General features: G+C 37.8%; 59 protein-coding genes and 2 tRNA genes (1 of these 61 running past the window's edge). 40 read left to right on the forward strand and 21 right to left on the reverse strand.

Annotation, left to right across the window (positions count from 1 at the left end; genetic code table 11):
* Window positions 1-201 precede the first annotated feature (201 nt).
* From DRW42_RS23710 to DRW42_RS23735, 6 genes are all read left to right on the forward strand, one after another.
* Window positions 202-283: transfer RNA gene (locus DRW42_RS23710), tRNA-Leu, on the forward strand.
* Window positions 284-450: 167 nt separating this feature from the next.
* On the forward strand, window positions 451-1800 hold the full coding sequence (gene tig, locus DRW42_RS23715) for a trigger factor (protein ID WP_113951358.1): 1350 nt from the start codon (window positions 451-453) through the stop codon (window positions 1798-1800).
* 6 nt (window positions 1801-1806) lie between these two features.
* The gene (locus DRW42_RS23720) at window positions 1807-2235 is read left to right on the forward strand and encodes a four helix bundle protein (protein WP_208643627.1); all 429 of its coding nucleotides are present in this window, start codon (window positions 1807-1809) and stop codon (window positions 2233-2235) included.
* 57 nt (window positions 2236-2292) lie between these two features.
* Window positions 2293-3000, forward strand: a complete 708-nt coding sequence (clpP, locus tag DRW42_RS23725) for an ATP-dependent Clp endopeptidase proteolytic subunit ClpP (protein WP_025142954.1) — start codon at window positions 2293-2295, stop codon at window positions 2998-3000.
* Window positions 2984-4222, forward strand: coding sequence for an ATP-dependent Clp protease ATP-binding subunit ClpX (gene clpX, locus DRW42_RS23730; RefSeq protein ID WP_113951359.1), 1239 nt, complete (start codon window positions 2984-2986; stop codon window positions 4220-4222). The genes clpP and clpX overlap by 17 nt, the downstream gene beginning before the upstream one ends.
* 92 nt (window positions 4223-4314) lie before the next feature.
* On the forward strand, window positions 4315-5178 hold the full coding sequence (locus DRW42_RS23735) for an AMP nucleosidase (protein ID WP_208643628.1): 864 nt from the start codon (window positions 4315-4317) through the stop codon (window positions 5176-5178).
* Between the two features lie 189 nt (window positions 5179-5367).
* Here DRW42_RS23735 and DRW42_RS23740 read toward each other — a convergent pair whose 3' ends face one another.
* A complete protein-coding gene (locus tag DRW42_RS23740) occupies window positions 5368-6027 on the reverse strand; it encodes an ATP-binding cassette domain-containing protein (RefSeq protein ID WP_113951360.1) in 660 nt (219 codons plus the stop codon).
* A 406-nt stretch (window positions 6028-6433) separates the two neighbouring features.
* A complete protein-coding gene (locus DRW42_RS23750) occupies window positions 6434-7294 on the reverse strand; it encodes a sigma-70 family RNA polymerase sigma factor (protein WP_010601359.1) in 861 nt (286 codons plus the stop codon).
* A 440-nt stretch (window positions 7295-7734) separates the two neighbouring features.
* On the opposite strand from DRW42_RS23750, the gene DRW42_RS23755 reads away from it, so the two are divergent.
* From DRW42_RS23755 to DRW42_RS23770, 4 genes are read left to right on the forward strand one after another with little or no spacing between them, the layout of a single operon-like run.
* Window positions 7735-8241, forward strand: coding sequence for a hypothetical protein (locus tag DRW42_RS23755; RefSeq protein ID WP_147243798.1), 507 nt, complete (start codon window positions 7735-7737; stop codon window positions 8239-8241).
* 1 nt (window position 8242) lies between these two features.
* Complete coding sequence (locus DRW42_RS23760) at window positions 8243-8734, forward strand: DUF2975 domain-containing protein (protein ID WP_113951363.1); 492 nt, start codon at window positions 8243-8245, stop codon at window positions 8732-8734.
* 4 nt (window positions 8735-8738) lie between these two features.
* Window positions 8739-9665 carry a DUF2975 domain-containing protein gene (locus DRW42_RS23765; RefSeq protein ID WP_113951364.1) on the forward strand — a complete coding sequence of 309 codons (927 nt, stop codon included), beginning with the start codon at window positions 8739-8741 and terminating at the stop codon, window positions 9663-9665.
* A gap of 36 nt (window positions 9666-9701) precedes the next feature.
* Complete coding sequence (locus tag DRW42_RS23770; protein WP_113951365.1) at window positions 9702-9908, forward strand: helix-turn-helix domain-containing protein; 207 nt, start codon at window positions 9702-9704, stop codon at window positions 9906-9908.
* Window positions 9909-10239: 331 nt separating this feature from the next.
* Here DRW42_RS23770 and sucC read toward each other — a convergent pair whose 3' ends face one another.
* Entirely contained in the window at window positions 10240-11439 is a 1200-nt protein-coding gene (gene sucC / locus DRW42_RS23775; protein ID WP_113951366.1) for an ADP-forming succinate--CoA ligase subunit beta, read from the reverse strand.
* Window positions 11440-11571: 132 nt separating this feature from the next.
* Between sucC and DRW42_RS23780 the strand changes: the two genes are divergently transcribed.
* On the forward strand, window positions 11572-11820 hold the full coding sequence (locus tag DRW42_RS23780) for a hypothetical protein (protein ID WP_113951367.1): 249 nt from the start codon (window positions 11572-11574) through the stop codon (window positions 11818-11820).
* On the opposite strand, the gene DRW42_RS23785 is transcribed toward DRW42_RS23780, so the two are convergent.
* From DRW42_RS23785 to DRW42_RS23810, 5 genes are all read right to left on the reverse strand, one after another.
* Window positions 11817-12125, reverse strand: a complete 309-nt coding sequence (locus DRW42_RS23785; RefSeq protein WP_113951368.1) for a hypothetical protein — start codon at window positions 12123-12125, stop codon at window positions 11817-11819. The two genes, DRW42_RS23780 and DRW42_RS23785, sit on opposite strands and share 4 nt — an antisense overlap.
* Window positions 12126-12225: 100 nt before the next feature.
* The gene (locus DRW42_RS23790; RefSeq protein WP_113951369.1) at window positions 12226-12999 is read right to left on the reverse strand and encodes a ferritin-like domain-containing protein; all 774 of its coding nucleotides are present in this window, start codon (window positions 12997-12999) and stop codon (window positions 12226-12228) included.
* 113 nt (window positions 13000-13112) lie between these two features.
* Window positions 13113-14687, reverse strand: a complete 1575-nt coding sequence (locus DRW42_RS23795; protein WP_113951370.1) for a DUF4153 domain-containing protein — start codon at window positions 14685-14687, stop codon at window positions 13113-13115.
* A 350-nt stretch (window positions 14688-15037) separates the two neighbouring features.
* Window positions 15038-15334 (reverse strand): winged helix-turn-helix domain-containing protein, encoded by a 297-nt coding sequence (locus DRW42_RS23805; protein ID WP_113951372.1) that lies wholly within the window; start codon window positions 15332-15334, stop codon window positions 15038-15040.
* 2 nt (window positions 15335-15336) lie between these two features.
* Entirely contained in the window at window positions 15337-15972 is a 636-nt protein-coding gene (locus DRW42_RS23810) for a hypothetical protein (RefSeq protein WP_113951373.1), read from the reverse strand.
* A 233-nt stretch (window positions 15973-16205) separates the two neighbouring features.
* On the opposite strand from DRW42_RS23810, the gene DRW42_RS23815 reads away from it, so the two are divergent.
* The 7 genes from DRW42_RS23815 (at window position 16206) to DRW42_RS23845 (ending at window position 22765) form a co-directional block, all read left to right on the forward strand.
* On the forward strand, window positions 16206-16856 hold the full coding sequence (locus DRW42_RS23815; protein WP_113951374.1) for an ABC transporter ATP-binding protein: 651 nt from the start codon (window positions 16206-16208) through the stop codon (window positions 16854-16856).
* Window positions 16857-17022: 166 nt separating this feature from the next.
* Window positions 17023-17502: an ATP-grasp domain-containing protein gene (locus DRW42_RS23820; RefSeq protein ID WP_113951375.1), complete on the forward strand. Its 480-nt coding sequence runs from the start codon at window positions 17023-17025 to the stop codon at window positions 17500-17502.
* A 1-nt stretch (window position 17503) separates the two neighbouring features.
* Window positions 17504-18112 carry an HAD family hydrolase gene (locus tag DRW42_RS23825; RefSeq protein WP_113951376.1) on the forward strand — a complete coding sequence of 203 codons (609 nt, stop codon included), beginning with the start codon at window positions 17504-17506 and terminating at the stop codon, window positions 18110-18112.
* Window positions 18113-18114: 2 nt separating this feature from the next.
* Window positions 18115-19617, forward strand: a complete 1503-nt coding sequence (locus DRW42_RS23830; RefSeq protein WP_113951377.1) for a S41 family peptidase — start codon at window positions 18115-18117, stop codon at window positions 19615-19617.
* A gap of 147 nt (window positions 19618-19764) precedes the next feature.
* The gene (locus DRW42_RS23835; protein WP_113951378.1) at window positions 19765-20031 is read left to right on the forward strand and encodes a hypothetical protein; all 267 of its coding nucleotides are present in this window, start codon (window positions 19765-19767) and stop codon (window positions 20029-20031) included.
* 49 nt (window positions 20032-20080) lie between these two features.
* Entirely contained in the window at window positions 20081-21175 is a 1095-nt protein-coding gene (dprA, locus tag DRW42_RS23840) for a DNA-processing protein DprA (RefSeq protein WP_113951379.1), read from the forward strand.
* Window positions 21176-21403: 228 nt separating this feature from the next.
* Entirely contained in the window at window positions 21404-22765 is a 1362-nt protein-coding gene (locus DRW42_RS23845) for a pyridoxal-phosphate dependent enzyme (RefSeq protein ID WP_113951380.1), read from the forward strand.
* A gap of 506 nt (window positions 22766-23271) precedes the next feature.
* On the opposite strand, the gene murA is transcribed toward DRW42_RS23845, so the two are convergent.
* The 6 genes from murA to DRW42_RS23875 all read right to left on the reverse strand — a co-directional run bounded on the left by murA (window position 23272) and on the right by DRW42_RS23875 (window position 29616).
* Window positions 23272-24597, reverse strand: a complete 1326-nt coding sequence (gene murA, locus DRW42_RS23850) for a UDP-N-acetylglucosamine 1-carboxyvinyltransferase (RefSeq protein WP_113951381.1) — start codon at window positions 24595-24597, stop codon at window positions 23272-23274.
* A 63-nt stretch (window positions 24598-24660) separates the two neighbouring features.
* Complete coding sequence (locus DRW42_RS23855; protein WP_113951382.1) at window positions 24661-25350, reverse strand: DUF4290 domain-containing protein; 690 nt, start codon at window positions 25348-25350, stop codon at window positions 24661-24663.
* A 305-nt stretch (window positions 25351-25655) separates the two neighbouring features.
* Complete coding sequence (locus tag DRW42_RS23860; RefSeq protein WP_113951383.1) at window positions 25656-26153, reverse strand: SixA phosphatase family protein; 498 nt, start codon at window positions 26151-26153, stop codon at window positions 25656-25658.
* Window positions 26146-27177 carry a glycosyltransferase family 9 protein gene (locus tag DRW42_RS23865; RefSeq protein ID WP_113951384.1) on the reverse strand — a complete coding sequence of 344 codons (1032 nt, stop codon included), beginning with the start codon at window positions 27175-27177 and terminating at the stop codon, window positions 26146-26148. The genes DRW42_RS23860 and DRW42_RS23865 overlap by 8 nt, the downstream gene beginning before the upstream one ends.
* Window positions 27178-27247: 70 nt before the next feature.
* Entirely contained in the window at window positions 27248-27850 is a 603-nt protein-coding gene (locus DRW42_RS23870; protein ID WP_113951385.1) for a DUF4254 domain-containing protein, read from the reverse strand.
* 86 nt (window positions 27851-27936) lie between these two features.
* Window positions 27937-29616, reverse strand: a complete 1680-nt coding sequence (locus DRW42_RS23875; RefSeq protein WP_113951386.1) for a DNA polymerase/3'-5' exonuclease PolX — start codon at window positions 29614-29616, stop codon at window positions 27937-27939.
* 89 nt (window positions 29617-29705) lie between these two features.
* Between DRW42_RS23875 and DRW42_RS23880 the strand changes: the two genes are divergently transcribed.
* Complete coding sequence (locus DRW42_RS23880; protein WP_113951387.1) at window positions 29706-30332, forward strand: hypothetical protein; 627 nt, start codon at window positions 29706-29708, stop codon at window positions 30330-30332.
* A 179-nt stretch (window positions 30333-30511) separates the two neighbouring features.
* On the opposite strand, the gene sppA is transcribed toward DRW42_RS23880, so the two are convergent.
* Window positions 30512-32278: a signal peptide peptidase SppA gene (sppA, locus tag DRW42_RS23885; protein WP_113951388.1), complete on the reverse strand. Its 1767-nt coding sequence runs from the start codon at window positions 32276-32278 to the stop codon at window positions 30512-30514.
* Between the two features lie 40 nt (window positions 32279-32318).
* Between sppA and folK the strand changes: the two genes are divergently transcribed.
* Window positions 32319-32834: a 2-amino-4-hydroxy-6-hydroxymethyldihydropteridine diphosphokinase gene (gene folK, locus DRW42_RS23890; RefSeq protein ID WP_113951389.1), complete on the forward strand. Its 516-nt coding sequence runs from the start codon at window positions 32319-32321 to the stop codon at window positions 32832-32834.
* Between the two features lie 4 nt (window positions 32835-32838).
* Window positions 32839-33213: an Hpt domain-containing protein gene (locus DRW42_RS23895; RefSeq protein ID WP_113951390.1), complete on the forward strand. Its 375-nt coding sequence runs from the start codon at window positions 32839-32841 to the stop codon at window positions 33211-33213.
* 46 nt (window positions 33214-33259) lie between these two features.
* Here DRW42_RS23895 and pssA read toward each other — a convergent pair whose 3' ends face one another.
* Both pssA and rho read right to left on the reverse strand, forming a co-directional pair.
* Window positions 33260-33952: a CDP-diacylglycerol--serine O-phosphatidyltransferase gene (gene pssA, locus DRW42_RS23900; RefSeq protein WP_113951391.1), complete on the reverse strand. Its 693-nt coding sequence runs from the start codon at window positions 33950-33952 to the stop codon at window positions 33260-33262.
* Between the two features lie 78 nt (window positions 33953-34030).
* Window positions 34031-35761 carry a transcription termination factor Rho gene (rho, locus tag DRW42_RS23905; RefSeq protein ID WP_113951392.1) on the reverse strand — a complete coding sequence of 577 codons (1731 nt, stop codon included), beginning with the start codon at window positions 35759-35761 and terminating at the stop codon, window positions 34031-34033.
* 424 nt (window positions 35762-36185) lie between these two features.
* On the opposite strand from rho, the gene pyrF reads away from it, so the two are divergent.
* From pyrF to DRW42_RS23935, 5 genes are all read left to right on the forward strand, one after another.
* Entirely contained in the window at window positions 36186-37016 is an 831-nt protein-coding gene (pyrF, locus tag DRW42_RS23910; protein WP_113951393.1) for an orotidine-5'-phosphate decarboxylase, read from the forward strand.
* Between the two features lie 92 nt (window positions 37017-37108).
* Window positions 37109-37363: a hypothetical protein gene (locus tag DRW42_RS23915; RefSeq protein ID WP_113951394.1), complete on the forward strand. Its 255-nt coding sequence runs from the start codon at window positions 37109-37111 to the stop codon at window positions 37361-37363.
* Window positions 37364-37754: 391 nt separating this feature from the next.
* Window positions 37755-39038, forward strand: coding sequence for a DUF2851 family protein (locus DRW42_RS23925; RefSeq protein WP_113951396.1), 1284 nt, complete (start codon window positions 37755-37757; stop codon window positions 39036-39038).
* Between the two features lie 48 nt (window positions 39039-39086).
* Window positions 39087-39302 (forward strand): hypothetical protein, encoded by a 216-nt coding sequence (locus tag DRW42_RS23930; RefSeq protein WP_113951397.1) that lies wholly within the window; start codon window positions 39087-39089, stop codon window positions 39300-39302.
* A 136-nt stretch (window positions 39303-39438) separates the two neighbouring features.
* A complete protein-coding gene (locus tag DRW42_RS23935; protein ID WP_086545426.1) occupies window positions 39439-39657 on the forward strand; it encodes a PspC family transcriptional regulator in 219 nt (72 codons plus the stop codon).
* A 91-nt stretch (window positions 39658-39748) separates the two neighbouring features.
* Here the strand turns inward: DRW42_RS23935 and DRW42_RS23940 are convergent, their stop codons facing one another.
* Window positions 39749-40405: an ankyrin repeat domain-containing protein gene (locus DRW42_RS23940; protein WP_113951398.1), complete on the reverse strand. Its 657-nt coding sequence runs from the start codon at window positions 40403-40405 to the stop codon at window positions 39749-39751.
* A gap of 662 nt (window positions 40406-41067) precedes the next feature.
* Here DRW42_RS23940 and DRW42_RS23945 point away from each other — a divergent pair.
* The 7 genes from DRW42_RS23945 (at window position 41068) to DRW42_RS23975 (ending at window position 49280) form a co-directional block, all read left to right on the forward strand.
* Window positions 41068-43665, forward strand: a complete 2598-nt coding sequence (locus DRW42_RS23945; protein ID WP_113951399.1) for an FtsK/SpoIIIE family DNA translocase — start codon at window positions 41068-41070, stop codon at window positions 43663-43665.
* Between the two features lie 60 nt (window positions 43666-43725).
* Window positions 43726-44376: an outer membrane lipoprotein periplasmic chaperone LolA1 gene (gene lolA1 / locus DRW42_RS23950; protein WP_113951400.1), complete on the forward strand. Its 651-nt coding sequence runs from the start codon at window positions 43726-43728 to the stop codon at window positions 44374-44376.
* 450 nt (window positions 44377-44826) lie between these two features.
* A complete protein-coding gene (locus DRW42_RS23955; protein WP_113951401.1) occupies window positions 44827-45099 on the forward strand; it encodes a hypothetical protein in 273 nt (90 codons plus the stop codon).
* Window positions 45100-45148: 49 nt separating this feature from the next.
* The gene (locus DRW42_RS23960; protein WP_113951402.1) at window positions 45149-45913 is read left to right on the forward strand and encodes an MBL fold metallo-hydrolase; all 765 of its coding nucleotides are present in this window, start codon (window positions 45149-45151) and stop codon (window positions 45911-45913) included.
* Between the two features lie 91 nt (window positions 45914-46004).
* Window positions 46005-46088, forward strand: a tRNA-Leu gene (locus DRW42_RS23965).
* 480 nt (window positions 46089-46568) lie between these two features.
* Entirely contained in the window at window positions 46569-47390 is an 822-nt protein-coding gene (locus DRW42_RS23970; RefSeq protein ID WP_113951403.1) for an alpha/beta fold hydrolase, read from the forward strand.
* Window positions 47391-48044: 654 nt separating this feature from the next.
* Window positions 48045-49280, forward strand: a complete 1236-nt coding sequence (locus DRW42_RS23975; protein ID WP_113951404.1) for a hypothetical protein — start codon at window positions 48045-48047, stop codon at window positions 49278-49280.
* Window positions 49281-49540: 260 nt separating this feature from the next.
* On the opposite strand, the gene DRW42_RS23980 is transcribed toward DRW42_RS23975, so the two are convergent.
* Window positions 49541-49864: a hypothetical protein gene (locus DRW42_RS23980; protein ID WP_113951405.1), complete on the reverse strand. Its 324-nt coding sequence runs from the start codon at window positions 49862-49864 to the stop codon at window positions 49541-49543.
* A gap of 308 nt (window positions 49865-50172) precedes the next feature.
* Between DRW42_RS23980 and DRW42_RS23985 the strand changes: the two genes are divergently transcribed.
* Window positions 50173-50754 (forward strand): hypothetical protein, encoded by a 582-nt coding sequence (locus tag DRW42_RS23985; RefSeq protein WP_113951406.1) that lies wholly within the window; start codon window positions 50173-50175, stop codon window positions 50752-50754.
* Window positions 50755-50960: 206 nt separating this feature from the next.
* Window positions 50961-52556: a GxGYxYP domain-containing protein gene (locus DRW42_RS23990; RefSeq protein ID WP_113951407.1), complete on the forward strand. Its 1596-nt coding sequence runs from the start codon at window positions 50961-50963 to the stop codon at window positions 52554-52556.
* 33 nt (window positions 52557-52589) lie between these two features.
* On the opposite strand, the gene DRW42_RS23995 is transcribed toward DRW42_RS23990, so the two are convergent.
* Window positions 52590-53492 (reverse strand): DMT family transporter, encoded by a 903-nt coding sequence (locus DRW42_RS23995; protein WP_113951408.1) that lies wholly within the window; start codon window positions 53490-53492, stop codon window positions 52590-52592.
* A 10-nt stretch (window positions 53493-53502) separates the two neighbouring features.
* On the reverse strand, window positions 53503-54033 hold the full coding sequence (locus tag DRW42_RS24000) for a GNAT family N-acetyltransferase (RefSeq protein ID WP_113951409.1): 531 nt from the start codon (window positions 54031-54033) through the stop codon (window positions 53503-53505).
* Between the two features lie 72 nt (window positions 54034-54105).
* Between DRW42_RS24000 and DRW42_RS24005 the strand changes: the two genes are divergently transcribed.
* From DRW42_RS24005 to eboC, 5 genes are all read left to right on the forward strand, one after another.
* Complete coding sequence (locus tag DRW42_RS24005) at window positions 54106-54972, forward strand: LysR family transcriptional regulator (RefSeq protein ID WP_113951410.1); 867 nt, start codon at window positions 54106-54108, stop codon at window positions 54970-54972.
* A gap of 207 nt (window positions 54973-55179) precedes the next feature.
* On the forward strand, window positions 55180-55560 hold the full coding sequence (locus DRW42_RS24010; protein ID WP_113951411.1) for a transmembrane 220 family protein: 381 nt from the start codon (window positions 55180-55182) through the stop codon (window positions 55558-55560).
* A 22-nt stretch (window positions 55561-55582) separates the two neighbouring features.
* Entirely contained in the window at window positions 55583-56440 is an 858-nt protein-coding gene (locus tag DRW42_RS24015; RefSeq protein ID WP_208643629.1) for an EboA domain-containing protein, read from the forward strand.
* A 25-nt stretch (window positions 56441-56465) separates the two neighbouring features.
* On the forward strand, window positions 56466-57446 hold the full coding sequence (locus DRW42_RS24020) for a TatD family hydrolase (RefSeq protein ID WP_113951412.1): 981 nt from the start codon (window positions 56466-56468) through the stop codon (window positions 57444-57446).
* Between the two features lie 6 nt (window positions 57447-57452).
* Window positions 57453-57671: the beginning of a UbiA-like protein EboC gene (eboC, locus tag DRW42_RS24025; RefSeq protein ID WP_244215363.1), read on the forward strand. 666 nt of this gene lie beyond the right edge of the window; 219 of the gene's 885 nt are visible here — the first part of the coding sequence; it begins with the start codon at window positions 57453-57455; its stop codon lies beyond the right edge, outside the window.

The raw sequence follows: 57671 nt of genomic DNA on the forward strand, positions 1-57671 counted from the left end.
ACTTATAAATAGCTTAAGTTAATAGCATTGGTGTCTCCACAAACCATCTCAAAAGCTCCCGAAAACCTTTTCTTATAATTTTTTCTCCTTAAAAACTAAATAGTTATCGTTTTTTGATCAAAATAATCAATAAAATATTGCCGATGGCTTTTGATTATTCAATCTTGTTTCTATCTTTGCAGTCCTTACAACATCCTAACTGCGGAAGTGGCGTAATTGGTAGCCGCACCAGACTTAGGATCTGGCGCTTCACGGCGTGGGGGTTCGAGTCCCTTCTTCCGCACAACAAGATAAAGGCCGTTCCGACTTAAACATCGGAACGGTTTTGTTTTTAAAAACATTGATTAATAAAAATGAGGTGCTGTTTTAATTGAAGTGATATGTGGCTTTTGTCTCCTATCTTGATACTCAAATCTAATAGCATATCTCTGATACTTATATCTCACAAAAATGAATATTACACAGGAAAAAACCGGCAACTTAAATGCTGTTGTAAAAATCAAGATCGCACCTGCTGATTATACCGGAAAAGTAGAAAAAGCAATTAAAGATCAGGCTAAAAAAGCACAATTACCTGGTTTCCGTAAAGGAATGGTTCCTGCTGCCCACATTAAAAAAATGTATGGCAAAAGTATCCTGGTAGAAGAGGTTAACAATTTATTGAACGATACCTTATCTAACTATATCGCAGAACAAAAATTGGAAATTTTAGGTCAACCGCTTCCTAAAATGGACGATGAACGCGAATTTAAATGGGATAATACAGATGATTTCGAATTTGATTACGAATTAGGTTTAGCGCCTGCTTTCGAGGTAAATGTTTCATCAAAAGATAAATTTACTGAGTACGTTGTTAAAGCTGATCAGGAAACTTTAGAAAGCCGTATCAAAAATATCCGTCGCAGTTATGGCAAAATGACAAACCCTGAAGTTTCCGCTGATGGTGATGTACTTTATGCTGAGCTAACCCAGGTAGCAGATGGTGCTGCTGTTGAAGGTGGTATCACAAGCACCGGAACTATCCGTTTAGACCAGATAAAAGATAAAAAGATCCTTAAATCTTTAATCGGTTTAAAGAAAGATGATGAAGTTACCATCGATATTCAAAAAGCCCTTGAAGATGCTGCGGTAATTGCAAAAGCTTTAAACATTTCTGAAGAGCAGGCTGCCGAATTAAAAGCAGATTTCAAATTGCAGATCAAAAATGTAAACCGTTTGGAAGAATCAGACTTAAACCAGGAGTTTTTTGATAAATTATTTGGCGAAGGTACTGTAACTGACGAGGCAACTTTCAGAGAAAAAATTACGGAAGAAGTAGAAAGCATGTTTAAACAGGATGCTGAACGTAAACTATCAAACGATATTTATGAAGCATTATTGGTTAAGCATAACTTCGAATTACCGGATGAGTTTTTACGTCGTTGGTTAAAAGCAACAAACGAAAAATTAACCGATGAGGAATTGGCAGAAGGTTATGATGATTTCGCTAAAAACCTGAAATGGACTTTAATCGAAAATAAAATCATTAAAGATAACAGCATCGAAATTAAATATGAGGATGTAGTTCAGGCGGCTAAAGCAAAATTAGATGCGCAGTTCAGAATGTACAGCCCAAGCCCGCTTCCTGAAGATCAACTAGCACAATATGCTGTTCAGTTTTTACAGGATAAAGAAAATGCTAACCGTGTTTTCGAAGAGGTAAAAGCACTAAAAACTTTCGAGCAAATTAAATCTATCGTTACTTTAGAACAAAAAGATATAGGCTATGATAAGTTTGTAGCGCTTGTTGAGAAAAAGTAATAGCGATTGGCGTATGGCGCTGAGCGTAAAGCTTATGCCGTTTTGAAAATGATTGTGCTATCGCTATATTTAGTTATGGCACAATTTAAATTTCAATCGCTCGAAGTTTGGCAGTTATCAATTACATTAACTGATAAATTACTTGATATAGCTGACCGATTGTCAGTTGATAAAAAATACAGATTTGCAGAGCAGCTCAATGGGGCTGCTCTTAGCATATCCAATAATATTGCTGAAGGATCTGGTTCTGTTTCTAATAAGGAATTCGCTCATTATCTGAATATTGCGCATCGATCCACCTTTGAGAATGCAAATATTTTAGTAGTTTTAGAACGGAGAAAATATATTTCTGACATAGAACTGAATGATTATCTGGAAGAATTGGATAAATTGGCACGGAAATTAACCAACTTCAGAAAATTTTTATTAAAATAACCGCGTATTTCGCTTAAGCGCCAAACGCTTACCGCAAAGCGCCAAACTCTATAACTCATGAACATAGATTCACAAGAATTCAGAAAATTTGCCGTTAAACATCAGGGAATTGGCGGTTTACACGTAGATAAATTTATTGCTCAGGCTAATTTAGATCCTAAGAGCATGACACCATATATCATTGAAGAACGCCAGTTGAACGTAGCACAAATGGATGTTTTTTCAAGATTAATGATGGACCGTATTATCTTTTTAGGTGATGCTATTTACGATCAGAATGCCAACATCATCCAAGCACAACTGTTGTTTTTACAGTCTGCAGATGCTGATAGAGACATTCAGATCTACATTAACTCACCAGGTGGTTCGGTTTATGCTGGTTTAGGTATTTATGATACCATGCAGTATATCCAGCCTGATGTAGCTACTATATGTACCGGTATGGCCGCATCAATGGGTGCCGTTTTATTGGTTGCAGGTGCAAAAGGTAAACGTGCTGCTTTACCTCACTCAAGAGTAATGATCCACCAGCCATCAGGAGGTGCACAAGGTGTGGCATCTGATATGGAGATCAATTTGAGAGAGATGTTGAAATTGAAAAAAGAATTATATGATATTATTTCAGAGCACTCTGGCCAAACTTACGACTGGGTAGAGAAAGCTTCAGACCGCGATTACTGGATGACTGCCGATGAGGCAAAAGGATTTGGTATGGTTGACGAAGTATTATCGAGAAACGCAAAGAAAGATGGCGAAACAAAATAAAGAATCCCGTTGCTCGTTCTGCCATTCTGGCAAGCATGAAACTTTAATGTTAATTGAAGGTATGGATGCATTTATCTGTGATAAGTGTGTTACCCAGGCCAACCAGTTGCTTGCACAGGAATTAGGAACCAAAGGGACAAAAAATATTCAGGAGGCGATAAATTTATTAAAGCCTCTTGAAATTAAGCAACATCTTGATCAGTATGTTATTGGTCAGGATGATGCCAAAAAGGTACTTTCCGTTGCCGTTTACAACCACTACAAACGTTTAAACCAAAAGGTTGATAAAGACGAGATCGAGATTGAAAAATCAAATATCATGTTGGTGGGCGAAACCGGTACAGGTAAAACACTTTTGGCTAAAACCATTGCTAAAATCCTGCATGTGCCTTTCTGTATCTGCGATGCCACTGTGTTAACAGAGGCCGGTTACGTGGGGGAAGATGTGGAGAGTATTTTAACCCGTTTACTACAGGCTGCAGATTACGATGTAACTGCTGCTGAGCGTGGTATTGTATATATTGATGAGGTGGATAAAGTGGCGCGTAAAAGTGATAATCCATCTATTACCCGCGATGTATCAGGAGAAGGTGTGCAACAGGCTTTACTGAAGATTTTAGAAGGTACGATAGTAAATGTTCCACCTCAGGGCGGACGTAAGCACCCAGACCAGAAAATGATCCCGGTAAATACCAATAATATCCTGTTTATCTGTGGTGGTGCATTTGATGGCATAGAACGTAAAATTGCCAACCGTTTACGTACACAGGCTGTAGGATATAAAGTGAAGAAAGATGAGACTGTTTTAGATCTTAAAAACCTTTATAAGTATATTACCCCTCAGGATCTGAAATCGTTTGGTTTAATTCCCGAGTTAATTGGTCGTATTCCGGTTCTTTCGCACTTAAACCCATTGGATAAAGAATCGTTAAGGAATATTTTAACGGCTCCTAAAAACTCATTGATCAAGCAATACGTTAAGCTTTTTGCTTATGAAGATGTAAAGCTTGTTTTCGATGAAGACGTTTTAGATTTTATTGTAGATAAAGCAATGGAATATAAATTGGGTGCCCGTGGTTTAAGATCGATATGTGAAGCGATTATGCTGGATGCAATGTTTGATACACCAACACAAACGGATGTCAAGGAGTTGCATATCAATCTCGATTACGCGATAGAGAAATTTGAAAAGGCCGACTTTAAAAAGTTGCAGGCCGCTTAAAAAAATCAAATCCTTCCCGTAATCGGGAGGGATTTTTTGTAATATAGTATTGTTAACGCTATGCGCTATGCGCCAGCTCTAAACTAAATGATATGAACGAAGAAAAAGACATAAAAAAAGATGAGGCCATTGTAGAGCAATCAAAAAAAGTTAAAGAAGTAGAAAGTCCTGTTAAGGCAGGATTAAAATCTAAAGACGAAATTGTGAAAAACTGGTTGCCACGTTATACCGGCCGTCCGTTGGATCAGTTCGGAGATTATATCCTGCTGACCAATTTCAGCAAATATGTAAGTATGTTTTCGGAGTGGAATGATAACGCACCGATTATGGGTTTAGATAAGCCCATGCAGAGCGTTACTGCAAATGGAATCACCATTATCAACTTTGGTATGGGAAGTCCGTTGGCAGCTACCATGATGGATTTATTGACTGCGATTAAACCTAAAGCAGTATTGTTTTTGGGTAAATGTGGCGGTTTAAAAAAGAAAAACCAATTAGGCGATTTAATCCTTCCGATTGCAGCCATCAGGGGAGAAGGTACATCAAACGATTACCTGCCTGCAGAAGTGCCTGCATTGCCTGCTTTCGCCTTGCAGAAAGCAATTTCTACCACCATACGCGATCATGGAAGGGATTACTGGACCGGAACCTGTTACACTACCAACCGCAGGGTTTGGGAACACGATAAAGAATTTAAAAAGTATTTAAAAACGCTGCGTGCCATGGCGGTGGATATGGAAACCGCAACGATTTTTACCACGGCATTCGCCAATAAAATACCCGCAGGCGCATTACTTCTGGTGTCAGATCAGCCGATGATCCCCGAAGGTGTTAAAACCGCAGAAAGCGATAGCAGTGTAACCGAAAAATATGTGGAAACACATTTGCGCATCGGTATCGATTCGTTAAAGCAGTTGATTAATAACGGTTTAACGGTGAAACACTTGTTGTTTTAAGGCTTTGTAGCTGGGCGAACACATCCGAACCATGACGTCATTTCGAGCGAAGTGCAGCGCAGTCGAGAAATTTATCTCGAGATAGATCTCTCCGCTCCACTGCGTTCCGGTCAAGATGACGACTATTTTTGGAGTTTCGATAGAAATTGAACGAAAAACCGGCTATATCCGGTTTTTTATGCCCTATTCTTAACCATTCAGGTTTGGCAAATAGCCATGAAGCACTAAATCGTTGTTATTATTTATCTCGTAATTACAGCCATTGTGCAGGAGTACGATCCTATCCGAAACATCAAGTATGGTTTTGTAGTAATGATCAGTTATAATAAACCCTTTAAATAATTTTAAATCATTAACGTGCCGTTTTAACTCTTCTATAAGTAATGGCGCCAATTGCGAAAAAGGTTCGTCTAGGAGGATAAAATCTGCATCAGAATAAATGATGATTAAAGCTTCCAAAAACCTGCATTCTCCACCCGAAAAATCCCTGAATCTCTTTCCTAAATTGTCCGAAACAAAAGGGATTTGAAGTAATTTCTCTTTGTGTATTTTACAGAATGCTTCAATTGCAACGGCAACGGTTACTCTGTTTGGAATAAAGTTATCCTGAGGCAGGTAGCATAGGTTTTTTGATAAGTAACCTTTATCATATATTTTATTATCGATATTGAGATACTTGAAATCTGCTTTTACACTTCCAAAAATGATTTTTAACAAAGTAGATTTGCCAGATCCGTTTCTGCCCAATAAACCTACTACTTCACCAATTTCACAATTGAGGAAAACGCTGCTTAGTACTTTTCTATTTGCAAAAGATTTGCTAACGCTATCGATAAAAAGTCTCTGCATATTAATGAAAGGATTAAAATTGCGGTAAAAACGATTAAATCATATAAAATTAAATTTATCATGATTTTTCTAAAACCTATGCCTTGGTTTTTAAAATAGTAGATTGTCTTCTGGTAAAACATGTAATATATCGCTATAGAAAACAGCCAGCCTGTAAGTTTGAGGAATAAAGCAAATGAATAAATAGCAGGTGCTTTAAATCCGTTTAAAATAAAAAACGCAGATGCCAATAAACTCACCAGTATATTCCATACAAAAATAGGTTTATAAACAGATATAGATTTTTTGAGTAAGCTAACCGACATCTTTTAAAGATATAAAATCAAAACGGAAAACTTAGTTGTGTATAAACAAAAAAAGACCGGCCAATAGCCGATCTTTCTTTGTTTCAATGAAACCTAATCTCTTATCCTAAATAAGATTTTAAGATTTTACTCCTTGAAGTATGACGTAAGCGTTGTAACGCTTTATCTTTAATCTGACGTACACGCTCGCGTGTTAAGTTAAATTTCTCACCAATCTCTTCTAAAGAAAGCGGATGGTTAGAACCTAAACCGAAGAATAAAACGATAATTTCTCTTTCTCTTTCTGTTAAAGTAGATAAAGAACGTTTAATCTCTTCTGATAAAGATTCGTTGATCAATGAGCTGTCGGTGTTTGGCTCATGGTTTTCCAGTACATCCAGTAATGTATTTTCTTCACCCTGAACAAAAGGAGCATCCATTGATACGTGACGGCCTGAGTTACTTAAAGTGTCCGAAATTTTATCCACTGTAGTTTCTAAAATATCGGCCAGTTCTTCCGGAGAAGGCTCACGCTCATATTCCTGCTCTAACTTAGAGAAGGCCTTGCTGATTTTACTTAACGAACCTACCTGGTTTAATGGTAAACGTACAATACGGCTCTGTTCGGCAATTGCCTGCAGAATTGATTGACGGATCCACCAAACGGCATAAGAAATGAATTTGAAACCTTTGGTTTCATCAAAACGTTTTGCCGCTTTAATTAAACCCAGGTTACCTTCATTAATTAAATCTCCTAAAGTTAAACCTTGATTTTGATATTGTTTTGCAACAGATACAACGAAACGCAAGTTCGTTTTAGTTAAGCGCTCTAATGCAGCCTGATCACCTTCACGAATCTTCCTAGCTAAAATTACCTCTTCTTCTGCTGTTATTAAATCTACTTTACCAATTTCATGCAGGTACTTATCTAAGGATTGACTTTCACGGTTGGTAATGGATTGCGTTATCTTGAGTTGTCTCATTTATACGAATTGTGTGCTCTTTAATTATTGAGTGTGCAAAGTTACGAAATTGTATGGCAATCCGAAAGGATAAAATGCTGAAAATGTTGCCGTTTGCACAATTTTTTTACAGTTTTACTTACTACAAAAATCATTCCAAATAAATTTCTGACATCGTTTGTGTTATATAGGTAGATATAGCTGTTATTCGTATATTATTTATTGTAAAACAATAAATATATTTTGAATTGTAATAATTTATTATTTATGTTTGTGCTATAAAAATTAAATAAAAATGACGTTTCTTAAAATTCAGCTTTACTTCGATAAAAAATACTTTCGCAAATTATCAGAGAATTTTTCTAGTGAGAATTTCTGTCAGATGGATGACCAATTTCTTATCATATTTTTCTAACCTAATTGCGCAATCCCTAAAACGATAATGATTTAACATGGAAATTATGAAAAACAGGCTTCAACAAATTCAAAAAATATCGGTCGGCATGTGGCTGGTTGTTTGGCTGATATTTTTTATCTCTGGAATCTCCGAAATAATAAAGGATTTTAGATCTCCAACCAATTCTATTCTTTTTATCGATGGCGTAAAGCAAGCTGTGTCACTCGTTTTTTATTTCTGTATTGGATGGCTGCTGTTTAAACTGGTTTACAATAATCGACAGCATATTGCTACTACAATTGTTTCGGATAAGGGTATAAAAAAAATTAAAGCAATCTGGTATACGATATTTTCCTATCTGATTTTTAAATTCTTTTTTATTACTATCATAAGCTGGTTTATTTTGCCGCGGTTGGCTGATGTGCAACAGGCAGAGGTTTTGGGTTATGGAGTAAAGGTGGGTATAAAACCTTTTACAGATCTATTTATCGCCAATGTAATTGTTTGGGCCCTACTGCTTGTAATCAATTATTCACTCAGGTTAAAAAAAGAAAACGATTTAACGATATAATATGAAAGCGAATAATCAAATCAGGTTGGTCAAAATGGGTTATATTATGACGCTTGTAGCCGTATTTCTCTTTGCATTTAAGGATGCGGTTAGGGGTTTTGAAGATGGTTATAGTGAAGGCGGAAAAGGAGGTTTATTCGGTCTGTTTGCGGGGATATTCATATTGTTGATCACTTTCTTCGGTATAAGGATATTGGTTTACCTGTACCGCTTTATCGATTCGGTAGAGGCTGGCGATGTTTTTAGCAACGAAAATGCCGAACGTCTTAAACGCATGGGATGGTATTGTACTTTCATACCGTTTGCGTTATTCTTTTTTAATGCTTTAGAATATGCCGATCAATCGGGAAACCATAAGAACCTGACTTTAAGTATCATCGAAAATGTTGATTTCCAGATCTGGCTGTTGATTTTTGGCTTAACGCTTCTAACTATTGCTTTCGTATTTAAAAAGGGAATTGAACTCAAAAAGGAAAGCGATTTAACTATATAAAACCATGGAGAATTTAAAACGGTCAAAATCATTATTTGGTGATATTATTGGTGCTCTTGTCCTGGTGGCAATTTGCTCTCTTTTTATATGGATGATGCTAAGTACAGTTGTTACAGGTCGCTCTACAGGGAGTAACAACGATTACGAAAGTTATGAACTGGCAGATCCGCCAAGTAAATATGATCTGCTGGATGATAGTATAATAAAGCTTGAAAATAACCTTAATCGCCTTAAATCAAAGACTGCGAACATTAAAAGCAATCTTTTGCCGGCTGTAGGGTTCAAGTATAGCGGATTTTTAGGCGTTTCGTCCTATACTGATACGGCACGGAAAAATAAGCAAACATTTATTGAACTATCAGATTTTGGGTTAAACCAGAATAGTTTCGATTACAGAAATTCATCAAAATATTATTTTAAGGACGGAATATCTCACCTGCAGGTTCCACAGCTTACAGAAATTGGCAAGCATACGTACAAAATAAGTTATACCGATAAAAAGGTTGATTACAGGTATGATCCGGGAAGCAATGTCGTTTTAATCCCGATGCTCAGCGATGTGGGGATATTAACGGCGAAAATCTTTTCTGTAGCAGTGGCGTTGGTTACCTGTTTTATTTTTATGTTCGGTTTGCTTTTAATCCTGAAGTTTTTGATAGGGATATCGAGAAATAAGATTTTTGAAGCCATCAATATTCGCAGGTTATTCTGGATTTCGATGTGTTGTTTTACCTCGGTACTTCTTCCTTATATTGTTTCTGGTGTATTATATCTGATCTATGCTAAAACATTGTCGGATGAGGTAATATATACAAAAAAACTCTCAGGCAGCGATATTTCACTTGTTATGTTGGGTGTGCTGTTTATTGCGCTTTATGTGGCCTTTAAAAGAGGGTTTAAGCTTAAAGAGGAAAATGATTTAACTATTTAGGTTTTTAAGAACATTCCTAACTTTACCAATCCTACAATGGCCATAATAGTTAATTTAGATGTAATGCTGGCGCGACGGAAAATGTCGCTTACCGAACTGAGCGATCGGGTAGGGATAACCATGTCTAATTTATCGATTTTAAAAACAGGTAAGGCAAAAGCAATCCGTTTCGAAACACTGGAAGCCATTTGCGAGGTTTTGGATTGCCAGCCTGGTGATATTCTGGAATTCCGCCCTGAATAAACCTCGCAGGTTTGCGAAACCTGCGAGGTTTGATCGGACTTAAATACCACAAGCCCTCTTTAAATAAACCTGATAGAACGGAAAGCCCGGAGCGAGGTACGAGTGAGGCTTGAAGGGATAGCAGGGCAAAAGGCTGCCATAAAAACAGAACCGTTCATTTTCAAAAAAAGAAATTTATCTACAGTGCTGGCAAACCTATAAGGTCTTAAAGACCTTATAGGTTTTTTTGAAAAAGAGGGGAATAAAAAAGCCTTTCAGTTTTACTGAAAGGCTTTGAATATAATATTGCTTAAAACTTTGGTCTTTAACCTTTAGTCTTTTAGCTTAAAAACTATGCTTGTTCTGCCAAAACTTTGGTTACCAGATCAGCTGCTTCTTTTAAAGCAATTGCTGAATAAACCTGTAAGCCAGACTCGTCAATTAATTTTTTAGCTTCTTCGGCATTTGTACCTTGTAAACGGCAGATAATTGGCACAGGAATGTTACCGATTTCTTTATAAGCATCGATTACACCTTGCGCAACACGGTCGCAACGTACAATACCACCAAAAATATTGATCAAAATTGCTTTAACGTTAGGATCTTTCAGGATAATGTTGAAAGCCGCTTTAACGGTTTGAGCATTTGCGGTTCCACCAACGTCCAAAAAGTTTGCAGGCTCACCACCGGCTAATTTGATGATATCCATAGTAGCCATTGCTAAACCAGCACCGTTAACCATACAACCTACGTTACCATCAAGGTTAACGAAGTTAAGGTTAGAAGCACTTGCTTCAACTTCCATTGGATCTTCTTCAGTTACATCACGCATTGCTGCATAATCAGGGTGACGGAACAAACCGTTTTCATCTAAATTAACTTTAGCATCAACTGCGATTACTTTATCATCAGATGTTTTTAAAACCGGGTTGATTTCGAACATTGAAGAATCGGTTGCTTCGTAAGCTTTGTACAATGCTGAAACGAATTTCACCATTTCTTTAAAAGCGTTACCGCTTACACCAAGGTTGAAAGCAATTTTACGTGCCTGGAAACCTTGTAAACCAACTTTAGGATCGATTTCTTCTTTGAAGATCAAATGTGGTGTGTGCTCAGCAACTTCTTCGATATCCATACCACCTTCGGTACTGTACATGATGATGTTACGGCCTTTTGCACGATCTAACAATACTGAAATATAAAATTCTTTGGTTTCAGAAGCACCTGGATAATAAACATCCTGGGCCACTAAAATTTTGTTCACTTTTTTACCTTCAGGACCGGTTTGAGGGGTAACCAATTGCATGCCGATAATGTCGGTTGCACGTTGTTTAACTTCATCAAGGTTTTTGGCCAATTTAACACCACCACCTTTACCGCGACCACCAGCGTGGATTTGCGCTTTAATTACAACCCAGTCAGAATTGTAATCTACTTTCAGTTGCTTAGCAGCCTCAACAGCTTGCTCAGGAGTATCGGCAACAATTCCTTCTTGAACGTTAACACCGAAACTTTTTAATATCTGTTTACCCTGGTATTCGTGAATATTCATCTGTTTATATTTTTGTCTTTATCTGTCAGATGGAGCCTTTTACTCTCAAAATAATTATTTTAATAGTATCGGGTTCATTTGCTACAAAATTTGCCCAAAGCTACAATTTCAAACCCTTTAAACAAATAGCAAATGCCGATTTTTTCAGAAAATGAACGTTTTATGTTAATCGGGAAATCAGTGCCTGTAATGTATGCTGGTTTATGGTGTTATACTGATTCGAAGATCTGTGGAAAGATTTTTTATTTGAATGGAGGGCGCGGTTCTTTGTGGCGGCTGGCGGTCGTTTCAACCAGACTTAAAAACCAATTTAGTTCCTGCCAAGTGCAAAAAAAATCCTCTGCGTTAATTATCTTAAATCTGCGGGAACAAAATGATTAACTACCTGCAAAGGGCGTTCCGAAGATTCCTACTGCCAGCTCTGCCCAGATCAGGAACAAAGCCAATAAAATAGTGATCAGGATTACGGTGCGTAAAGTACCTGTTTTTAGGTTCCTGATCACGAGTTCGATGGCTAAGCCGGTGCTAAGCAATAGCGCTCCTGCTGTGGTAAAATCGATTAAAGTCCATTTTACTTCGCTGGTAAACTGCATAGCAATTAAAGGAATGGACAAAATGGTTACTGTAATTGCTAAAATAGCAATGATCCTGAATTTGCCTGAACCAAGTGTTTCTTGAGTTTTCATGATTTTAATGGTTTAATTTACGTATAAATAATTAATTTTTAATTCCCCCGATACAATTTGCATCAGGGGAAATCCAAGCGGAGTTGGAGGTGTTGAGAGGTTAATTATAAGTGGGTTTGTTTATTTTTATTGTTATTTTAAAAATTTCTTTGTGATCGTACAAAACAGTTTTGCCGGCAACTTTTGCGAGTTTAAGCTTCATTTTGTTGAAGTAACCGTGAAGATTAAGTTTACCAGCTTTAAATAATTTTTTATGGGCAGACCAAACCACCAAACTGGTGCAAATGAAAAAGCAGGAATAAGCATGGTAGGCAATCCACTTTGAAATGGCATTTTTTTGGCTGAAAATAATGTAGAGGCGTTCTCTTTGAAAATTGATATGCGCCGCTTCATCAATTAAAATGTCAGTGCATATCTGTTTTAACAATGCGCAATTTGTTGCATCTTTTAATGCCTGGTAAAATAGCTGCGCTGCACTTTCCACTGTAATTACGGCAATTGTCCAAAGCTCCATGTTTGTGTTGAAATACCTTATTTTTCTGAATAAAGTATCGCCCCAATCCTTTTTAATCCTTGGTTCGCCAATTAAATCGAGGTATTTACCAAGATTATTGCCATGTTTTTGCTCCTCTTTTATAAAAAGCTTAACAGCATCCAGATATTCCGGATCATTAATCGTGTTTGCATATTTTTTTGATGCATTAATTAAATGATCTCCTTCTGATGTTTCTCCAAGCTGCCAGGCTTGCAGCGATTTTAAAATGTTAAACTTTTCTTCTGCTGTTATTTTTGCTTGTAAATCCCAATCAATCCGATTGATTTTGAGGTTTTTTGCGAAATAATTTGTCCAATATCCTGAAAGATGCGTTTCCATATTTAGTTAAATTTTGGGGTTAGAATAGGTTGAAAATTTTATCTACGGCGCGGTCCATAATGAACCATGCCAATGCGAAAAGTGCCAAAACCATCGCCATTACCTTAAATTTTTTATTCATGTTGCTTTAGCTTATTCAATCCAAAATATTCAGCCGTATTCCAATCCGGTAAATTCCATGATAACCAGCTTGATTTTTCATAACGTTCTTTGAAATAGCCAATCCTCCGATCGAGTTTCTGCATTAAAACTTCCTGTGGATGGTCTACCTTGGCTGTTTCAGTATCGTTTTGCGTTGGAGGATGGATTTTTGATCTGTTTTTATCCAGAAAAGGAAGTGTTTTTTCGGATAAGGATGTTAAATAATACGGATCTATAGAAACAGCATCAACATGGTTTAGGTTGTATTTAACGATTAAAATATCCCAGTTAACAACATTAAATGTAAGTAATAATGCAAACCAGATATTTCCGTTCATTTTAAATAAATAGAATATTGTTTTCTGTTTGGCCACCTTTAAATAGACTGTTGCCAGGCCAATGATACAAAGAAGGGCAAATACCAGCACACCGATTCTTTTATGGGTTAGGCCATGGAATTCGATGTAATAACCATCGCGGATAAGAACCGAAATGATGAGAATAAAATTCTGGACCATCCAGGTATAGGCCAATAACCTGAGCGTTTTACTTTTATGATAAAAGTTTAAATTTCCCCTGAAATAATAAAGGATTACCGCCATCGCCATTATAATGCTAAAGATTAAGGCATTTGTACCCTGGTGCAGTTCTCCCGAAAAATTACCCGAAGGTTCGTAACCAAACCAGAGCGTGGTAATATCGATCGTGTTTAACAAAAGCAATAAAAGGTTAAGCGCAACGAATGAAATAACCCCTACAATATATTCGGTTTTTAAAGCCATTTTTCGGGTTAGCAGATTACCGCTAAAGGTTTCGATAATGTTATACCATATCGTTTTACGGCCCAAGCCCCGTCTGATGCGCAATAGCTGATCTTTGCATTTTAACTCTGCTTTTTCCAGACTTTTATCAAAAAAGGCCAGTAATAAGCCACTTGTTAAAACCAATCCAAAACAAAAGTGAACGATGCGTTCGATACTCAGATCGCTAAAAAAGAAATGAAGGATGTTATCGAAGAAATTGCCAATATTGGTGAGCATTACTTCGGCATAATGGGCAAAAACATTACTCGCCGCCGCATATAAACAGGCAAATATGGTTACAATAATTACCGGGATAAAAATGTATTTGATCAGGGTAAAAAGGGGCTTCAGTTTAAAATTGCCAACACTTACCTTGCTTAGGTGTTGTATGGCATTAAAGGGAACCGTAACAATTTGTAAAAGTGCTGCAACAAAGGCTGTAAAAACCGTTCTGATCTGCTGGTTATGAGCAAAGCCAATAAATAGTAAAAGGCTGATATAATAAGTAACAATCGATAAATCGGAACTGTTGATTACTACGAGAATTGCCGCTATTAAATGTGCCAGACCGTAAATTTTCAGTTTGGTGGTTTTAATTACATCGGGGTTTACGAAAGTGATTACCAATAGATAAATGCTATAAATAAGCAGATTAAGAGCCAGTTCTTGTTGCCAAAAAAGGAAACTGAACAACAGACCACCCAATAGGGCAGAGAGCAGATAAAGGTTTGATTTATTCTTCATTTTATAATAGGATTGTGGTTACAATTAAAAAATACATAATGGCAATGGGAATGTTAACAAGCTGTAGAAGCATGGTTGATACTGATAAAGACCTATTTTCAGCATAAATGAAACTTGAAATTATCAGGGCAAGCATTACCAATAGGTTAAAAATAATAGCGGTTGAAAGGTATATTATACCGGACGGGATCAGAAAGTCGGCCCTGAAAAGGCAAAAGCTGAGAAATAAAATTGTTCCCCCTAGAAAAGAAACCAGTGTGGTTTTCTTTCCTATGTTAATGATTAAAAGTTCAATATTTTTCATTTTAAAAGTGCTTTGTATTTCAAAGTAATTAACCAAAAAAAATAGATTACAGTTTCCTGATCATTTTTTCAAGTGCATCTAAATGTGCTTTAAAGGCCTGTTTGCCCAAAGCCGTAATAGAGTAGGTGGTACTGGTTTTTCGGCCGATAAAACCTTTGTGTACCTTGATAAATTCGGCCTGTTCTAAAGTATTCAGGTGCGAGGCCAGGTTGCCATCAGTTAATTCTAACATCTGTTTTAAGTCGTTAAAGCTAATTTCGTCGTTCACCACCAGCATCGACATTACGCCGAGCCTGATCCGGCTATCGAATATTTTATTTAAATCTGCTATCGGGTTTTTCATCCTTACTGACCTCTCTCATATTTAAAATACATTAAAAGACCATAAACAATGTGAAGAACGCCGAAACCAAAGGCCCAGAATATTAAGCCGTAACCAGCATAAAACATACAGATTAGACCAAGTAATACTTCGCAAAAGCCTAAGTAACGTATATCGCTGTAAGTAAATTTACTGGCATTGATTAGTGCTAAACCGTAAAAAATAAGGCAGCTCGGTGCAATAATGCTATAGGTATTTGGGTGGTTGATTAATAAAGCGATAATGAATAAACCTCCTGCTGCCAAAGGAACAAATAGGTTGAACAAAAGTGATTTCGAAGTTTTATCCCAGATGGGAAGGTTATTCTTCTGGCTTTTCCGATAAGTAAACAAAATTCCACCAGCCAAAGCGATAATCAATACAAAAACGCCCAGTTTGATCAGGTTAAATTCCAGGTCCATTTCTCCATCAACACCATAGCCATAACCATGTTTATTAACGAATTTATTAATCTCATCATGCGCAAAATAAGCACCGATTAAAGCAATAACACCTGCAAACACGCCAGATAAGCCGCTTAAGGAAATAAACCTCGACGACCTGTCCATCATCTGTCTGATATCTTTTAAGGCATTTAGTTGTTCTTCTTGTTCGCTCATTTTAAAAGTGCTTTGTTTTTCAAAGTTAAATAGAAATTTGATATCTGCAAATCTTTTTTTGTTTTTCCTTCGGAATGATTACACCGATTTAAAGATTACACAGATTTTAATGAGCTAGTTTTTTGCTGTTAGTTTTGATCTTTACACTTTGCAACTTGTGTTTTGGTCCTTTTATGCTTTAGTCTTTAAGTCTTTGGTCTTTGCCCTTTAAGCTTTTTTACTAAATTTGAAGCATGCTAAAAGCCACTGGAATAAGAAAATCGTACGGAAATCTGCAAATATTGAAAGGTGTAAATTTTGAGGTGCAAAAGGGGGAGATTGTAAGTATAATCGGGCCTTCAGGCGCCGGAAAGAGCACTTTGTTACACATTTTGGGTACACTTGATAAACCCGACAGCGGAAGCGTAGAGCTAAAAGGTACTGTAATAAATAAATTAGTTGGCGATATGGTTGGCGTTTTCCGAAACCAGAACATTGGTTTTGTATTCCAGTTTCACCATTTATTGCCTGAATTTAGTGCCATCGAGAACATTTGTATTCCGGCATTTATAGCTAAAGTGAATAAAAAACAGGCAGAAACCAGGGCATTGGAGCTTTTAGATTTGTTGGGATTGAAAGACAGGGGGCAGCATAAACCGAATCAGTTATCGGGAGGCGAGCAACAGCGTGTGGCCATTGCCCGGGCACTTATCAACAATCCTTCAATTATATTTGCCGACGAACCCTCTGGTAACTTAGATTCTGAAAATGCTGCTGGTTTGCACCAGTTATTTGTAACCCTGCGCGATAATTTTAATCAAACTTTTGTAATTGTAACACATAACGAACATCTGGCCAGAACGAGTGATCGCGTGGTAAGCATGAAAGATGGACTAATCGTATAGCCAGGATTAAAGGATTACATGATTTTAGGAATAACGTAAAAAGCATTCAAAACTAAATCATTCCCTTATTCATTCAAGAATTTATTCATTCATTCTCTCATTCAATCAATCATTCATTAATTCTCTCCTTCAATATTCAATCATTTACTAACCCTATTATTCAAAATTGAAAATTCTCATTACAGGCGGAAATAATGCAAAGGCTTTAAAACTCATGAAAGCATTTCCGAGTCATTTTGTTTTACTTGCCGATTATGGCGATGTACCTGGTATTATTACCGAAAAATATGCTTTCTCAACTTTGGGTGTATTAAATAAGGATAGCATTGCCCATATTTTACTTAATTTTTGCATTACCGAAGCAATAGATTGTATCATTCCGCTTCAGCGCTACGAAGTTGAACCTTTGGCCAAATCGGCTGTGCTTTTTGGCGAATATGGCATTCAGGTGCTGCTTCCTGATGCGGATGTGGTAACCGGTTATTTAAGCGATGAAAAACAGCAATTCCAATATTTTGCGGTATACATCCATGGCGATTGCATTTTCTCCAGTGAAGAAAATTTCGCTCCAAAAAAGCTTTCTGCATCATTTAACGGGGTATTTGGTTATGACAATGCAAACGATTTAAAACTTTTTACAATATAATATGGATGCTTATCAATATGTAAAGGACAAGCAGGTCGTTATTTTTGAATTAGACGACGTATTGTTCCCGGAGAAAGACTATTTATTACAGGTTTATTATCTGTTTGCCCAGTTTATCGAATATACCGAGCAAAAAAATGCTCAGCCTATTATTGCTTTTATGCAGGGCGAATATGAACATAACGGAACCTCAGAAATATTCGAAAAAACGGCCAAACAATTCGGGATTGATGAAAAGTATAAATACAATTTCGATCTTTTACACCTAAACGCCCGTTTGCCGCTTAAACTTTTGCTTTATAAAAATATGCTGGAGTTTATGCAGGAACTTGTGATCAACCGCAAACAGATCTTTATTGTAACAGCCGGAAATCCCGAGCAACAACTGAATAAAATCAGGCAAACCGAATGGAATGGGTTAGAGCAATACCTTACCGTTTATTTTACTGAAGAACTTAATCAATCTAAATCAGAAATTTTTCAGAACATACTAAACAGCAACAATTTATCACCTAATCATGCGTTAGTTGTTGGTGCAAATAAATTTGATGAGCAACAATCCAGATTAATTAATTTGCCGTATATTGTGTCACTAGAAATTTACAAATAAATATGCTTAAAAGATTGATTTCGCAAAATGCATTTTTGTATGCTTTGCTTATTGTGGTTGGATTTACGGTATCGTGTAAGAAAAACAATTCGGAAACCGATGCCAATGCCGTTGTTGAATCAAATTTACTACAAACAAAAACCACCGACCGGACACTTCTGACTAAAGATTCCATTTTTCTTTATGCCAAACAAACCTATTTCTGGAATGTTGGAATGCCAAGTTACGATACTTTTAATCCGCGTAAATATGCAAGTAACCAACAGGTGGTTTCGGCCATAAGGGCGTTATCGAGTAATGGTGGCAAAGATAAATATTCATTTATAGATGATGGTACAGTTGCCGGCGAATTAGGAGGTGTGGGCGGCGATTATGGTTTTTCAGCCAATTTCGAAGCAAATACTGATACACTCAGGGTTAAATATGTATACCCTACATCACCGGCAGCGCAGGCTGGCCTGGCGAGGGGAAATAAAATAACCAGAGTTAACGGCAGGGCTGTTTCCAGGGCTTCATCAGCAGAAATTGATTTTTTAAACAATGCCATTTTTGGTGATAATGCTTCTGTAACATTAACGATCGAAAAAAATAAAACGGCTACCGATGTTACTGTTACACGCGGTAGTTATAATATTAATCCAATTTTATATACCAATACTTATAGCGTTAATGGCAAAAAAGTAGGTTATATCGTGTTTAACAGTTTTACTACAAATATTCTGGGCGGACTTGATAATGCTTTTGTCAAGTTTAAAAGTGACGGGGTAACTGAACTTATTGTTGATTTAAGGTATAACGGGGGTGGCTCTGTTGCTACTGCCGATGGATTTACAAACCTTATTGCTCCGGTATCTCAAAATGGAAAAGTAATGTACACCACGTATTATAATAAATTGATGCAGGATGCAGGTGCAAAAATCCTGGAGAATCAAAAGTTCTATTATACATTTCCAAATGGAAAAACCGAACTGGTAAGCATGTTCGATTATAGTTTTAAGCCTACAATTGCTGCCGGAAACCAGGAGCTTTTTACAAAACGCGGTTCGTTAAATTTAAACAGGGTTTATTTTATCGTTACAGGCTCTACCGCATCGGCCAGCGAGTTGCTGATCAATAATTTGAAACCGGTAATGGATGTAAAGTTAATCGGATCTAAAACCTATGGTAAACCAGTTGGATTTTTCTCTCTGCGTATCGATAAGTCTGATTTGTATATACCGCAGTTCCAAACTAAAAACTCGGTTGATTTTGGGGATTATTTTGACGGGATGAATGTAGATAAAAGCGTTGCCGACGACCTGACAAAAGACTTTGGCGATGTTGATGAGAAATTATTGTCACAAGCCTTATATTATAGTCTTAACGGAAACTTTACTTCCTACACTAAAGAAAATGCATTAAGCAGCACCAGTGCAGCAGGTAAAGCACTATCCGATAATGCAAATGAAAAATTGAACCACGAATTTAAAGGCATGGTTGAAACCAGAAAGCTGAAATTTATGTAGTTGGCGATATTGATACAGAAAAGGCCGGCTTTGTAGTTCAAAACCGGCCTTTTTTTATATAATTATTACAGTAAATGTGTAGAAAGGTGTTGCATTTTTTCTAAAAAATCGATAAGCTTGTTTAACATTAATCGTTAAAGAGACATCATGCCAATAGAAATTGTAGAAAAGGAACACATCAGTTATTTAAATATCATCAATGCAAAAGAAGATCACTCCGAAGAATTAAAAACAAAACTTAACGAAGCCCAGCGCCTGGGTAATGAATTTAAATCGAAAGCCGTTATCACTTTTAATACCACCATTGGAGCAAAACGTGTTGATACTACGGTTTGGGCCGTTACAGAAAAATATATACAGCTAAAAAATAATATACATATTCCGTTAAAAAGTTTGATCGACATCGATTTTTAAGCTTGCTATAAGGAAATAAATCATCCCGCATTTATTTAACCTTAAAAATATGAGCACGCTACATAAAATTGCCTTAACTTTTATTAAATCTATCGGACCGGTAACGGCCAAAAACCTTCTTGCCTATTGCGGGAGTGCCGAAAATATATTTTCGGCATCAAAAAAACAGCTGCTGCAGATCCCGGGAGTTGGAGAGAAAACTGTTGAGGCCATCCGCGGCACCGATGCGCTGGTAAGGGCACAGCAGGAACTCGATTTTGTTGAAAAACATGACATAGAAGTACTGTTTTTTTCTGATGAGAAATATCCTAAACGCTTAAAAAACTGTTTTGATTCGCCCATTTTGCTTTATGCCAAAGGTACTGCCGATCTCAATCATAAGCGCATTATCAGTATTGTTGGTACAAGAAATGCAACTATTTACGGGAAAAACCTTTGTAAGGAATTGTGTGAGGTGTTGGCACCTTATGATGTGCTGGTAGTAAGCGGACTCGCTTATGGCATTGATGTAACTGCACATAAAGAATGTTTAACCAATAATATCTCCACTGTTGGGGTGCTGGGGCATGGGCTAGATCGTTTATACCCAAAAATCCATAAAAGTACTTCGCAAAAAATGGTTCTGAATGGCGGTTTGTTAACTGAGTTTCCAATCCTAACCAATCCCGACCGACAGAATTTTCCACAGCGGAACCGCATTATTGCCGGTGTTGCCGATGCTGTTATCGTAGTGGAGGCTTCAATAAAAGGAGGGGCACTGATCACAGCCGAAATTGCTAATTCTTATAATAAAGATGTATATGCTTTTCCGGGTAGAACACATGATCCTTTATCTGAAGGTTGCAATTTCCTGATTAAAACCAATAGGGCAGGCCTGATCAACAGTGCGCACGACCTGATTTATTATTTAGGCTGGGATGATGAGGTAAAGGAGAAAAAGAAAGAAACTCAAACCACTTTACATTTAAATCTGACACCAAATGAGCAATTGGTGGTAGATGCCCTGCAAAAAGGGCAGCTTTCTATTGATGAACTTTGCATCCAGCTTAATATTCAGCAGAGCAAACTATCCATCGTAATTCTTACCTTAGAGATGCAGGGGATTATTGTTTCGCTACCGGGGAAGATTTATAAGTTGGTGTAATAAATTATTGCTTTTTTGACATCGAGGTAGATTTCTCGACTGCGTTACACTCCGTTCGAAATGACGAGTGCCCTTTATAGAATTGCATTTTGCCCAATAATCAATCTATAATGCCCATCATAATTATAGATTATGCAATTAAATTCTAATTATTTTTAATTTTCGAAATTATGTTTCAAATAAAATATAGTTTATAAAATACTAAATGCCTTTACTTAATTTTGCATAATGTGGTACAACAATATTTTAGAAACCATTGGCAATACGCCGCTGGTAAAATTAAATACAATTACTAAAGGTGTTCCGGGTACAATCCTGGCAAAAATTGAGACAACCAATCCGGGTAACTCAATTAAAGACCGTATGGCGGTTAAAATGATCGAAGATGCCGAGAAAAGCGGGAAGTTAAAACCGGGCGGAACCATTATTGAAGGAACATCAGGAAATACAGGTATGGGCTTGGCCATGGCTGCCATTATTAAAGGCTACAAATGTATTTTCACCACTACTGATAAACAATCCAAAGAAAAAGTTGATGCTTTGCGTGCTTTTGGCGCTGAAGTAATTGTTTGTCCTACAAACGTAGAGCCGGAAGATCCGCGTTCTTATTACTCGGTTTCATCACGTTTGGAGCGTGAGGTACCAAATTCATGGAAACCTAACCAATATGATAATTTAGCCAACTCACAAGCACACTACGAACAAACCGGTCCTGAAATCTGGGAGCAGACTGAAGGTAAAATTACCCATTTGGTGGTTGGTGTAGGCACTGGTGGTACAATTTCGGGAACCGGCAAATACTTAAAAGAGAAAAATCCAAATATTAAAATTTGGGGAATTGATACCTATGGTTCGGTTTTCAAGAAATATAAAGAAACCGGCATTTTTGATAAGGACGAAATTTATCCTTACATCACCGAAGGAATCGGAGAGGATTTTCTGCCTGCAAACGTAAACTTTGATGTAATTGATCTTTTCGAAAAAGTTACCGATAAGGATGCAGCTTTGATGACGCGTGATATTGCCCGTAAAGAAGGGATTTTTGTAGGTAACTCGGCAGGTGCTGCCATTGGTGGATTAATCCAGTTAAAAGATCAATTAAAACCAGAAGATGTAGTGGTGGTGATCTTTCACGATCATGGTAGCCGTTATATGGGTAAAATGTATAATGAAGACTGGTTACGCGAACGTGGGTTTTTACAGGATGAGAAACTAACAGCAAAATCAATCCTGGCTAAAAAAGAAAATACTGAAATTGTAACCTTGGATGCCCAAAAATCAGTGCTTGAAGCTATAAATACCATTAAATCGATGAATATCTCTCAAATTCCAGTTACTCAACAGGGAATGATTGTAGGTAAGATTGCAGAAAGTGATATTTTAAGTGCCTTATTGGAAAACCCAGGTTTGAAATCTGCACCGATTTCAGAAATCATGACGGCTACTTTCCCGTTTGTTGATTTGAATACCTCAATTGATAAAATTTCTTCACTAATTAATAAAGAAAATTCTGCTGTATTAGTGGAAGATGAAACAGGTAAGATCGAAATTATTACACAGTATGATATTATTAACGCGATATCAGGATAGGTAGGATGTAAGATGGGAAATGTAAGATGTGAGATGGGAAATGAACTATAGAAAGTTTCGATACTTAACATCTAATTTACCGTTATTTCGAGCGGAGTGCAACGAAGTCGAGAACCACACAGTGCTCAGCGAAGCTAAATCTATCTCGAGGTAGATCTCTCCACTCCACTGCGTTTCGGTCGAGATGACGCCTCGCATTAGTCGGGATTTGTAATTTCGACCGCTGAGTAATGAATTTTCAATTCATTTTAAGGATTAAAAATCCTTGTTCAAAAGATGGGATTGCAAATCCCGACTAACAAAGTTAATTCCCGCGGGCGTCACCCTGAATTTATTTCAGGGTCTAATTAATACAAAAGATGCTGAAATAAATTCAGCATGACGATTCTTATAAAATATTAACAAACAAAAACGCCCCGGTAAATTTTTTACCGGGGCGTTTTTTTATTACGCTATTTCGCTTTGGGTTTTACCTTCTCCCCTCAACCTTTAAACCTTCAACCTTATTAGTGACTCGGCGCATCAGCGTTTACACGCTTAATCTGCGCGCCTAAGGCACGTAAACGGGTGTCGATATCCTGATAGCCACGTTCAATCTGTTCGATGTTGTAGATGGTAGATTTGCCTTCTGCAGATAAAGCTGCAATTAACAATGAAACCCCGGCCCTGATATCAGGAGAAGTCATGCTGATACCGCGTAATTTGTATTTTTTGTCTATACCGTTAACCGTTGCACGGTGCGGATCGCAAAGAATAATCTGAGCACCCATATCAATCAGTTTATCCACGAAGAATAAACGGCTTTCGAACATTTTCTGGTGGATTAAAACATTTCCTTTTGCTTGTGTAGCCACAACCAAAACAATACTCAATAAATCAGGTGTAAAACCCGGCCAAGGCGAATCGGCAATGGTTAAAATCGATCCATCGATAAAAGTATCAATTTCGTAATGTTTTTGAGAAGGAACATAAATATCGTCGCCACGGCGTTCTAATTTAATACCCAGTTTTCTAAAAACCTCAGGTATTACCCCAAGTTCATCATAACAAACATTTTTAATGGTAATTTCCGACTCCGTCATTGCAGCCATACCGATGAAAGAACCAATTTCGATCATATCAGGCAACATCCGGTGTTCTGTACCACCTAAAACGGTAACACCTTCGATGGTTAATAAGTTAGAACCAATGCCCGAAATTTTTGCTCCCATGCGGTTAAGCATTTTACAAAGCTGCTGTAAATAAGGTTCGCAGGCTGCATTGTAAATGGTAGTGGTACCTTTAGCTAAAACAGCAGCCATTACAATGTTTGCCGTTCCAGTTACCGAAGCTTCATCTAGCAAGATATAAGCGCCCTGTAAATTGGTTGCATCAACGTTAAAGAAAGCTTTTTTGCTGTCGTAAACAAATTTTGCACCTAATTTTTCGAAACCGATAAAGTGGGTATCCAGCCTTCTTCTGCCAATTTTATCACCTCCCGGTTTAGGAATGGCTGCTTTACCAAAACGTGCGAGCAATGGCCCAACAATCATAATCGAACCACGTAAACCACCACCTTTAGCTTTAAAAGTATCAGATTCAAAGAAGTTTAAATCAATATTTTTAGCTTCGAAAGTGTAAGTATCTTTATTAATGCGTTCAACTTTTACGCCTAAATCGCCTAATAATTCGATCAGTTTGTTTACATCTTTAATATCAGGGATATTGCTGATGGTTACTTTTTCTTCTGTAAGCAATACTGCAGATAAAATCTGTAAAGCTTCGTTTTTGGCACCTTGTGGAGTGATTTCGCCTTTTAATTTAATTCCGCCTGTTATTTCAAATGCGTTCATATATTTTTCTTTTTATAACTCATTTTCGGGATCCTGAAACAAGTTCAGGATGACGCATGGTTATTAATATTTAGGTTTGTTGTTATTCCGCTGACGATTATTGTTGTTGTTATTATTCTGACGGTTTTTACCGTTGTTGTTATTATTGTTGTTCCGGCCGCGGTTATTATTGTTGTTATTATTTTGACGCGGATTTTGAGCCCTGAACTCAACTTTGGCCAGGTTAACACCTTCATCAAGCGATAATAATCCGCCCGAAAGGTATTTTAAATCTTTAATAATGGTATCATCACTTACATTGTCCTTATTCCAGGTAACGTAGGCCATTTTCATAAAGTTTGCGATACTCTGCACCATTGCCTTTTTAATTTCGGCATCTTCTTCACGCATGGCTTTTTCAATCAGATTTTCAACTGTTTTACCATAGTGTTTGTAGGTAATCCGCTGCTGAGGATAGGCCAGGGGCTCTGGTTTGATATAGGCATTCTCGATCAATGGCTTTGGATAAGGACTATCCACATCGATCTGGTAACCAGAAATAATGTGCAGGTGATCCCAAAGTTTGTGTTTAAAATCGGCAACATCACGTAAATGTGGTTGCAAAAATCCCATCAGGTCGATCACCGCCTGGGCATATTTATTACGTTCTTCTATGGTTGGTAATTCGCAGATATACTTCACCATATTTTGTACGTTGCGGCCATATTCGGATAAAATCAGATGGCTACGTGTAGTATTATAGTCAAAACTCATGTTCAGATAAATTAATGGAAAAAATTATCCGGCGATACGAATTATGAAATAACCAGAGGAGTTGAGGTTATGAATTCACCGAAATGTCTATTGCCAGATTTTCGTTTTATATATTCAAAGTTAATAAAATTATTTGATTTGTGATGTTTTTAAAAGTTAACAATCAGTTGACTGAAGTCAACTGTAAAGAATTAACAAGTAAATTTTAGTATTTTCCGTGTTAATCTGTGAATCCGTGGCTGATGGGTTAACTGGCAATTGAAAATTGGTGATTAAAAAAGAATCTTAATTATTTAGTGGTAAGTCTAAATTTCATCACTATTTTTCGGGTAATCAAAAAAAACCAATTCTCCGGTACCCTTACTTACCATCTGCCACGAATCGAAAGGGAAAGAAATTAATACCATACCCGCAGTTGGGATATTGTAAATATCAGCGCCGCTTAACTCATTCGCGAAATCGGTAAAACCAGGATTATGGCCAAACATAACCACATTATCGACGTCATCATTTAAACCATTCACAACTTTAAGTAAAGTTGAAGAATTGGCTTCATAAATAGATTCTTCAAATATGATTTTATCAATATTATAGGCTTCGGCGAAATACTTTGCGGTAGATTTGGCCCTTTTCGCAGGGCTACTCACCATCTGATCGATTTTAAAGCCGCGGTTAATCAATCTTTCGGCCATTTCCGGTGCATTTTCCTTACCGCGTTTGTTTAACGGGCGGTCGAAATCTTTTAACTCTAAATTTCCCCAATCCGATTTTCCGTGACGTACTAAAAGTAGTTGTTTAGCCATTTAGTTTCTCTTTAATTTTATTTACAATCGTTTCAGGCTCAATTAAGTCTATACAACTGTCAACACCGCAGAGGCAGGGTTTGTTTCCGTAAATAGAATTTGGACGCGACGGATGATCGATCTGAATACAATCGCTTTCCGATTGACCGTAACCTAAAAAGCCTGCATAGGAATGTGTTGGCCCCCAAACAGATACAACCGGTACACCAACCAGTGATGCCATGTGCATACCCGACGAATCCATGCTTAACATCAAATCGAGGTTTGATATTATAGCCAGTTCTTCCGTCAGGTTAAAATTGCCGATTAAATTGTAGGTGTTTGCATGTTTTTTTACCCAATCTTCTGCAATGTTCTGCTCGGTTTTACCACCTCCAAAAATGAAAAGCTCGTAACCTGAACTACTTAATTCAGCAATTACTTCTTGCATTTTTTCTAAGTTATAAACCTTATATACATGTTGCGCAAAAGGAGAAATCCCTATTTTTTTGGTGGTTTTATCTGTGAATAAACCTTTCGCCTTTGCAGGAATAGCTTGCGGAGATTTATTTATTTTATGACTTAATTTAAGATTAAGACCCAGCTCGCGGAAAACATCAGCATAACGTTCAACGGTTTTTCTAAGCGGTTTAAAAACTTTATTGCTGGTTCTGGTTAAAGCTTTTTTCTCTGCCCTGCCTTTATCAATCCGCCTGATTTTGATACCTGTTAACCTAAAGAAAGTAGAAATGGCCCGGCTGCGCAAATTATCATGCAAATCGGCAATTGCATCTGGTTTGTAACTGCGAAGCTCCTGATAAAGTTTATACAATCCATCAATCCCTTTATGTGTGGTTTTAGGTTGGATGGGGTGAAAGGTGAGGTTAGTAATATGATCAAAAAATGGCTTAAAAGCTGGCCGGCTTACCATGATGAGTTCTGCAGATGGGTTTTGTTCAGAAAACTCTTGTAAAACGGAAGCAACCATGGCTACGTCGCCCATGGCCGAAAAACGTAAAACAATTATTTTTTGGGTTGCAGCCATAGGTTATTTTACCACAAAGGCACTAATACATTAAGGTTTTTGTGACTTCGTGACTTTGTGGTCAATTTATTTATGATTTATTATACAACACCGGGTTTAAACTCGGATCGTTGTACATTTTCATTTGTTTGTATACTTTCATGTATTTTTTGCCCGCTTCTATATCAGCCAATAATTCGTCGATGCTGGTTGATAGATCATCGCGTTGTGATAACAGCACATTTAATTTAGTCTGGCATTGTTCGCGGTGTTCGGCAGAGGCTGTTTCGCGTTCAGCCTCTTCGCGCATGTGGTAAATTTTCAGTGCAAGGATAGAAAGCCTGTCGATCGCCCATGCCGGACTTTCGGTATTGATTTTCGCATCTGGTAAAGCTGTAATTCCCTGATAAAGATTTAAGAAATAGCCATCAATAAACTCTACCATATCGGTACGTACCTGATTTTGTGCATCAATGCGTCTTTTCCAGCTCAAACCTTCAACAGGGTCAATCTGTGGATTGCGCACCACATCTTCCATGTGCCATTGGGCAGTATCGATCCAGTTTTTGATGTAAAAAAGATGCTCTAAACTTTCAGCATCGTAGGGGTTTTCAACCGGGTGGTCAATATCATCAAACTTGTGATAGTCTGTAATAACCTGATTAAATATGCGGTTGGCAATTTCACTTATCATGGGGCAAAGTTATGTTTTTTTACCACAGATTTTCACAGATAAACACGGATTTAAACTTATCTGTGTTCATCGTTTTTTTTCTGTGGTTAATTTGACTTTTTGCTATTAAAATACGCCGTTATTTCTTCCAAAGAGAAAGCGTTTAAACATTTATCAGCGCTTAATCCTCCTTTACGGGCAACTAAAATACCATAATGCATATCGTGGAAACCTTCGGTACGGTGTGCATCGGGGTTTACAGAAAGTAAAACGCCTTTTTCCAAAGCATAACGGTGCCAGCGCCAGTCGAGATCTAAACGTAAAGGATTGGCATTAATCTCAATGACCACTTTATTTGCTGCGCAGGCATCTATAATTTTTTTATAATCAATCGGATATCCGGCCCTGCTTAACAATAAACGCCCGGTTGGGTGGCCTAAAATAGTAGTATAAGGATTTTCGATGGCTTTTAACAAACGTGCCGTAGCTTTGGCTTCTTCCATGCGGAGGTTGCTGTGCACAGAGGCGACTACAAAATCAAATGTTTTAAGGATATCGTCCGAATAATCAAGCGAACCATCGCTTAAAATATCACTTTCAATGCCTTTGAAAATTTTAAATGGAGCCAGTTTTTTGTTCAGTTCGTCAATTTCCTGGTGCTGACCAAAAACGCGCTGTTCGTTTAGTCCTTTGGCATAAACCGCAGTCTTAGAGTGATCGCAAATCCCTAAATACTCGAGGTTTAAGTTTTCTTTGCAATAAACTGCCATCTGCTCTAAAGTATGTACGCCATCGCTCCAGGTAGAGTGGTTGTGCAAGCTGCCTTTTAAATCTTCGTATTGGATCAGGGTTGGAAGTTTATTTGCTTTAGCCAGTTCAATTTCATCAAAATCTTCGCGGAGTTCGGGTTCGATAAATATTAATCCTGCCTTGCTATAAATTTCTTCTTCATTTGCAAAAGGCCCATCGCCGGCTAAGGCCAATACTTTTTCTACATGTTCGGTATTTCCGGTTAGCTTAAACCACTGCAAATAGAAAGCTGATTTTTCAACTACATAGATTTTTATCCTAAAACCTGCCTCAGTAGTGCAGATGAAAGAATTTTCGGCTTCTATCAACGAAAGTTGTTCGAAAGCTGGTAAATTTTGTTTGATGGTTTCGATACTTTCTGCACCGATTACAATTTCGAGCTCATCAATAATTTCGCATGCACGGCGGTATTGCCCGGCAAATCCTAAAATTGCATTATTATCAAGTTTTGCAGTCCAGGTTGAAAGCTGTGTAAACAAAGTTTTGGCAAAACCTTCTACCTGTGTGTATAAAAACCGACCATTAGCGGCCAGTTTAAATTCGATGGCATTTTTAATTTCTTCCTGCGTTTTTAAACCGAAACCTTTTGCTTCGATTAAGCGGTTTTCGTTACAGGCATAATAAAGTTCGCCTATACTTTCTATACCGAGGGTACGCCAGATGATAAAAATCTTTTTCGGTCCGATGCCTTTTATGGCCAGCATTTCTACTACACCTTCGGGGGTTCTTTCGAGGATTTCTTTAAGTTCTTGTAACTCTCCGGTTTGAAGAAGTTCTATGATTTTGGAAGCCAGGCCTTTACCAATTCCTTCAATTTTATCAAGCTCTTCTAAAGGTTTGTCTTTTAATGCAAAAGGCAGTTTATCAACCTTAAAATAGGCGTTTGCTACAGATTTGATCTTGAAAGGATTTTCCTCATGCAGTTCCATGAGCTGCGATAAAAGGCGCAGGGTGCGGGCGATGGTCTTATTTTCCATAAGGGGTAAAATTAGGAAATAATGCCCCAAATTTTTCTCCAGCTCACCGATTTATAAACACAATTTTATTAAAGTGTTGTTTTACACTCATGAAATCTATAAAATACGTCCTTTTAGGATTAAGTGTAAGTTTGGCCGCTTGTCAATCTGCCAATAAAACTGATGATCAGACAGTCGATTCAGTCGCTCATGTTTCAGCAGTTACACAAATTCCTAATGAAAAATTTTTAGTTGTTGCTGGTCGCTCCGTTGGTGAAATTTCTATTGGCGAAGATATGGAACAGGTTGGTAAAAAACTCGGCAGACCAAATGCAGGCGATGCTGCAATGGGGAAAGCCTGGGGCATTTGGTACAGTAACGATTCTACGGCAAAACACCCTAACGAAATTGCTGTTTATTCTTCCTATCGGGATACGAGCATGCGGATTAAAGATGTAAAACAGATCAGGATTACTTCACATCAGTTTAAAACAAAAGATGGCTTATCTACCGGAACTACTTTAGAAGAAACTAAACTCAAATTTCCGGGTATTGAAAAACTTTCGGCTTATTTAAATGAAGATAAAGATACCGTAACAGTTTATGATGCTAAAAAAGAGGGGATTGGTTTTGAGTTTTTAAAAGGAAAGAGCATTTCTTTAACCGTGCATCAGGCAAATATTCCGGTTAACGGAACTTATTTAACACTGCATCCGGAATGGAAGTTGGTGGAATAGGTAGGATGGATGATTTAAGAGGTAAGATGGATGATGGGATGGAAGACGTGAGATGGAAAATGAATGATGGTGAACCGGACCAGACCTCGCAGGTTTTTAAAACCTGCGAGGTCTGAATGACTCACGAACCTATTTTATAAATCCAGCCACATCATCCATCACCCATTTTCCATCTTACATTATTTAATTATTGCTTCAAACGGCATTCTTGCCTGGATACCAGAGCTTGCAATCACTTTTTTCATCTGCTGGTATAAAAAGTAATTGTCGCCGAGTTCCTGTTTGGTGTAATAGGTTTTAATTTTGTCGGTACCTTCGTCCATTAACGATTTCCAAGGGTCAATCACATCCGGGTATTCTACCACCTTATATTTTTTCAACTTTGCTTTTTTTGCTGCAGCTTTAATGGCATCGTTAAAACTTCCGATCCTATCGGCTAAGCCAATCTGAACGGCATCGGTACCGATCCAAACGTGACCGCCGCCAATACTATCAATATAAGCTTTGCTTTTCTTTCTGCCATCGGCTACACGACTCACAAAACCGCTGTAAATCCTGTTTAATTCATTCTGGATGATAAATCTTTCACCTTCCGTCATAGGGCGGTTAGTAGCCATAATATCGGCATATTTTCCGGTTTTAACACCGTCGAACGTGATGCCCAGTTTGTTGGTCATTAAATTCTGGAAGTTCGGGATAAGGCCAAAAACCCCGATAGAGCCCGTAATGGTGTTTGGTTGAACAAAAATACTGTCGGCAGCACAACCGATGTAATAACCGCCTGATGCAGCCACATCACCAAAGGATGCAATAACCGGTTTTTCTTTTTTAGTTAATACAATCTCCCTCCAGATTACATCCGAAGCAAGAGCGCTACCACCTGGTGAGTTTACACGTAGTACAACCGCTTTAATGTCGTCGTCTAAACGTGCTTTTCTGATGGCCCTCGAAATACGTTCCGAACCGATCTGGTTATCAGAACCTTCGCCACCGTTAATTTCGCCATTGGCATAAATTACGGCTACTTTATCTTTTCCTTCGCCGGTATCAGTATTGTTTTTGGCATAATCGTTAATCGAAACCGAACGGATATTTTCACCCCTGGTTCTGCCGGATAAGCCTTTCAGCTCTTCTAAAATCTGATCTTTATATTTTAAGGCATCGATCATTTTAAAGTTTACCGCATCCTGTGGTTCGCGTACTTTATAGTTATCGGCAATGGTGTAAAGAGAATCTTTTGAGATATTACGACTCTGTGCAATATCGCTCAGGAAAGTATTGTATAAACCACCCACATAAGCCGTAACCTGTTTGCGGTTATAATCGCTCATTTTATCTAAAATAAAGGGCTCAACAGCACTTTTATAATTTCCTACGCGGATTACCTGCATTTCTACCCCAACTTTTTCTAAAGTTCCTTTGAAAAAGGTTAATTCAGAGCTGAAACCTTTAAATTCTAAGGCTCCTTCAGGGTTTAAGTAAACTTTATCGGCAACTGAAGCCAGGTAATAAGCCCCCTGTGTATAAACTTCGCTGTAAGCGATGATTTTTTTATGCGATTTTTTAAAATCAATCAAAGCATTTCTAACCTCACGCAAGGTAGCATAACCAGCATTTGGACTGCTCACATTTAAATAGATACATTTGATATTATCGTCTGTTTTTGCTTTTTGTAGTGCTTTGATAAAGTCGTTTAAACCAATTCCATCTTTTTCTTCACTTCCTACAATCGGCAGGCTACCGAATGGATTTTTAGGGGTACGTTCGGTAATGGCCTGATCTAAATTTAGAAAGAGCACCGAATTGTTGGAAACCACCACTGTTTTATCACTATCTATAGATGATATGGCTCCTACAACTACTATGATGCAGATGATAAAGATAATTACCATCGATAAGAAAAAGCCCAACATGGAGGCAAATAAATACTTAAAGAATTCTCTCATTTAAATGTTTTAATTTTGTGCTGTAAAGATATAAAAATACATGATGCTTAATAAAGCTTTAGAGTACAGTACGGCTTATTTGTTACTGGGTGGAAATTTGGGCGATAGGGAGGGAAATCTGGAAAAGGCCATTGAGTTATTGGATCAAAAAACAGGCAGGGTAATATCGGTTTCATCGCTGTACGAAACTGCTGCCTGGGGCAAAACAGATCAGCCTGCTTTTTTAAATCAGGCGGTGGCCCTGCAGACCAATTTAAGCGCGCTGGAAGTTTTGGAACATGCATTAAATATCGAACAGGAACTCGGCAGGATCAGGAAAGATAAATGGGGCGAAAGGTTGATCGATATTGATCTTATCCTTTTTGGAAATGAGGTGATCAATATTCCGGATAAACTCCAGGTGCCGCATCCGCACATGCAGAACAGGAAATTTGTGATGGAACCCCTGGCCGAAATTGCACCGGATGTGGTCCATCCCGTATTGGGCGAAACGATATTAACCATCAGTAAAAATATGGTCGACCCGCTTGAGGTGAAAAAATTAGCTAAACTTTAAACTGATGGCAGACAGCTTTGAAAAACGGCCTTTAGATTTTTCCTATTTAATAGATATGGTGGGAAATGAACCTTTGTTTTTGATTGAGCTAATTGATACTTTTCTTGTACAGATCCCGGCATTTATAACTGAAATAGACAAAGCATTAATAGCCGGAAACAGAGTGAAAATATCCAATTATGCGCATAAGATTAAGCCTACATTTACCTATATCGGACGGAATGATATTAAAGACTTTGTTCATCAGATCGAAAATCAGGTCAAAAATGATTTTTCAATAAAACAGATTTCTCTTGATGTAGAAAAGCTAAAACTAATACTCGCTGAGGTACTTTTACAGCTTGAGCAGGAGAAATTAAGGCTGAGTGCCTCGCTTTAAACGCACAAAGCCTACCGCCCAGCGCTCACCGCCTATCGCACAACGCTTATCGCTCAGTGCTTGCCGTTGCGCCTCTGAAATGCAATATCGATAACGCAATATAGAGCACCAACACAAAAGGTATAGCGGCGAAATTTAAAAATAGTATCAATACAGCCGATAAAATAAGGAAAATGAATTTGATTTTATTTTTTGCCCAGCTTAAGTCGCTGAATTTCAAAGAAAATATTTTGATTTCGCTCACCAATAAAAAAGCTGTAATGGCCGTAATGGCAAGGAGTAGGATAGTGGATGAAATTACCTCAGGATAATCTTTTGAAATAAAGGGCAACGAACAGATAAACAGCGTATTCATCGGGGTGTTTAAACCGATAAAATCCTGCGTTTGCCTTTCGTCGTTGTTAAACTTAGCCAAACGCAATGCGGAAAAAATGGTGATGATAAAACCTAAATAAGGCAGGTAATCGGAAGAATAATCGCTGGCTTTTAAAAGGTGGAACATGATTACGCCCGGTAAAAAACCAAAACTTACCATATCAGCCAATGAATCGAGGTCTTTCCCAATCGCTGATTTAACATTTAACAAACGGGCAACCATGCCATCAAAAAAATCGAAAATTCCTGAGAAGATTACGAAATAAGCTGCGGTTTCTAAGTGGCCTTTAAATGCAAAAACGATTCCGATACAACCCGAAAAAAGATTTGCACAGGTAATCGCATTAGGGAGATGCCTTTTCATATCATGTAAGATGGAAGATGTGAAATGGTAAATGGAATACATACCTCATCCATTTACCATTTTACATTTTACCTTTTTCTAGCTGTTCATCGAAATTAAGAACTCTTCGTTACTTTTTGTTCCTTTAATCTGTGATTGAACAAATTCCATCGCTTCCTGACTGTTCATATCAGCAAGGTGGTTGCGCAGGATCCATACACGTTGTAAAGTATCTCTGTCGTGCAATAAATCGTCGCGACGGGTACTCGATGCTGTAATATCTATAGCCGGGAAAATACGTTTGTTAGATAATTTACGGTCTAACTGAAGTTCCATGTTACCCGTTCCTTTAAATTCTTCAAAGATTACCTCATCCATTTTAGAACCTGTATCTGTAAGAGCAGTAGCTAAGATGGTTAATGAACCTCCGTTTTCGATATTACGTGCCGCACCGAAGAAACGTTTTGGTTTGTGCAGTGCATTGGCATCAACACCACCAGATAATATTTTACCCGAAGCTGGTGCTGTAGTATTATATGCCCTGGCCAAACGCGTAATCGAATCTAAAAGGATTACTACATCATGTCCGCTTTCTACCAGTCGTTTAGATTTTTCCAAAACTATATTGGCGATTTTAACATGGCGCTCAGCCGGCTCATCAAAAGTAGAGGCAATTACCTCAGCCCTTACACTACGTGCCATATCGGTAACCTCTTCAGGACGTTCATCAATCAGTAAAATAATCAGATAAACTTCCGGGTGGTTTTTGGCAATGGCGTTTGCCACTTCTTTAAGCAAATTGGTTTTACCCGTTTTTGGTTGTGCCACAATTAAACCACGCTGACCCTTACCAATTGGTGTAAATAAATCCATAATCCGCGTAGAATAGTTATTCGTATCGGTAAACAGATTTAATCTTTCGGTAGGGAAAAGCGGTGTTAAATAATCAAAAGGAACACGGTCGCGAACCTCGGCAGGAATACGGCCATTAATGGTTTCTACACGTACCAGCGGGAAATATTTTTCGCCTTCTTTCGGTGGGCGGATGCTACCTTTAACGGTATCGCCTGTTTTTAATCCGAAAAGTTTTATTTGCGACTGTGATACATAAATATCATCAGGGGAAGTTAAGTAGTTGTAATCTGCAGAGCGTAAAAACCCATAACCATCAGGCATAATTTCTAAAACACCCTCGTTGGTAATTACATTATCGAAATCGAGGTTAGAATAGCTGTTTTCGTTTTTGTGGTGATTGCCTCCGCCTGGTTGTTTTTGCTGGCGGTTTTCATCACGTTGTGGTTTTTCCTGTTTTTCTTTAGGCTCCTGTTTTTGTTTCGGCGCTACCGGAAGCACTTCTGCACTTTCTTCAATTAAAGCCGAAATTGGTTTTACGCTTTCTTCGGTTTCAACAATCCTGTCTGGCTGTCTTTCAGGTTGCTGGTGCTGTGGTTCATCAAATAAGGTAACAGATTCTCTTCTTTTTTGTACCGGAGCTGCAACTTCGTCTTTATTTAACCTCGCTCTTTTTTTAACTGGTTTGTCTTCTGTTGCCGCAGGTTTTTCTGCTACCATTTCTGAAGCGGCCGCTGCTGCTGCAGCAACTTTTGGTGCTCTTTTGGTTTTTGGCGCAGGTGCTGCTGCAATAGGTTCGATTTCGCTATAAGGATCTGAGGAAGCCGCTTTAGCAGCATTTATAATTTCCTGTTGGTGTAAAAGTACTTCAACAAGGTCGATTTTTCTTAGGGAGTCGGCACCTTCAATGCCATAGCTTTTTGCTAGCTCACGTAATTCTGTTGTGAGCTTATCATTTAATTCTGTTTTGCTAAACATTCTAAATATATATGTTTCAAGAAATTTTTCATTTGTTTATAACGGATGTTTTCTGTTATAAATCTGCAGGCCTAAAAATATTTGTGTTAGCGTAAGCCAGGCAGTTTCAATTGTGTATAAATTCTTAAGGCTATAAAACATTTAATGAGTTCATCGGGACAATGCTCAAACTGTTTCATAATTGTTTATAAGCTGAATAAAAAGCAAACGCTGCTTTTAAAAAATTGGAACAAAAAACAAATCTTGATAAAATTTTTCTGGGATATTCAGATAAACGGTTGAGAAATTATGGTGCAATTGTATGTATTTGAAACGTAATCTGCAAGCAAAAGTTTAAAATGTTTATAAAAATAATTTATTTGGGCACTTTTTTATGGCTCATAAATTTTAAAAATCTTCATATTTGCAGCAAATAAGCCCATATATGACAAAGCAGCAACTTTTTGAGCAGATACAAAAAAAACGTTCATTTTTATGTGTCGGATTAGATTCTTCGTTAGATAAGATCCCGAAACACCTGTTAAAATACGAAAATCCGATTCTCGAATTCAATAAACAGATTATCGATGCCACAAAAGATCTTTGCGTAGCTTATAAACCCAATACGGCTTTTTACGAGTGTTATGGCAAAAAAGGATGGGAAACTTTAATCGATACCTGGAAATACATTCCAAAAGATATTTTTTCGATCGCTGATGCGAAACGTGGCGATATTGGCAATACTTCTGCTATGTATGCTGAAACTTTTTTTAACGAGGCTTCATCAGAAATGAGTTTCGATTCAGTTACGGTTGCACCTTATATGGGAAGCGATTCGGTTACGCCTTTTTTAACTTTTAAAGATAAATGGGTAATCCTGCTGGCTTTAACCTCGAACAGTGGCCATGCCGATTTTCAATTACAGAAAATTGGTGAAGATAAACTTTTCGAAAAAGTGCTTAAAACCTCGCAAACCTGGGCTACAAAGGAGCAGATGATGTACGTTGTAGGGGCAACACGCGGTGCAGCCTTTGGCGATGTGCGTAAACTGGCACCAGATCATTTCCTTTTGGTACCTGGTGTTGGCGCGCAGGGTGGAGATTTGAATGAAGTTTGTAAATATGGCTTAAATGCCCAATGTGGATTGCTGATCAATTCATCAAGAGGAATTATTTACGCCGGCCAGGGCGAAGATTTTGCTGAAAAAGCCAGGGCAGAAGCTTTGAAACTCCAAAAAGAAATGGAGCAGATATTGGAAAAAGCAGGGTTAGTGTAGGAAATTTTGACCACAAGGACGCTAAAACATGATGAATAGGTTGGATAGATTGTGGCAAAAAATGATTATCTTTAGGTATTAAGATTATAGTTATGGATGATTCGGCAGTTAAAATAACGTTTGAAAAGTTAACAGAGCTTGTTAAGGCATTAAGCAATAAAGAAAAACAAAGCCTGATGAATATTTTAATGCAAGAAAAACAATTTATTGTGCAGGAGACTGCTGTTGCTTATTTAAAAAGTGATGAGATTTCTTTTGAGGAAAAATGGCAACAAAGTCTCTCAGCAAAAGAATTTGAGAAATTAGCTCATAATAACATACAACAATTGCCTTGGAAGCAGTTGTAAATTTTCAGCCTTTAGTTCTGCTGTATTTTAATCATTTAATTAACGACTTATTTTATGAGGGCTATTTTTCATATAAAGAAAGTGCTTTGAAATACGTGTCAAAAATAATTTACAACGTAGAAAATACAATTCACCTTAAAAAGCATTATCCCTGCTCAAACTCACTTCTGAAGCATGGTAGCTATTACATTCATTTTAATATGAACCCAAATACTACATGGTATTTTGTATTTGAAAAAAATGATAACAGATATTTAATTACCTACGTATTCAATAATTATTCTCCTGAAGCCAAAGATCTGATTTACGATTTCTAAGGACAAAGTGATATATTCTTTTACATATCAATAGATTTTAGTGTACAAGCTTCAAGAATTCCTTATCTTGAAGCATGAATTTTCCGGAAGATTTTCTTCATTATATATGGCAGTTCAGATCGTTCGATTATAACGACCTGCAAACCACCAGTGGTGAGGCATTGAAAATCATTAATCCGGGGTTGCTTAATAAAAATGCCGGACCGGATTTTTTTCATGCCAAAATCGAAATCGGAGATACGATATGGGCCGGCAATGTAGAAATACACATCAAATCATCCGATTGGTTAAAACATTACCACCAGAAAGATTCATCTTACGAAAATGTAATCCTGCACGTAGTTTATGAGCACGATGCCGAAATAAAAAGAATGGATAACACGGTTTTGCCTGTTCTAGAATTGAAAAAACGTATTTCTGCCGATCTGATTAAAAAATACGAAAACCTGTTCCTCACCCTGACCGATTTCCCATGTGTTGCCCAGATTGGAAGGGTTGATCAGTTAGTTATCGATTCATTTTTATCGAGGACCTTGATTGAACGTTTCGAACAAAAAACGCATGCGGTAACCGAGTGTTTAAACGAACTGAAGGGTAACTGGGATGAAACTTTTTATCGTTTCCTGGCCAGGAATTTTGGCTTCAAGATTAATGCCCTGCCTTTCGAGTTATTGGCCAAAGCAGTTCCACAGCACATTTATGCAAAACATAAAAACAATCCACATCAAATTGAAGCCCTGGTTTTTGGTGTTGCAGGTTTTTTAACTGATCAGTTTGTGGAAGAATATCCTAAAAAACTAAAGGCCGAATTCCAGTTCCTCAAGAAAAAATATAACATTAAACCTGTTGAGATTTCCGTTTGGAAATTTATGAGGATGCGCCCACAGAATTTTCCAACCATCCGTTTGGCTCAGTTTGCAGCATTAATTATCAAGGCCAACCATCTTTTTTCGAAGATTATGGAAATAAATGAGGTGGATAGATTACGTTCTTTATTCGAAAACCTTCCGGTAAATGATTATTGGAAAACACATTATCATTTTAAAAAAGAAGCTTCTTCGGTAAATACCCAAATCGGCAAAACATCGGTTGATAATATCCTGTTAAATACAGTTACCTTATTCTTATTTAGTTACGGAAAACACACTGATACAAGGTTTTACATTAACAGGGCTGTAAAATTACTGGAAACTTTACCGGCAGAAAAAAATGCAATTATTGATAAATATGTTGCAGCCGGAGTAGATGTTCGGCATGCATTTACCTCGCAGGGGATTTTACAATTGAAAAAGCAGTATTGTGATACAAAAAAATGTTTATCTTGTGGTATCGGAATTAAAATTTTAAAACAAGCTTAATTCTTCAATATTTCCAAACTTTCTAACCTGTAATCCGTTTAAACCAATATGGAATTTCCACACGAGCTAAAAGAACTTTATCCCGATCAGATTATCGAAGTTAGGGGCAACGCAGATGCCTTAACGGTTATATTGCGCAAAGAAGCTGATATTCATAAATTTAAAGCCGAAATCGTTAAAAGGTTTTCGGGTTTGGAAGAACATCAGACACTTTTTATCAAACATGAAGATAAACAGGATTTTGAAAAACTGGTTCTGCAATAATTAAAGCCTGAAATTTAAATTGTTGTCAGTTTAACTAATTAATTTTATTAAATTAGGGTAACAAAACAAAATCACAATCCTGAAAGCAATAATTTATTGTGCATTGCCGTTATTAGGGTTTTTAAACAAGCTGAAAATGTTTCAGAGAATTATAACTTATTTTGAGCAGCAGAGTTTTGGTGTATCTACCTATTTAGCCAGTAAACTCAATATGAGTACGGCAAAAGTGCGTTTATTTTTTATTTATTCCTCTTTTTTAGCCGTGGGTTTCCCAATCCTCTTCTATTTTTTGGCCGCAGTGGTGCTTGATATCCGCACGTATATGAAAAGAATGCGGTTGAGGATATGGGAGTAAGTGTGTAAGATGGTTAATGTAAGATGGATGATGGAGAACGGTTTCTAAGGTCAGTCGGACTAAAGACTCACGACTTCAGACTCAGGACTGATTAATCATCGTCTCTTAAAATTTCGGCAATTTCGTTAAAGCCTTTTTCTGCGGCTAAATCAGCAGGTAGTTTTCCGCCTTCCATGCGTAAGGTAACTTCGGCGCCATGTTCCAATAGTAAAATAATCATTTCAATATTTCCCAATTGAGCTGCGGTATGTAAAGGGGCCAGACCTGCTTTTTGGCAAACATTCGGGTATGCACCGGCATCGAGGAGCATTTTGGTGATATTAAAATTATTGGCTGCAACTGCCGAATGGATCGGGAACACATTAAAACCATTTTTCGAAGCTAGATTAACATCTGCTCCTTTTGATATTAAAAAACGGGCTAAATCTTCGTGGCCGAAATAACAGGCCAGACCAAGTGGCGTAAAACCATCTTCAGAAAATTGGTTAATACTTTCGGGGTTTTGAAAAATTAACAGACTGGCGGCATCAAATTTGCCCACTGCGCAAGCTTCGAATAATGTTAAATTATCTACAAATTCGGCGATTAAATTAGCTATTTCCTGCTTTTTATAATAACAGGCCAGTAATAATGGCGAAATATGATGAGAAGTATCAACATTGGCCAATTTTGGATTTTCTACCAAAATTTCTTTTACTGATTGTAGATTTCCTGCCTCAATTTGTTCTTCGAGCTGCGCTATACCCATAATGTTATTTAAAAATCGACTTAAATTACCAAAAATTAAGGAATTGTAAACTTTATTGCCTAAATATATATAGTGTGAAGCAAATTAGCAAAGATTAGACCTCGCAGGTTTTTAAAACCTGCGAGGTCTTGATAGCATTTAGTTTTAAACCTAAGACCGACGGACCCAGATAAAATAAACCTGATAAAGCGGAAAACCCGGAGCGAGGAACGAGTGAGGATTTGCAGCGATAGCAGGACTGTTATAACCGAAACGAACCGAACCCTGCTTTTCAAAATAATATTAGCGAACCGCATCCAGACCTTATAGGTTTTGTAGCAAAAAAAATCCCGCTAAACCTCTCCAGGCAAAACGGGATAAAACCTAAAACAAAATCCGTTTCATTTGACAAAACGTAACAACTTGTGCGTTGTTAAAATAATAGACTATAATTTCTGTTTAAGGTTTAATGCCCAATGGATATTTTTATTTAATTTAAGGCAGTTTATATCAACTGTATTTAAAACCCGTTATGCTTTTACCGGTTAGTAGGTGGTTAATGGCAGTAGAAAAACGATAAAACAGCCTATAGCAGCATCAGTTACGATTTGTGATTATTTTTTTTATTAATGCTGCGCAGTTTTATCTAAGTTTGTTCAATATTAAATTATTTAGGATAGAAAATGTCGGTACGGGGTAACCAGTTTAAAACCAATACATTCAGGGATAAAGGTGCGGAAGGCACAACAGGCAGGGCATCGTCTGCCCGCCAGCCAAAAGAGAAAAGAGAATTTTTACCAAGGTTCGATCTGGCAGATGGACGTGCAATTAAAATTGTAGGGTTGTTTTTTGTGATCTTATCCCTATATTTTTTAATTGCCTTTACCTCGTATCTTTTTACCTGGCAGGATGATCAGAGTTACGTAATTGATGCTAACGGTGGCTGGGGCAATCTTTTTAAAACATCCGAAGAGCTGAAAACTGCAGGTGTTACTACTCCGGTTGTTCAGAACTGGCTGGGTAAATTTGGCGCTTTGTTATCGCATCAGTTTATTTACGAATGGTTTGGCGTGGCATCTTTCTTATTTGTTTTGGCCTTTTTTATCATTGGTTACCGTTTATTGTTTAAAGTTAAAATCCTTTCTATCTCCAAAACACTGGGTTATAGCTTTTTCTTTTTACTCTTTATTTCACTAACCTTAGGTTTTACGCATAGTTTCTGGTCAGAATCGCCGCATTATCTTGAAGGTGAATTTGGCTACTGGAGCAATAAATTATTGGGTGCTCAAATTGGAGCAGCTGGTGTAGCCGGCTTAATTGCTTTTGCCGGATTAACCATTCTGATTATTGCTTATAATATCGATTTCAAATTCCCTGAACGCAAAGCGAAAGAAGTTTACCTGGATAATGAAACGCCCGATTATGTAAACGACATTAGGGAACATACTACAAAAAATAAAATAGTTGATGAAACTCCTGAGCCGATAGAATTCCCGGTACGCGAAAAATCGCCAATAAACAACGAGCGCAAACAACAAAATGTGGTTTTACAACCAAGCCGTTTTGAAGAAAAAGAAGAGGCGGAAGAAACAACAGCGCCTGTAGTGCTATCACCTTTGGCAACAAACTTGCCTTTAGCCACCGCTGCGGCTGCTGCAATGCCCTTAACTGTAGAACCACCTGTTGAAGCGGAAAAGGAACCTGCATTTACGATCGAGAAAACCGAAGAAGAGAAAAAGTCAGAAGACCTGGTTGAACAGTTTGGCAATTATGATGAAAAACTGGACTTATCGGGCTATAAATATCCGACAATCGATTTATTAGAGAATTACGGCACCAATAAAATTTCGGTAAATGCGGAAGAACTTGAAGCCAATAAAAATAAAATTGTTGAAACACTTAACCACTATAATATCGAAATTGATAAGATTAAGGCAACAATTGGCCCAACGGTTACACTTTACGAGATTATTCCTGCCCCGGGGGTTAGGATTTCGAAAATCAAAAACCTGGAGGATGATATTGCGCTTTCGTTAGCGGCTTTGGGTATCCGTATTATTGCACCAATGCCGGGTAAGGGCACAATTGGTATTGAAGTTCCTAACCAGCATCCGGAGATGGTGCCGATGCGCAGTATTTTAAATACCGAAAAATGGACGCAAAATACAATGGATTTGCCCATTGCATTGGGTAAAACCATTAGTAACGAGGTGTTTATTGCCGATTTAGCTAAAATGCCGCACTTATTGGTGGCAGGTGCAACCGGTCAGGGTAAATCGGTGGGTATTAACTCAATCTTGGTTTCGTTATTGTTTAAAAAACATCCTGCACAGCTAAAATTTGTATTGGTTGACCCTAAAAAGGTAGAGTTAACCTTGTTTAACAGGATAGAACGCCACTTTTTGGCAAAATTACCTGGTGAGGCTGATGCCATTATTACCGATACCAAAAAAGTAGTGAATACTTTAAATTCACTTTGTATCGAAATGGATCAGCGTTACGATCTGTTAAAAGATGCACAGGTAAGGAATTTAAAAGAATACAACGATAAATTTATCAAGCGTAAACTTAATCCGAATAACGGTCATAGATTTTTACCTTTCATTGTACTGGTGGTGGATGAGTTTGCCGATTTAATGATGACTGCGGGTAAAGAAGTTGAAGCGCCTATTGCACGTTTAGCGCAGCTGGCGAGGGCAATCGGGATTCATTTGGTGCTGGCCACCCAGCGTCCGTCGGTAAATATCATTACCGGTACCATTAAAGCCAACTTCCCTGCTAGGCTGGCCTTTAGGGTATTATCTAAAATCGATTCGCGGACTATTTTAGACAGTGGCGGTGCGGATCAGTTAATTGGTCGCGGTGATATGCTTTTATCTACAGGTAGCGACTTAATCAGGCTACAGTGTGCTTTCGTTGATACACCTGAGGTAGACCGGATTTCTGAATATATCGGTAACCAGCGTGGTTATGCAGATGCATATCAACTGCCCGAATATATTGATGAAGCAGGGGAGGGAAGCAAGGCCGATTTCGATCCTAATGAGCGCGATAAGTTCTTTGAAGATGCTGCAAGGCTGATTGTAATGCACCAGCAGGGTTCTACCTCACTGATACAGCGTAAACTTAAACTGGGTTATAACAGGGCGGGGCGGATTATCGATCAACTGGAAGCGGCTGGTATTGTTGGTCCGTTTGAAGGAAGTAAGGCACGCGAAGTTTTATATCCCGATGAATATTCTTTGGAACAGTTCTTGAATAGTATGGATGACAAGGATTAGATTAAACTATTTTACAAAAATCTACTCTAACGTTTCAAAGAAAAACTTAAAAAAGAAAAGATGAAGAAATTAATTTCAGCATTAATGGTTGTAGTTGCTTTTACAACATCAACTTATGCTCAAACTGATGCGAAGGCTAAAGCTATTTTAGCTGATGTGAGTAAAAAATACAAATCGTACAATATTGTAAAAACAGATTTTACTTTCACTTTGGATAACCCAAAAGCTAAAGTAAAAGAAACACAGCAAGGTACATTATATGTTAAAGCCAACTCTAATAAATATAAAGTGGCGATGACGAACCAGGAATTGTTTAGTGACGGCAAAAGCCAGTGGACTTATCTTAAAAAAGATAAAGAAGTACAGGTAAGCAATGTAGATAACAGTGGCGATGCCATTAATCCTGCTAAGATTTTTACAGTTTACGAAAAAGGATTTAAATACATTTACACCGGCGATGAAAAAGTAGGTGGCAAAACTTACGAAATGATCGATTTAACCCCGGTTGATGCTAAAAAATCGATCTTTAAAGTTCGTTTAAGTATTGATAAAGCGGCTAAGCAGATTGCTAATGTGGTATTGTTTGATAAAAACGGCAACAAATACACTTACAATGTTAAAACTTTTTCGCCTAACGTAAATGTACCTGAAACTACTTTTGCTTTTGATGCCAAAAAATACCCTGGTGTTGAAGTAGTAGATTTAAGATAATTGTTATTACCGCCAAGGCGGGATGAAACCTGAAAGGTTCGGTTGGAAACAGCCGAACTTTTTTTGTTTTTACTAATTTGGGTTGTAATAAGAATCTAAGCTCGATGAGTTATTTAATAAAAATATTGTTCTACAGATGCTATTGATTAGATCGACTCGTCATGCTGAATTTATTTCAGCATATTTTTAGCATAAAAGACCCTGAAATAAATTCAGGGTGACGACTGCACTATGGAGATATTGCTAAAACTAATGGATATTAATCGAACTCAGGTTAATAATTTAGATATATCTCGCTTATTTTCAATTGAACACCTCATACACCTGAGTTCAACTAAGAAATTTGTAAATCAATATATTCTATTTACTAAAGTATAGTGAAACATAAAAAACTATATTTTTTACAAACGGATTTATGAATGCTGCGCAGATTTATCTAAGTTTGTTCCAATGTCATTGCCGCTAACAAACCATACATTAGAGAAATTAGAAGCCCTGCTTTTTGCAATGGGTTATAAGGTACGCTACGAAAAGGGAAACTTTAAAACAGGCTCCTGTTTGTTGGAACACAATAAAGTTATTGTAGTAAATAAATTTTCGAACCTGGAAGGAAAAATTGCTGCATTGGTTACCCTGGTAAAACAGACCAATACCGATGAAAACCTGCTGGAAGAAAAACAGCGGCAGTTTTATTTATCCTTACAACAAACCGAATTATTTTAATGGAGATGCAGCAAGAGAATTATTTGGTTAGAAAGGAAAGTTTAAGCCGATGAAAGTTACTTTTTTAGGTACTGGTACATCGCAGGGCGTTCCTGTAATTGCATGTAATTGTGAAGTTTGTTTATCTCCGGATAAAAAAGATAAACGTTTAAGAACTTCTATCTTAATAGAAACGGCTGATAAAACCATTGTTGTAGATAGCGGACCGGATTTTCGCTATCAGCTACTGCGCGAAAATGTAAAAGATCTGGATGCGGTTTTGTTTACGCACGAACATAAAGACCATATTGCGGGGTTAGACGATATCAGACCTTTTAATTACCTGTTGCATAAGGTAATAGATGTTTATGCTACAGAAAGGGTTCAAACGGCATTAAAAAGAGAATTTTATTACATTTTTGCCGAAACCAAATATCATGGTTTACCGCAGATTAACCTGCATACCGTAACCAACGGCCAGGATTTTAAAATTGGGGAAAGTACAATTACTCCTTTTGAAGTCATGCACCACCTATTGCCGATTACGGGATACAGGATTGGTGATTTTACCTACATTACCGATGCAAAAACCATATCGGAAGAAAGTTTCAGCAAGATAAAAGGTTCAAAAATATTGGTGATTAATGCTTTACAAAAGGAACCGCATATTTCGCACTTTACACTTGGCGAGGCGATTGCCTTTGCAGATAAAGTAGGCGCAGCAACCACCTATCTTACGCACATCAGCCATAATTTGGGCAAGCATGAGGATATAGAAAAAGAGCTTCCAAATCATATCCGGCTGGCTTATGATGGTTTACAAATAGAATTGTAAATCATTGTTCCGAAAATCTAAAATTAAATTATATTTGCAGCACAAATTTAGGTAGCAATTACCGTAGCTATCGAAATATTGTGTAACATAAACCCAGGTGGCGAAATTGGTAGACGCACCATCTTGAGGGGGTGGCGCTGGCAACGGCGTGGCAGTTCGAATCTGCTTCTGGGTACGGAGAGTTTGGTTTTACCAAACTCTTTTTTTTATGAACCTTCATTCCCCCCGCTTCTTTAGAGGAAGGCATTTTAAATTTTATAAAGATACTATGTTGATCTCTAAAAGACCCCTGAATTTGGTTATTACTATCAAAAGCAATAAAAATCAGCGTAAAGAAGAATCTTTATGATATCGTTTCTTAGCCAATGGTAAGTCAGATAAGAAATAGGCAAAAAAGAAAAAGCGATTAAGACCTAAATTTATGTTAATAATGATGTCTCCTTTGTCAAACATAAACAAAAAACAATTACACTTGCACCGGAAGAATAATTCTGTTTAGGCGAAATAAAGACAGCAGCGCTGGTTAAATAAAATAACAATAAGCGAATAATTTTATCATAGGTCAAGATTGATTTAACTTCGCCATACTACCTTTGATAAAGAATAAGGCATTATACTTAAAATAATCGATCATAAACAACATAAACTTAAAACCATGAGCACACTAAAATTAAAAGACGGAACAGAGATTTTTTACAAAGATCAGGGCGAAGGACCGGTATTAATGTTTCACCACGGCTGGCCGTTATCATCGGATGATTGGGATGCGCAGGTTATCTTCTTTTTACAGAGGGGTTACCGCGTAATTACGCACGATAGAAGAGGCCATGGCCGCTCCAGCCAGAATATTTATGGACACAATATCGAAACCTATGCTGCTGATGCCGCTGAGCTGGTAGAATTTCTTGATCTGAAAGATGTTGTTCACATCGGCCACTCTACAGGTGGCGGCGAAGTAATTCGTTATATAAATAAATATGCTAAAGGCAGGGCGAAAAAAGCAGTTTTAATCAGTGCGGTTCCTCCAGTTATGGTGCAAAGCGAGCGCAACCCGGATGGGGTTCCAATTTCGGTTTTTGATGGAATCAGAGAACAAACGCTTAACAACAGGCAGCAGTTTTATATCGATTTAACCATTCCGTTTTACGGATACAACAGGGAAGGTGCCGATGTAAAAGAAGGCGTACAGAGAAATTGGTGGAGACAGGGCATGATGGGCGGAATTGTGGCCCACTACAATGGCATTAAAGCATTTTCTGAAACTGATTTCACAGAAGACCTACAGGCAGTTGATATTCCTGTTCTGGTGCTTCATGGTGAAGACGACCAGATTGTTCCTTATCAAAATGCAGCATTAAAATCCATTAAATTGTTGAAAAATGGTAAACTGATTACCTATCCAGGATTTTCGCATGGAATGCCAACTACCGAAGCCGAAACCATTAATAAAGATCTTTTAGAATTTATTCAGTCTTAGTGATCAGTTTTTTGGGTAAGTCAAGGTGATTTAAGAATAAATTATCTTGACTTTTATAGCTCCTGATTAGTAAAAATGATTACTACGAATAATTAATTTATTAAGTTTTGCAAAGCAAAAGCCAGCGACAACAATTGCCCAAATGTTAAGATTAGAGCTAGGAGATGGCATGTGTAGACATTCTTTTTCAGTAAATCTAGGTTGATGTTTTTTAAAAAAGTCTTTAGTGTGGGGGCGCTACTGCTCCTTCATTCGGGTTGGCTAAACGCTCCAAATTTTTCAAGAACTCAAGTGATAACAGGTTTCCAAAGTGTATGGAGAGTTTGGTAAAAATCAAACTCTTTTTTGTTATATGGTATCAGTTTATTTTTTTTTTTTTTTTTTTTTTTTTTTTTTTTTTTTTTTTTTTTTTTTTTTTTTTTTTTTTTTTTTGCTGAAAAATCAAATCATTTTTATAATAGAAGTTGCCTCGATTTGCTACAGTGATTGCAATCGCATAAGGATGTTTTACGGGTAGTTTTACATTTAAAACGGAAGATTGGGAGCTATTTTTACTATAAATAAACCTATGTTGAAAGAATAATAAATATTAGATGTATTAAATTTGGAAATGCCATCGCTAACTTATAGTTTAGATAAAAATTAACTCTCCAAGTGAAAAATAATCTAGATAAATTTAAAAAGAATAATCCTAACATAAATCTTGTTTCTGAGACAGAACATATAAATATTGAAAATCTTTGGAGTGATTCAACTTTTATGTGTCGATTCAAAATTGACCAAGATTTTACATCTTTAACAAATATTAGTTTACCACGTGAATTAGCTGCTTTATATAATAGATCTGAGAAATATTTAGAATTTATCTATCAGCCGCTACTATTGGAGAACCCAATAATAAATAGAAAATTTACCTTTTATTATAGGGGGGTGGAGTTTATTTGCGAGTATTCTGAACCCTCTGCTGCATTAACCTTGCTTTCCGAAGGGTTTCGCGAAGTTAGCTCCAGCAGTTCAACCAACTATAGAAATTTGGTAAGAATGCGAGACTTTTATAAGGTTGACACAATGCCGGCTTTTATAAAAACATATTATACAGGTAGAACTCCAATAGTTTTTAAGGTATCAGGTGACTTTGAATCTATAGAATATGATTTCGTTCCATTTGCCAAAAATCTCAATTTTTACATGGGTTACTTTGACAGAAAATCACCTCATATCTTAATTTTTGAAGAGGATGATGAAGAAGAAAAGTTTAATACCCCATGTTACAGTAATGAAGGTGATTTTCCTGCTGTGTTGAATGCAAGGCAAATAGATCCTGTTCTAGTTGATCTATTTGGTGTAGCTCATTTAACGGCAAACACCCGCTTAAAATTTCTATTTTATTTTCAGGTACTTGAATATTGTTCTTATTATCACCTTACTGAAGAATTTAGAAAAAAATTAACTAATATAATCAAGAGACCGGATTTGTTGATGAATTCATCATATTATGGCAAATTGATTACCGAAGAGTTTAAAGATAATTTTAGATTAAACGATGATTCTTCTAAATTAGAAAAGTTAATACTAGAATATATAAATATCGAGGATATAAAGACTGAAATTATCGAAAATGCAGATTATTTTAAAAAGGATATAATCTTTGACGGAGGATTCGTGTTATCAGCAATAATTAATGACGTGAAGGATTTAGATACCCCTCCAAAAAACTTATTACGATTAATTAAAACAAATATTGAAAAAATACGTAATGTATTAGTACACATTAGAGAAAGTAGGGAAAATAAAATAATTTTACCAACTAAGAAAAATACCAATTTATTATTACCATATTTGCATTTGCTTAAGCGAGTTGCTGAGAAAGTGGCAATACAATACGAATAAGAAACCTAACAATCACATTATCATGGGAGACAGATAAACAAACATCTGATTAGTATAGTACTAATCTTATTAGTTAAAAGCTTAAGCCACCAAATCAGGTGGCTTTTTTGATTTATAGCTCTTTTTTATATTGCATTGTAGGTAATTAGTAGTCCCCCCCTAAAAATTTAGAGGCTTATCAAAATTTCGCCTATCACTGATGGCATCATTATATTAAAACCCTCACAATCCGTAAGGGCTTTAATTGATTTACCTCCCCTTCACCCAAAACTCCCTTTCCCATCAGCCACATAACTATAAATAACCATATATTCTATTCCGTTTTTTTTAAAATATCCGATAGGAATATCACCGGTTTCAAAGTAGGCTGATCTACTTTCGAAAGGAATGCCACAAAACACTTTATCTGGCTCTATCTGGTGATAAACAACATCATTTCTACGGTTTGCAATAGCAATTAATGCTGATAAATTTTTGCTCGATCCTTTTTGGTTATGTTTTGGGTGCTGCGGATGTTGATCGGCCCATACCCATTCTCCGCATACCATTGGTTTATAAAGTTTGCCCAGTGGTATATTGAACATGCGTGGCAAAAAACGAGAGGCTATTGTTCCGTTGGTGGTGATGGTTCCGGTTTCTATAAAGAAATGGCTGATTTGAATCCAACGCCTGGTGAGCTGATATACATATTCACGAATGGAATTTTGTCCATCCTCTAAAAAACAAATGCAGGCTACAGAAGTGTACCCATACTAAAAGCCGAGATATTATACCCCTTTTAGGAGTGCAATTATGCCGTTCTTTTTCAGAGACTTAAATCTATTTCTGCATTTAATTAAAACTATGTGATTGTAGTGATGTTGAGACGGAATAAATATATAATTCGTCTATTATGAAAAAAAATCTATTAAAATTTCTATTTGCAGGGCTATTGTTTGCCGGAAGTGCACAAGCACAGATTCAAAAAGGTAATGTTATGGTTGGTGGAAATCTAACCAACATTAATCTTGGTTTAGATGCACCAAATGTTTTCAGTATTGATATTACGCCGAAAGCTGCCTGGTTTATCGAAGACAATTTAGCAGTGGGTGGTTATGTAAACTTCGGTTTAGAAACGGCTAAAAATTCGGCTACAACAACAAGTTATGGTGTTGGTGCATTAGGACGTTACTATGCCGGTAAAGATGTGGAAGTATTAAAACACGGACGTTTCTTTGCTGAAGCAACTGTTGGTGTGGGTGGTGTGAATGTGAGTAATGGCGGTGGTAATACCAACGGACTGGATTTAAGTGTTGGTCCTGGTTTTGCGTACTTTATTACCCCTAACATTGGTTTAGAAACTTTGGTTAAATACAAAGGCCTTGTAGGTTTTGGAAGCTCAACCATGCAGAACAATTTAAATCTTTCTTTCGGATTCCAGATCTATCTGCCAGGTAGAGGAACAGCAAGAAAAGTAAAAGGAGATATGAACTAATTATTCTTCATTTTCTGGTTTATCATCAGTTTTTTATGCTGATGGGTACAAGGTCTGCTCTTATTAAAGGGGCAGACCTTGTTGTTTATTAATTATTATATGTTTACCACTTAACACGTTTGCAAGCCTTGTTTTACGGCCTCTTTGTTGGGTTTAGAAATGGGTATTTTTTCTCCGGTTGTTAACAATAATACTATATTTAACAGATGATAAAACTGATTAAAATGCTTAGCACCAAAAGCCTTTGCTTTCTTTTTTTATATCTGTTTATTACACCAGCTATGGCACAGATCAAATGGCCCGCTGGTCAGCTGCTTCCATCTTTTCCGGCGGCGGCACCCGTGCAGGATTTAATCACGCTGCGGCAAAACTCGCCTTACACTTCGGCAGAAATGTATCTGTTTGCTTCTTTAAAAGGAACTATCAATAGAACTAAACCGCGTATTTTTTCCTACGAGGGCGATGCTTTTGCCGAAGGACCGCATACCTGGCTACAATCATTAGGGTTGAGCTGGGCAGAACCTGCAGATAAATGGGATCTGATTACCAAATACCGGAGAGAAATTTCAGGATTAATTGTTTATGATCCCGATCAGATCCATACGGTTAACCTCGCCACGGTACTTGCAAAAAACAAAAATGCACTGATTGCCTCGCCTTTGTTGTTATCTAAATTAACAGCTGCTCCTTACAACCTGCCTGTTTTGCTGGATTTGAGGGGGAAATTTAATAGTAAGCTTGAAGTTTATCAATCGCTATATGACGAATACTGGCCACATCTTGATCACCGTTTGTTGATAGCGTTAAATCCTAATGCACATAAAGCAGCCCTTCGCGAGTATGCAGTAGCCCTGGGTACCGCAGTAATATGGCTCGATCCTAAAATAACCGGTGAAAGTGAGTTGCTGAACAAATTTTTATCTTCAATGTCGCCTGGAGGAAATTTTATGGGCTGGTGGCCACAGGAAGGGCCAGGGGTAGAGCGCGCTTCGAAGTATGGCATTGCCACCATTGCCAGCGACTGGTGTTCGAACTTAACGGTACATAGCGGAACATCCAGAACTGTAAAAATAAAACCGATCCCCCAAAAACCGGAACTTAACAATAAGATTTATGTTGCATTTATATTGAGCGATGGAGATAATTTACAGTTTACCGAGCATCTGATGCGTAAACTCTGGAATAATCCGGACCGGGGTGCTGTGCCAATGGGATGGACGGTATCGCCTGCCATGCTGGATGCCATGCCTGGTGCACTTAACTACTATTGGCAAAGTGCTACCAATAATGATAACCTGATTTCCGGACCATCCGGCTACGGTTATACTTATCCTAATACCTGGCCTGACGAAAAATTATTAAAAAAGTTTGTTTCTAAAACCGAAGATTATAATAAACGTGCGGGTTTACGGGTAATTACCATCTGGAATACCATTGTGGGCGGTATTAATCCTGAAATTGGGAAGGTCTATGCCGATCAGTCAAAAACTTTATTAGGTGTAACGGCACAGAATACCGGAGGCGGGCTCACAATCTATAATAACAGTTTGCCAGGAATGGCACTTAGCTGTAACTATTGTACAAATGAACAGGCAATGAAGGACCATATTGCCAGAGCGGCATCAGGTTGGGATAAAACCTCGCCACGTTTCATCATTATACAGGCGCAGCCCTGGACAAATATATCGCCAACAAGTTTTAAAAATGTAGCTAATTCACTTAATGAGGATTATTTAGTTGTTCGTCCGGATCACCTTTTTCAACTTGTCCGCGAAGAAAAGGGCATTACCATTAATCCCTGAATAGAAATACATATACTAACCTGACAAAATATGTTAACCCTTTTTTCCTTTCAATAGCCCCAATATTGCAGGCTGGCTTGGTATCCTCCAGTTAAGTTCCGATATCAGTGTAGCCAGAAATATCAATCCGCCTCCCATAATCAAGCGGGATGTAATTTCTTCTCCTAAAATAAAATGTGCTGCAAAGGCTCCAAAAACCGGTTCGAAAAGGTAAATGATGGATACCCTTTCGGCACTGATGTATTTTTGGGCGATGTTGGATATGGTGTACATGTATGCGGTCGAAAATAACGCACAGAAAATAATGCCTATCCAAAAGGTTTGCTGCTGCGGTATCCATACTGTATCGTTCTGAAAAGCGGCCAGTAAAAAGGTTAATATGGCGCAGGTGCCGAACATGGGTACGATGGTAGGCACAATATCACCAGCTTTCGATTCCTTCTCAATCTGTATCAGGTATATGGCAAAGCAAAATGCGCCAACGATGGTGTACAAATCGCCGGTTCCGATACGAAGATGATCGTTAATGGAAATCACAAACAAACCAATCAGCGCGGTAAAGGCAGCCAGCCATATTTTTAGGGACGTAGATTTCCGGTAAATAATTAGTTTAATCACCGGGATCATCACCACCGTTATGCCTGCAACAAACGAACATTGTGATGCCGAGGTATGGGTAATGCCCAATGTTTGCAGGTAAATGCCAAGCACCAGTGGAATCGCGAGGCCTGTACCTGTTTTTATAGCAGCTAAATTGAGTTTTTTTACATGTTTCCAAAAAATCGCCGATAAAACCATCGTGGCCAGAAAGAAACGGTAAAATAAAAATAAAAGTGGCTGGCTCTGGCCAATGGCCAGTTTGGTAACCGAAAAGGAAATGCCCCAGAAAGCGGTACCCAGGATTAGTAAAATCAGGAAAAGTGTTCTTTTTTCCATTAAGATGCTTTTAATTCGTTCGTATAGCCAGTTCTTTTTTCATCAGCAGGTCTGTTTGCTCATCATCACCAAGCCAGAACGAATGTTTGCCAAAGGGTATAAAACCATTTTTCTCATAAAACCTTAAAGCCCTGTAGTTTTCTTCCCAAACACCAAGCCATACCGTACCAACTTGCATTTCGTAAGCAATATCAATTGCTTTTTGATAGAGGTTTTGTGCTACATTTTTCCCGTAGAATGCTTTTAATACGTAAATACGTTCAATTTCGAGTGCATCATTCATTTTTTCATTTTGTGCTTCGCCAGTATTGATTTTTAAATAGGCAACCACATTTCCATTCACCAGGGCAAAATAAAATTGAGAATCCTTGTTGTTCAGTTCCGTTTCCAGTTTCTCTTCCGAAAAGCTGTTTTCGAGGTAATCTTTCATGTTTTCTGCCGTGTTTACCCCGGCAAAAGCTTCAAAAAATGTAGTTCTCCCGATTTCCTGTAGTTTTTTAATGTCGGTAATACTTACCCTTTCGATGATGATTTGCTCCATGGCACGAATGTAACAAGTTATTAAATGATATGAAATGCTATTATTTCATTTATTAATGCATATTTTGCATTAATGGATCTTCAGCGAATCAAATATTTTTTAGCCCTTTCAGAGCAGCTTCATTATTGGAAAACAGCCGAGAAGGTAAATATCACGCAATCAGCCCTTAGCAGGCAAATCCAGTCGCTCGAAAACGAACTGGGTTTACAGCTTTTCGAACGCAATAAACGCAATGTAAAACTCACTCCTGCCGGAAAATTTTTAAAAGAAAAATGGGAGGTAGAGTTAAGTGAACTCGAATACATCCACCAGTTTGCCAAACAGCTCCATCTTGGTGAACGCGGAACAATCACTATTGCGCATCCCGATTCGATATCTGCCTCGCTGATGCCCGATATTTTAGCGATGATTACTCGTGAATTTCCACAACTTCAGATTAAACTGGTTCAAGTTTTATATGAAAATCAGCTTGAATTTTTAAAGAATTACAAGATAGATCTTGCCATTACCCGCGATATCAATAGCGAACCAGGAATCAGGGCAAAAAAAATATATTCCGATCATCTGGCGCTGGTGGTGCCGCTGGAGCATCCGTTTAAAAGCTTTGATGATTTATCAACCGAAAGTTTAAAACAGCAGAAATTTATCCTGCCCACAAATGATGGGGGGAGTAGTTACAGTGAAATTATCCAGGCCCTTTTTAAATCTTATGATTTTGTTCCTGATGTATTTCTCCACTCCGAATTTGGATCAACAATTATCGCATTGGTAAGAAAAGGTTTGGGGATTGCCATTCTGCCCGATTCTTATATGCACCATCAAAGCCCCGGACTACGGTTTATCCCGCTGCCTTTTAAAACCGATTTACTGATCAATTGGCGGGCAGATGATCATAATCCTGTATTGGCGAACATTTTGAAACTGGTTTTTGAAGGGTAATTCTATTTATGCATAATGACTATTTACAATAGCTGGCCTTTGGGACAGTGGGCGCTGAAATTTGATTATTATTAATCAAAAAAATATTTTATAGCAGTGTATAATTTACAATTTTAGTGCAAAAAAAGTGTTCAGTTTAAATAACTTTGTTTTTCAATCGGAGAATCGGGAAATCGATTTAGCTTGTTTTAAACCAAATAATTTAAAATGCCTTTAATTATTCTTAACATTATTTTCTGCATCTCGTTTTTAGGTTTTGCCTATGTAAACCTTAATGATAATGATGCTTTTCTTTGGGTATCCATTTATTTAAGTGCCGCAATATCTTGTGGCCTGGCCGCTGCTGGTAAATTTTATCCTGTAGCTTACCTGGTTTTAGTTGCCTTCTACCTTATATATGCCATTATCCTTTTCTTTGCCAAAGATGGTGTGCGCGACTGGATTACGAAATACAGACGCGAGAGCCTCGTGCAGAGCATGCAGGCCACTAAACCATATATTGAGCAAACACGCGAATTTTTTGGCCTTTTAATTATTGCAGGTGCACTGCTGATTAACTATTTCTGTTCGGCAGGTATTACCGCATAAATGCCTTTCGGCAATTTTATTTATGAGAGATGATAATATGAAGGCGGTAAAAGAAATAATATGGTCTGTTGTTAAAAACAATATAAGTTTGGAGGCCGAAAAGTGGCTGGAAGACTTTATGCAATCGCCAGATCAACCAGCACAGCTGGCTAAAACATTTGTGATGCTGCCACGTAAAACAGGCAAATTATCGGTTGCAATTAACGATGATCAACAAAAAGCACTGGATACGGCAGGCTTTGGCTATATCCGTAACTGGACGATCGACAGGCTTAGCCGGGTGTGGTTATTGGCCGGTATGGAGCTGGAAAATAAAGAACTTTTATTTTCAGGCATCGATCGTTTATTTCTATCAGCAGAGGTGAACGAAGCCGTAGCATTATATTCGGCACTGCCATTTTTGGCCCACCCTGAAATCTGGGTAAAACGCTGTGCCGAAGGGATCAGGAGCAACATTGGTTCAGTACTCGAAGCCATTATGGAAAATAATCCATATCCGCCGGCAAATCTTGATGAAGCAGCCTGGAACCAACTGGTACTAAAGGCTTTTTTTACTGAAAAGAACATTAAAAATATTGTTGATTTAGACGAACGCGCTAATGTTCAACTCGCGCTAACACTGGTTGATTATGCAAAAGAACGCTGGGCTGCCGGTAGGGAAGTCAATCCACAGCTTTGGCGTCTGGTAGGCAAATTTATCAACGCCGAAATTTTTGAAGACCTCAAAACCAGTCTGCAGCGTTATGATCAAGCCGAGCAACGTGCCATTGCACTGGCCGTAGCCGGATCAGATTACCAGCCGGCAAAAGATTATATCAATACCTTTCCCGAACTGAAACTGGCGCTTGCTGATGGAAGTTTAAACTGGGATTCAATTTAACCAATAAAAAAATTAAGATAAAGATATGTGTTGTAGCAGTTCAATCGCAAGCGATAAAGCATTGATGGGGGAGCCGGAGGCTTTTGATATCAGTAGCGTAAAAGGAATGAAATTCTTCGATCCACATGTTCACATGACTTCAAGAACTACTGATGATTACCAAGCCATGGCCGATGCCGGTGTTGTTGCGCTTATTGAGCCAGCATTCTGGCTGGGGCAACCGCGTACAGGGCTGGATAGTTTCAGGGATTATTATAGCAGCCTCATTGGCTGGGAGCGTTTCCGTTCCTCACAATTTGGTATTAAACATTATTGTACTATCGGACTTAATTCGAGAGAAGCCAATAACGAAAGTTTAGCCGAGCAGGTAATGGAAATCCTTCCTATGTTCATTTATAAAGAAGGTGTGGTGGGGATCGGTGAAATCGGTTTCGACGACCAGACTGCTGCCGAAGAAAAATATTACAGGTTACAGCTCGAACTTGCTAAAGAAGCAGGCTTGCCGGTACAGGTGCATACCCCGCACCGCGATAAGAAGAAAGGTACCCAAAGGAGCATGGACATTGCCCTGGAGCATGGCCTCGATCCGTACCAGGTTATCATCGACCATAATAATGAAGAAACCGTAAAAGAGGTATTAGACCGTGGTTTTTGGGCAGCTTTTACCATTTACCCCTTTACTAAAATGGGTAACAAGCGTATGGTCGAAATTGTAAAACAGTATGGCGCAGAACGTATTATGGTAAACTCGGCTGCCGATTGGGGTATCAGCGATCCGTTAGCAGTACCAAAAACTGCAGCTTTAATGAAAATGCGTGGGTTAAGCGATCAGGATATTGAACTGGTTACCTACCGCAATGCGATTACAGCCTTTGCCCAAAGCGGACAGATCGACGAAGCCGATTTTAACGCACAGGCAGACCTTACGGAAAAATTTGAAGGCAATACCATTTTGCGCGGCGGACAACAGCCCAGACCCGATAAATCTTCGATCATCATTAGCTAAATTGTATTGAAAAAATTAATTGTTTACCTGCGCATGATGCGCCCTGCCAATATTGTTACCTCTGTAGCCGATATTTTAGCAGGTATCGCCATTTCGGGTGTTTTAAGCAGTGGATTTTCCATTCCATGGCTTTCAATTTTGCTTTTAGCTGCCTCAACCGCCTGTTTATATGGTGGAGGCATCGTTTTTAACGACGTATTTGATGCTGAGCTTGATAAAATCGAA

Source organism: Pedobacter miscanthi (assembly GCF_003315595.1).
GTDB classification, from domain to species: domain Bacteria; phylum Bacteroidota; class Bacteroidia; order Sphingobacteriales; family Sphingobacteriaceae; genus Pedobacter; species Pedobacter miscanthi.

Excerpts from the sequence above, each read along its gene's own strand:
- tig (WP_113951358.1), top strand. The coding sequence starts at position 451 with ATGAATATTACACAGGAAAAAACCGGCAACTTAAATGCTGTTGTAAAA.
- clpP (WP_025142954.1), top strand. The coding sequence starts at position 2,293 with ATGAACATAGATTCACAAGAATTCAGAAAATTTGCCGTTAAACATCAG.
- clpX (WP_113951359.1), top strand. The coding sequence starts at position 2,984 with ATGGCGAAACAAAATAAAGAATCCCGTTGCTCGTTCTGCCATTCTGGC.
- DRW42_RS23735 (WP_208643628.1), top strand. The coding sequence starts at position 4,315 with ATGAACGAAGAAAAAGACATAAAAAAAGATGAGGCCATTGTAGAGCAA.
- DRW42_RS23740 (WP_113951360.1), bottom strand. The coding sequence starts at position 6,027 with ATGCAGAGACTTTTTATCGATAGCGTTAGCAAATCTTTTGCAAATAGA.
- DRW42_RS23750 (WP_010601359.1), bottom strand. The coding sequence starts at position 7,294 with ATGAGACAACTCAAGATAACGCAATCCATTACCAACCGTGAAAGTCAA.
- DRW42_RS23755 (WP_147243798.1), top strand. The coding sequence starts at position 7,735 with ATGAAAAACAGGCTTCAACAAATTCAAAAAATATCGGTCGGCATGTGG.
- DRW42_RS23760 (WP_113951363.1), top strand. The coding sequence starts at position 8,243 with ATGAAAGCGAATAATCAAATCAGGTTGGTCAAAATGGGTTATATTATG.
- DRW42_RS23765 (WP_113951364.1), top strand. The coding sequence starts at position 8,739 with ATGGAGAATTTAAAACGGTCAAAATCATTATTTGGTGATATTATTGGT.
- DRW42_RS23770 (WP_113951365.1), top strand. The coding sequence starts at position 9,702 with ATGGCCATAATAGTTAATTTAGATGTAATGCTGGCGCGACGGAAAATG.
- sucC (WP_113951366.1), bottom strand. The coding sequence starts at position 11,439 with ATGAATATTCACGAATACCAGGGTAAACAGATATTAAAAAGTTTCGGT.
- DRW42_RS23780 (WP_113951367.1), top strand. The coding sequence starts at position 11,572 with ATGCCGATTTTTTCAGAAAATGAACGTTTTATGTTAATCGGGAAATCA.
- DRW42_RS23785 (WP_113951368.1), bottom strand. The coding sequence starts at position 12,125 with ATGAAAACTCAAGAAACACTTGGTTCAGGCAAATTCAGGATCATTGCT.
- DRW42_RS23790 (WP_113951369.1), bottom strand. The coding sequence starts at position 12,999 with ATGGAAACGCATCTTTCAGGATATTGGACAAATTATTTCGCAAAAAAC.
- DRW42_RS23795 (WP_113951370.1), bottom strand. The coding sequence starts at position 14,687 with ATGAAGAATAAATCAAACCTTTATCTGCTCTCTGCCCTATTGGGTGGT.
- DRW42_RS23805 (WP_113951372.1), bottom strand. The coding sequence starts at position 15,334 with ATGAAAAACCCGATAGCAGATTTAAATAAAATATTCGATAGCCGGATC.
- DRW42_RS23810 (WP_113951373.1), bottom strand. The coding sequence starts at position 15,972 with ATGAGCGAACAAGAAGAACAACTAAATGCCTTAAAAGATATCAGACAG.
- DRW42_RS23815 (WP_113951374.1), top strand. The coding sequence starts at position 16,206 with ATGCTAAAAGCCACTGGAATAAGAAAATCGTACGGAAATCTGCAAATA.
- DRW42_RS23825 (WP_113951376.1), top strand. The coding sequence starts at position 17,504 with ATGGATGCTTATCAATATGTAAAGGACAAGCAGGTCGTTATTTTTGAA.
- DRW42_RS23830 (WP_113951377.1), top strand. The coding sequence starts at position 18,115 with ATGCTTAAAAGATTGATTTCGCAAAATGCATTTTTGTATGCTTTGCTT.
- DRW42_RS23835 (WP_113951378.1), top strand. The coding sequence starts at position 19,765 with ATGCCAATAGAAATTGTAGAAAAGGAACACATCAGTTATTTAAATATC.
- dprA (WP_113951379.1), top strand. The coding sequence starts at position 20,081 with ATGAGCACGCTACATAAAATTGCCTTAACTTTTATTAAATCTATCGGA.
- DRW42_RS23845 (WP_113951380.1), top strand. The coding sequence starts at position 21,404 with ATGTGGTACAACAATATTTTAGAAACCATTGGCAATACGCCGCTGGTA.
- murA (WP_113951381.1), bottom strand. The coding sequence starts at position 24,597 with ATGAACGCATTTGAAATAACAGGCGGAATTAAATTAAAAGGCGAAATC.
- DRW42_RS23855 (WP_113951382.1), bottom strand. The coding sequence starts at position 25,350 with ATGAGTTTTGACTATAATACTACACGTAGCCATCTGATTTTATCCGAA.
- DRW42_RS23860 (WP_113951383.1), bottom strand. The coding sequence starts at position 26,153 with ATGGCTAAACAACTACTTTTAGTACGTCACGGAAAATCGGATTGGGGA.
- DRW42_RS23865 (WP_113951384.1), bottom strand. The coding sequence starts at position 27,177 with ATGGCTGCAACCCAAAAAATAATTGTTTTACGTTTTTCGGCCATGGGC.
- DRW42_RS23870 (WP_113951385.1), bottom strand. The coding sequence starts at position 27,850 with ATGATAAGTGAAATTGCCAACCGCATATTTAATCAGGTTATTACAGAC.
- DRW42_RS23875 (WP_113951386.1), bottom strand. The coding sequence starts at position 29,616 with ATGGAAAATAAGACCATCGCCCGCACCCTGCGCCTTTTATCGCAGCTC.
- DRW42_RS23880 (WP_113951387.1), top strand. The coding sequence starts at position 29,706 with ATGAAATCTATAAAATACGTCCTTTTAGGATTAAGTGTAAGTTTGGCC.
- sppA (WP_113951388.1), bottom strand. The coding sequence starts at position 32,278 with ATGAGAGAATTCTTTAAGTATTTATTTGCCTCCATGTTGGGCTTTTTC.
- folK (WP_113951389.1), top strand. The coding sequence starts at position 32,319 with ATGATGCTTAATAAAGCTTTAGAGTACAGTACGGCTTATTTGTTACTG.
- DRW42_RS23895 (WP_113951390.1), top strand. The coding sequence starts at position 32,839 with ATGGCAGACAGCTTTGAAAAACGGCCTTTAGATTTTTCCTATTTAATA.
- pssA (WP_113951391.1), bottom strand. The coding sequence starts at position 33,952 with ATGAAAAGGCATCTCCCTAATGCGATTACCTGTGCAAATCTTTTTTCG.
- rho (WP_113951392.1), bottom strand. The coding sequence starts at position 35,761 with ATGTTTAGCAAAACAGAATTAAATGATAAGCTCACAACAGAATTACGT.
- pyrF (WP_113951393.1), top strand. The coding sequence starts at position 36,186 with ATGACAAAGCAGCAACTTTTTGAGCAGATACAAAAAAAACGTTCATTT.
- DRW42_RS23915 (WP_113951394.1), top strand. The coding sequence starts at position 37,109 with ATGGATGATTCGGCAGTTAAAATAACGTTTGAAAAGTTAACAGAGCTT.
- DRW42_RS23925 (WP_113951396.1), top strand. The coding sequence starts at position 37,755 with ATGAATTTTCCGGAAGATTTTCTTCATTATATATGGCAGTTCAGATCG.
- DRW42_RS23930 (WP_113951397.1), top strand. The coding sequence starts at position 39,087 with ATGGAATTTCCACACGAGCTAAAAGAACTTTATCCCGATCAGATTATC.
- DRW42_RS23935 (WP_086545426.1), top strand. The coding sequence starts at position 39,439 with ATGTTTCAGAGAATTATAACTTATTTTGAGCAGCAGAGTTTTGGTGTA.
- DRW42_RS23940 (WP_113951398.1), bottom strand. The coding sequence starts at position 40,405 with ATGGGTATAGCGCAGCTCGAAGAACAAATTGAGGCAGGAAATCTACAA.
- DRW42_RS23945 (WP_113951399.1), top strand. The coding sequence starts at position 41,068 with ATGTCGGTACGGGGTAACCAGTTTAAAACCAATACATTCAGGGATAAA.
- lolA1 (WP_113951400.1), top strand. The coding sequence starts at position 43,726 with ATGAAGAAATTAATTTCAGCATTAATGGTTGTAGTTGCTTTTACAACA.
- DRW42_RS23955 (WP_113951401.1), top strand. The coding sequence starts at position 44,827 with ATGTCATTGCCGCTAACAAACCATACATTAGAGAAATTAGAAGCCCTG.
- DRW42_RS23960 (WP_113951402.1), top strand. The coding sequence starts at position 45,149 with ATGAAAGTTACTTTTTTAGGTACTGGTACATCGCAGGGCGTTCCTGTA.
- DRW42_RS23970 (WP_113951403.1), top strand. The coding sequence starts at position 46,569 with ATGAGCACACTAAAATTAAAAGACGGAACAGAGATTTTTTACAAAGAT.
- DRW42_RS23980 (WP_113951405.1), bottom strand. The coding sequence starts at position 49,864 with ATGTTCAATATACCACTGGGCAAACTTTATAAACCAATGGTATGCGGA.
- DRW42_RS23985 (WP_113951406.1), top strand. The coding sequence starts at position 50,173 with ATGAAAAAAAATCTATTAAAATTTCTATTTGCAGGGCTATTGTTTGCC.
- DRW42_RS23990 (WP_113951407.1), top strand. The coding sequence starts at position 50,961 with ATGATAAAACTGATTAAAATGCTTAGCACCAAAAGCCTTTGCTTTCTT.
- DRW42_RS23995 (WP_113951408.1), bottom strand. The coding sequence starts at position 53,492 with ATGGAAAAAAGAACACTTTTCCTGATTTTACTAATCCTGGGTACCGCT.
- DRW42_RS24000 (WP_113951409.1), bottom strand. The coding sequence starts at position 54,033 with ATGGAGCAAATCATCATCGAAAGGGTAAGTATTACCGACATTAAAAAA.
- DRW42_RS24005 (WP_113951410.1), top strand. The coding sequence starts at position 54,106 with ATGGATCTTCAGCGAATCAAATATTTTTTAGCCCTTTCAGAGCAGCTT.
- DRW42_RS24010 (WP_113951411.1), top strand. The coding sequence starts at position 55,180 with ATGCCTTTAATTATTCTTAACATTATTTTCTGCATCTCGTTTTTAGGT.
- DRW42_RS24015 (WP_208643629.1), top strand. The coding sequence starts at position 55,583 with ATGAGAGATGATAATATGAAGGCGGTAAAAGAAATAATATGGTCTGTT.
- DRW42_RS24020 (WP_113951412.1), top strand. The coding sequence starts at position 56,466 with ATGTGTTGTAGCAGTTCAATCGCAAGCGATAAAGCATTGATGGGGGAG.